This window comes from Candidatus Enterococcus avicola, assembly GCF_047470845.1.
Lineage (GTDB): Bacteria > Bacillota > Bacilli > Lactobacillales > Enterococcaceae > Enterococcus_D > Enterococcus_D casseliflavus.
Genome location: NZ_JBLGTY010000004.1, coordinates 1 through 56532, shown reverse-complemented (window position 1 = coordinate 56532; position 56532 = coordinate 1). Strand labels below are relative to the sequence as shown.

Below are 56532 nucleotides of genomic sequence, written 5' to 3'. Positions count from 1 at the left end.
TTTTCTATTAGCCTTACCGATCATCGTGGGTCTCTTTTTCCCCACCGTTAGCTTGGATACGACGATCGTTGAAGCAAAAGGGTTTAATTTCCCCCTAAGTGAAGAATCTGTGGGGGATCCAGAAATGACGACCCAATATCTGAAACCCGATACAAGTCTTTATTTTAACAAAGAAGATTATGACACTCAGATGGATGCAGCATTGGCACGTTACGCCAAAGATGAGACGATTGCGGTAACGGAAGAAAATTACTTGGAAGTCATGGAGTTGATCTATACGTACCCGAGCGAATTTATTGGCAAGAAAATCACCTATGATGGATTTGTGTACCATGCAGATCAAGATGATGCCAATGAAATCTTTTTGTTTCGTTTTGGCATTATCCATTGTGTGGCTGATTCAGGCGTTTTTGGTTTGCGAGTGGAATTACCGCAACAAACAACGGCAGAAAATAACCAGTGGCTCCACGTGGAAGGGACGATCCAATCGAAGTACTATCAACCCTTCAAACGGGACTTGCCGATGGTGGTAGCAGACCAAGAGAAGACGATTGAAGCACCAGAAAACCAGTATGTCTATCGCGCTTTCTAGCTTTTTTTAAGAAAGTTCATAAAAACATCATAAACCTTTGTTATAATGGAGAAAATCTGAGCATATGTTTGTAGTTTTATCAAACGTTTAGTACAATATAGTAGGAACATATGCTAAAATCTATACAAAAGAGAGGTGTCGTGAAATGGGTTTTACAGATGAAACAGTTCGCTTTGATTTTGATGATAGCCGTAAAAAAGAAGTCAGCGAAACATTAGCTATCGTCTACCGAGCATTAGAGGAAAAAGGATACAATCCGATCAATCAAATCGTCGGTTATCTCCTTTCTGGCGACCCGGCTTACATTCCTCGTTATCGGGATGCCCGGAATTTGATTCGTCGTCACGAACGGGATGAGATCATGGAAGTTCTGATCCGTTATTATTTAGGCAATCACGGGATCAACCTATAATGAGAATCATGGGATTGGATGTTGGTTCGCGGACAGTCGGCGTGGCGGTCAGTGACCCAATGGGCTGGACAGCACAAGGGATCGAGATCATTCGCATCAATGAAGATGAAGGCAATTTCGGTTATGATCGACTTGCTGAATTGGTGAAAGAATATGAAGTCTCACGTTTTGTGGTAGGACTACCTAAAAATATGAATAATACGATCGGACCTAGAGCGGAAGCTTCTATGGCTTACGGCGCAGCGATCGAACAGCAATTCGGTTTGCCGGTCGTTTACCAAGACGAACGTCTGACGACCGTTCAAGCAGAACGAATGCTGGTAGAACAGGCGAATACATCGCGTGCCAAACGAAAAAAAGTGATTGATAAATTAGCAGCAGTCATGATTTTGCAGAATTATTTAGATGGTGCTGGGAAACAGCTGTTTTAATTTACAGAAAAGAGGAAAATAAATGTCAGAACATACACACGATCATAACCACGATCACGATCATGAAGGACATGAACACATTACTTTAATCGATGATCAAGGAAATGAAACCTTATACGAAATTCTATTAACGGTTGACGGCACGGAAGAATTCGGCCGCAACTACGTCTTGCTTTATCCAGCAGGCGTACCAGAAGAAGAAGACGTTGAATTACAGGCGTACGCTTATATTGAAAACGAAGACGGTTCTGAAGGTGAATTAGAACAGATCGAAACAGAAGCAGAATGGGATATGATTGAAGAAGTCTTCAACACATTCATGGCGGAAGAAGAAGAGTAATAAGTTGCAAGTGCTGACCCTTTCCATAAGGGATCAGCACTTTTTTTGATTTAACGACTGTTTATTTTAGAAGCATGTCTGCTTTTTTGAAAGGAATGAGAAAAATGAGTAACGTAACGATATTCGAGCTTGAAAAGATCGCAGAAGAGCAGCTAGTTTTTGCCGTGATCATCAGCAAGTACCAAGAAAAGTTCGTCTATGTCAAACACAAAGAACGAGACACATTGGAGATCCCTGGAGGCAAGCGAGAACTAGGAGAAAGCATCACAGAGTGTGCTGCCCGAGAATTAAAAGAAGAAACAGGCGCCAAGCACTTTACCCTAGAACCGTTATTTATCTATGGTGTAGAAAAAAACGGGGAGACCGATTACGGCTTGGTGTTTGAAGCCCAGATCACGGACTTGCAGGATGAATTGACCTCAGAAATCGAAGCAATCTATGTAATGGCAGAGCCGCCTGCCAACTGGACATATCCAACGATTCAGCCGTTGTTGTTGGCAGAATATTTCTCACGAACATAAAAATAATTCAGCCCACTCAAATGGATGGCTGTCTTGAGTGGAAAAGTAAAAGCAGCGTGTTGAGTAGGAGTGAGCGAATGAGTTGCGTGATCCTGCAATCAGGGGTAGGATGAAAATGTAAACGTTATCTTATTGGAGAGTAGGGAAAGGCATGGAAAAAATTTATCAAGCAAGTACCGCAGAAGGAGCAATCGATTTTATCAATATGCGCGATTTGGAGATCGCGGCAGAGGAAGTGATTCCTAAAGGTGGGTATGGCTATATCAGCAGTGGTGCGGGAGATATTTTTACCTATCAAGAAAATGAACGCGCCTTCAATCACAAATTGATTATTCCTCATGTCTTAAAGGACATTGAATTACCGGACACAACGTTGTCCTTTGGCGGCGATACGTTGTCAGCGCCAATCATTATGGCGCCTGTTGCCGCCCACGGCTTAGCAAATGTTGCGGCAGAACAAGCGTCAGCCAAAGGTGTTTCACGTTTTGGCACGATCTATACGGCGAGTTCGTATGCCTCTTGCACGTTGGAAGAAATCCGAGCAGCTGGTGGCCAAGAAGCGCCGCAGTGGTTCCAATTTTATATGAGTAAAGACGATGGCATCAATAAAGACATCTTGGCGATGGCAAAACGCAATGGCGCCAAAGCGATCGTTTTGACCGCAGATGCAACTGTTGGGGGCAATCGAGAAACGGATCGCCGCAATGGCTTCACCTTTCCGTTGGCAATGCCGATCGTTCAGGCCTATCAATCAGGGATCGGACAAACGATGGATGCGGTTTACGGCTCCTCAAAACAAAAATTAAGTCCCCAGGATGTCGCTTTTATCGCCAAAGAATCTGACTTGCCAGTTTATGTCAAAGGGGTGCAATCAGAAGAAGATGTGGAACGAGCTTTAGGGGCAGGTGCACAAGGGATTTGGGTCTCAAATCACGGGGGACGCCAATTGGATGGTGGTCCAGCTTCCTTTGATTCCTTGCAGATCGTGGCTGAAGCAGTGGCAGGTCGGGCGCCGATCGTCTTTGATAGCGGGGTACGGCGTGGACAGCATGTCTTTAAAGCGATTGCTTGCGGAGCAGATCTAGTGGCGATCGGCCGCCCAGTGATCTATGGGTTGGCTCTAGGTGGTGCTACCGGTGTTCAACAAGTCTTTGATTTCTTCAAAAAAGAATTGGAGATGGTCATGCAGCTTGCGGGGACGCAAACGGTGGCAGATATTAAAAAAGCCGTTTTACGGGACAATCGCTATTTATAAGTAATCCCTCAAAAAGGCGCTAGAATCGCTGATTCTGGTGCTTTTTTTAATGGATTTTTCTGATCATGCCAGGAGCAGGAGCAACTGCTTTCGCTGAAAAAAGTGTATATGATTTTGAAACAATTGCAAAATCAGCTACACTTAAAAGAGACCAATAAACTAAAGGAGAGAGATTGATGATTCCAAAAATTATTCATTATTGCTGGTTTGGCGGCAATCCATTAGGTGAACAAGAAAAGAAATACATGGATACCTGGAAAAAATATTGTCCGGATTATGAGATCAAACGTTGGGATGAATCAACGATCGACCTTTCAAAATTCGGTCCTTATCTAAAAGAGGCCTATGACCAAGAAGAATGGGCCTTTGTGTCAGATGTGGTTCGTTTGTATGCGTTAGTGACAGAAGGCGGTATTTATATGGATACTGATATCGAGGTGGTCAAACCTTTAGATGAGCTCTTGACACTGGAGGCATTTATGGGCTTTGAGATCGAAACCAAGATTTCTACGGGGATCATTGGAGCAGTGCCGCATCATCCCTTTATGGAAGAGTGGTACCACGATTACGATGACCGAAAATTTGTCCGGGCAGAAAAAACGGAAGATGTCGTCACCAATGTGATCCGAGTGACGGAACTGTTGCAAAACCACGGATTAGAATTGAATAATCAACGACAAACCGTTAAGGGTGTAGAAATCTTCCCGCAAATGACGTTTTCACCAAAAAGCTATATCACTGGTGAGGTCGAGGAAGATCCGAGTACGATGGTGATCCATCAGTTTTCTGGCTCTTGGTTATAAAAGAGTAAGTCTATGAAAGGACGGACAGTGGGGAAAGCTGTCCGTCCTTTTTGCTTTTGCAAGGGATGATGGAGATGTGATAGAATAGCTTGAAAAAATGAGGAGGCGTTTTGATGGCTATCAAACGATGTACTTTGGCAGATTTAGAAGAATTGGGAGAAATCAGCGTATCCACCTATTACGATACATTTGCTCCTTTCAATACGGAGGAAAATACTCGTATCTATCTAGAAGAAGCCTACAATCTGCCGAAACTGACCCGAGAGTTAGAAAATCCGCAATCGGCGTTTTATTTTTTACAAGAAAATGATCAAACCGTAGGATATATCAAACTTAACTGGGGTGAGGCGCAAACGGAAGTGATTGCCCCAGAGGGGTTGGAAATTGAACGAATCTATATCAAAAAAGAACATAAGCGCAGAGGCTATGGCAAAACACTGCTGCTGTTTGCTCAAGAGACCGCCAAAGAGCTGCAGAAAAAGTCGATCTGGTTAGGCGTTTGGGAATTTAACGACAATGCGTTGGCTTTTTATCATACGATGGGCTTTGAAAGAGTTGGCAGTCACTCCTTTTTTATGGGGGATGATGAGCAGACGGATTTCTTGATGCTGAAAGAACTTTGAAATCTGCCTTTGTATGAGGAATTAGAAATTACTTTCCATTTTTTTGGCAATCAAGTATAGTTAAAGGGATTGATGAAAAAAGAACGATTGGTGAAAACCATCGCTAAGGAGAGCAATTGTAAATGGAAAAACAGAGAAACGAAAGTATTTTGTCACGTTTTCTTAAAGGCGTGGTGATTGCCTTGGGCTTTATCTTGCCTGGTGTTTCAGGTGGCGTATTGGCAGCCATCTTAGGCATTTATGAGCGGATGCTGCGCTTTATGGCACATCTGACGAAGAATTTTAAAGAGAATTTCCTCTTTTTCCTACCAGTAGGGATCGGGGGAATCGTAGGGATCGGGCTTTTATCAAAGCCATTAGAGTGGCTGCTGCAAAACTATCAAATCATCGTTTTGTGGGGCTTTGCGGGGGCAATTATTGGGACGTTACCAGCACTTGCTAAAGAATCGACCTTGAAAAGCAAACGGACAACCGGCGACCTGCTTTGGTTCTTAGGCAGTATGGTCATCGGCTTCTTGTTCCTCTATTTTATGGGCGATATCTTAGGAACGATCCCTGCGAATTTCATTGGTTTTGTGATCGCCGGCGGTCTGATCGCGTTAGGTGTTTTGGTTCCCGGCTTGAGTCCTTCAAACCTTTTGCTCGTTTTGGGCCTTTATGATCCGATGTTGAAAGGCTTTAAGAGCTTTGACATCATGGGGGTCTTTCTACCGATCGCCATTGGCGGCTTGGCAGTGATGCTGCTGTTTTCGAAATTGATGGAGTGGCTATTGAGCCATTATCATTCAAAAGTCTATCACTTCATTTTAGGGATCGTTATTGCCTCAACGATATTGATCGTGATTCCTCCGGTGGCAAACTATAGCGGCTTTACTTGGGTAACAGCCGTCATCGGAATTATCTTGTTTGTCTTGGGGGCTTGGTTAGGTCTTTGGATGAGCAAGCTGGAAGAAAAATACAAGTAAATCAAAACGGCACATCGTTTGGCGATGTGCCGTTTTTGTTAGGTAATGATGAGGACAGCTAAGAAGAAGCGTTGGTCGACAGCTGGTAGTAAAAAATATGGGAACGTTTGATAACGATATAATACAGGTTTAAAAACTGTTCTATTTTTGTTGAAAGATTTCCAAGTGTTTGGTATATTGTAGTCTATATAAAGAAGATTTTTTCATGTGTTACAGCATAGATAATTGTTTGAGGTTTTGAGAAAAAGGAGGGGCAAGCATGCAAGATGCGACCTATTGGGCGGAACAATTGCGGCAAGGACAAATCAGTTTTGCAGAGCGGGTGGCGATGATCGAAGAAAAAGTCAATCAACAAAATCCGCTTTTGAATGCGCTTGTAACATTTGATCCGCAAGCAGCAATCCAGCATTACGAGCAGCATCTTCAAAAAACGGTTTTTGGGGGACAACCCATGCCGTTAAAAATACTCGGCCAAACCAAAGCAGGGTGGCCAGCAACGTCAGGAGCCAAACTGTTTGCAAATGCACGAGCCAGCCGCACGGCTCATTTTGTCTCTCGTTTAGAAGAGGCAGGCTTTGTGCCGTTAGGGCAAACCAATGCACCAGAATTTGGATTCAAAAATATCACTGATCCAACATTGTATGGGCCTACACGTAATCCGTGGAATCCTGCCTATTCAGCTGGTGGTTCCAGTGGTGGTGCGGCAGCGGCAGTGGCTTCGGGGATGTTTCCGATTGCGGGTGCCAGTGATGGCGGCGGATCGATCCGCATTCCAGCATCCTTTAGCGGATTGATCGGTTTGAAGCCAACCCGTGGTACGATGCCAGTGGGTCCTAGTGAATGGCGCAGCTGGCAAGGCGCTTCCATCAACTTTGCGTTGACGCTTTCCATGCGTGATACGGAACAGTTGTTTTATGCGTTGCGGACGTCACAGCCGACAGCCCCTTATCAGGCACCGCAAGTAGAATGGCATCATCGGCAAGCGAGTCAAAAACCGCGGTTGAAGGTTGCTTTTACTACCGCATCGCCGACCGGTGGCCGAGTGTCTGAAACTGCCATCCAAGCAGTCCGAAGTGCAGCCGCATTTTTAGAAAAGCAGGGGCATGAAGTCGTTGAAGTGAGCTATCCAGTGGATGGTCAGCAAATGATGATCACCTATTACGCCATGAATGGCGGCGAAACAGCCGCAATGTTTGCTGAGATCAATGCTGCTCGTCAAGTACCGGTCAGACGGGAAGAGATGGAATTGATGACCTGGGCACTTTACCAATATGGCAAAAAACTGCCTGCCGCCGATTACGTCCTTGCCTTGCAGTGGTGGGATCAATTGGCAGAAAAAATGGAAGAAGTCTTTTCGACCTATGATCTCTTTTTAACACCGACGACGGCTTTTCCAGCCCCTTTGATCGAGGAAGACTTACAAAGCGATAGCATTCGCCAAAGACTGCATGAGATCGAATCGCTTGGAAAAAGTGCTGCGGGTGAGTTGATCGAAGAAATGTTTGCCAAGAGCTATGCTCTGACACCTTACACTCAATTAGCCAATTTAACGGGGCAGCCAGCCATCAGCTTGCCAACTGCTCTTAGTGAGGAAGGGTTGCCGCTAGGGATCCAATTTATGGCGTCTAAAGGCAGAGAAGATCTACTTTTCCAAGTCGGCTATTTATTTGAAACACAGCAACGATTTCTGTTGCCAAAACAAGGAGACTAAGAGGAGGATATTATGAAACAAGTTAGAAAAGGGAAAATCGTTGCAATGGTTGGCTTTTTCGGTTTATTTGCGGGAGTCTTGTTAAGTGCCTGCAGCAAACCAACGGAAGAAGACACCAGTTTAAGCAAGGTGGAAGAAGCCAAAACATTGGTTGTTGCTACTTCGGGAACCTTGTATCCATCGTCTTACTATAACGATGAAAATGAATTAGTGGGCTATGATGTCGATGTGGCAAAAGAAGTCGCCAAACGATTAGGCGTAGAGATCACATTTAAAGAGTACAATGTCGATGGACAAGTTTCTTCTTTAACACGTGGAGAAGCCGATTTTGCTGCCAACGATTTTGGTTTGACAGATGAACGGGCGGAAAAATTCAGTCTCTCAACGCCTATTAAATACTCGTTCGATAGTATGATCGTGCGTAAAAGTGATGACTCTGGGATTGCTTCTTTAGAAGATTTGGATGGCAAAAAAGCTGCTGGTGAACCGAATACCAGCTACATGCGCTTAGCCGAATCCTATGGGGCAGAATTAGTGACTTACGACAACGCAACGAATGATCAGTATTTGACAGATGTTGCGAATGGTCGAACGGATGTGATCTTGAATGATTACTATTTGCAAAAAATGGCGGTTGCTGCTTTGCCAGATATCCCTGTTAAAATTTTAGAAGATGTCTACTTTAATCCGAATGAAACGGGCTTCTTATTTGTGAAAGATCATCAAGCATTGCAGGAAAAAGTGGATGCTGTTTTAGCAGAAATGAAAGAAGACGGCCGTTTAAAAGAACTTGCGGAAACGTATTTTCAAACCGATATTTCAGTAAAATCTGATCAAGCGATCCAAACGGTTGAAACAGACTAATGTATATTCCAACCCTTGATTTGCCGTTGATGTGGGAGTCATTGCCCTATTTGCTGTCGGGCTTGTCCTATACGGTCGGCATTGCTGTCGTTTCGTTTCTAGGAGGCAACGTATTAGGGATCATGCTCACCTTCTTAGGGATGCTGGAAAACCCCATCATTAGAGGGTTCGTGCGGGGCTACCTCTCCTTTCTAAGAGGCGTCCCAGCGTTGGTCTTGTTGTTCCTATTGTATTTTGGCTTGCCTTATCAATTGTCGGCGCTTAGTGCTGCGATCATCTGTTTTACATTGACCAGCAGCGCATTTATCGGAGAAATCTACCGAGGATCAATTGCGGGTGTGGATCGTGGGCAATTTGATGCTGCCTATGCGTTAGGGTTATCCTTTACGAAAACGATGCGTCTGATTATTTTGCCGCAAGCCTTTCGTATTTCTGTACCGGCATTGAGTAATGTGGCAATGGATTTGTTGAAAGGAACCTCCTTGGCAGCAATGATCACGATTCCTGATATTTTTCAAAAAGCTAAGATCGTTGGCGGACGAACCTTTGATTACATGTCCATGTATGTGCTAGTTGCCATCATCTATTGGCTGTTGTGCATTTTGATTGAAGCCGGGCAAAAGCGATTAGAACAACATTTTTCAAAACGCTTTGCCGCTAATGAGGCTGTAAGACAATAAAAAAAGAGCCGAGGCTCTTCAGCTGCTGTCAATGTTTACTTGTGAGACATTGACAGCAGTTTTTTTTAGGTAATGAAGCAGCACCACAAGTTAGCCAGAGAAAAAAGGCAGAATAGTACCGTTTACTCTGGGCGGTTTTTTATGAATTCGATAAAGGTAATGATTTCAGATAGTTGATATTCAGTAAAGTCCTCATTGATTCTTGAAGCCACACGAATCTGTTTCATAGAGAGGGCTTCCAAATCATTCGGACGTCCATGCAAATAATCGAGACTGACATTGAAGTAATCAGCAAGTTCTTTTTGGATCTCAATATCGGGCATCCGATTGCCTTGCTCATATGAAGCATAGGTTGTTTTGGCGATTCCTAAATATTTTGCCATTTTTGCTTGTGTTAAACCAGATCGCGCTTTCCGCAACTGTCTTAAACGATCTTTAAACATGAAATCCCCTCCACAAAATTATTCTACTATGACACGATAGAAGCAGAAAGAAATTAATGTTTTATATCACTAATAGAGTTTTATTACATTTACAAAGTACTCGTTATGTAATACTATTTATATGTGGAAGGATTACTACTTGTAAGAATCAGCAGGTAGTGAATCGTTCTCAAGGATTTTTTATAGCATGAAGGAGGGTAGAAGAAAGGAATAGATACACCAAAATGGAAGCGTTTCATAAAAGGAGGAAGTGAAATGAAAAAAGTATTGATTATTTGTGCAGCAGGCATGTCTTCATCGTTGATCGCTAAAAAAGGAACAAGCTTTTTAACCACAGAAGGCTGGTCAGTGAGGATCGATGCCATCTCTGCTTCAGAGGGGATCGCTACGATCGCTAAGGATAAGTATGATTTGTATTTAGTTAGCCCGCAAACGAAAATGCATTTTGCCAATTTAAAGAAAAGCGCCGATAAATACGGCAAACCAATCGTGAATATTCCCCCGCAAGCATATATTCCGATACCGATCGGGATCGAGAAATTAGCACAGCTAGTCAAAGAAAGTGTTGCATTAGAAAAAAGTGCGAAATAAAAGGAGGTAGGCTATGGATAGTGAAAAAATTCAAGAAATATCCTTTGAACTTATTTTAGCAAGCGGTGATGCCCGCACGATGATTCATCAAGCCTTTGAACAGATGCGAATCAGCAGTTGTCAAGAAGCGCAAGAGTTGTTGGACACAGCCAATGATTCATTAGTCAAAGCCCACCGCATCCAGTCAAAAATGCTGCAAGAATATGCTTCAGGGACTTCATTTGCCTGCGATATCTTGTTGATCCATGCACAAGATCATTTGATGACAACCATGACCCTCAGAGAAGTAGCACTAGAAATGCTAGGGATTTATCAAAAAATGAGTAGCCTTGAAGAAGCGATCCAATGCAGGAGTGCAGATGGCGAGTAAGCAAGCAAAAGTTGCTCAAAGAGATGCGTCGCAAAAACTGACGAAGAAAAATCTCTATTTTCAACGGCTGTTGCTATTGCGGTATTTAGTCGCATTCTTTTTCTTTTTTAACCTATATTGGCTGTTGGCTGCTTCTTTGGCAGGGCAATGGCTGCGTGTGATTCCACTGAGCCTGTTGCTTTTTTCAATGGGAGCGATCAGTGAGTTTATCCGCTTATATGGACACCACGCAATTATCGTTCCCAAGCAACTCTTTTTTACAACTTGGTATTTACGCCTTCAAATGGGGAAAATGGCCATTCTTTTTTTATTGACTTTTTTTGGAGTGACAGAAGTTATTTTCCCCTATTTAACCTCGCAAAGTATCGAGTATGTTCGCATAGTTCTCTGGATAAGTGGCGTCTTTGCATGGAGTGGTATCAGAAAACTGAAGAAAATTTTTCGCAATAAAGACCGACATTGGCAATGGATTCGCGAATTTGAAGAGATAGAAAGAAAGGGTGATTGGTTTGACAGAATCGAACAATAAACTATTTCAACTTTTGGAAAAAGCAGTAATGGGTCCGATGGGAAAGATTTCCCAATACAAAATCGTTCGTAGTATCATGGCGGCAGGGATGGCGTCGATTCCTTTTACGATCGTAGGCTCAATGTTTTTAGTATTCAACATTTTACCGATCACGTTTCCGTTTTTAGCTGACTTTTTTGAAGCGACTTTTTTGAATTTCAGTGATTTGTATATGTTAGCAAATAGTACGACCATGGGGTTATTGGCATTATATTTTTGTATCGTTCTGGGCTATGAGTATTCCAAGATCATTCAAGTCGAGGAGAATCTCGACCTGACGCCGATCAATGGGGCGTTGTTAGGTGTTTTTGCTACATTGATGTCGATTCCTCAGCTTGTTTTTGACGGCGGAAAAATGACACGGATGAATGATGTGGAAGAAGGGCTGATCAATGGTTGGTTGATTGGTGCCGATGGGGTCGCACGTTTAGGAACTGTTGGTATTTTCACTGGGATCGTGATGGCGGTCGTTGCTGTTCAGTTGTATCGTCTCTGTGTAAAAAACAACTGGGTCATCAAAATGCCGGAAGAAGTGCCTGAAGGTGTGGCTCGTAGTTTTACGGCACTGATACCAGCCTTTGTGGTGGCAGTCGTGGTTCTGACCATCAATGGTGTTTTAGTTGTTTTAGGGACGGATATTTTTCAACTAGTAGCAATTCCGTTCGGGTTTGTTACCCACCTTACGGATAGCTGGTTGGGAATCATGGTGATTTATTTCCTCGCGCATGCCTTGTGGTTGGTAGGGATTCATGGATTCAATATCATTAGTCCACTGATCACCCCGATCATGTTAGCTAATTTAGCTGCCAATGTTGAAGGGGCGAGTTTCCCATTAGCAGGCCAATTTACCAACGGGTACGTGACATTAGGTGGTTCGGGAGCAACCCTTGGTTTTACCTTATTTATGATCTACATTGCTAAATCGAAACAGATGAAAGTATTAGGGAGAGCTGCCATCGTCCCGTCGATTTTCAATATCAATGAACCGATCATTTTTGGCGTGCCGATCATCTATAATCCTTATTTAGCAATTCCTTTCTTGTTAGCACCGATGGCATCCGCCACGATCGCGTATTTTGCCACAAGGATGGAATTGATTCGTCCCATGATCGCCAATATTCCTTTCCCAACACCCGTTGGACTTGGTGGCTTTATTGGCACCGGTGGAGACTGGCGTGCAGGCGTCGTTGCCATTGTTTGTGCAGTTGTTTCTTTCTTGATCTATTTTCCATTTGCGAAGTTTTATGACACAAAATTGCTGAAAGAAGAACAAGAAGCCGCATAAGACGAGCAGTTGGGAAAACAGCAAGTAGCTACATTATCCCTATAAGAAAAAAACAGTTGTCCCTTTGCAGTTGAAGGGATAACTGTTTTTACAATGGTCCTTCTTTTTCATGGTAAAATAAAGAAAAGCAAATCGAGGAGGGTCCTTATGAAGTATGAATGGCGCAAACTAGAAAAAGAGCTCTATCTTCCCAAAAAACCAACAGTGATCGAGGTGCCAACGTATCAATTTATCAGTTTGAGCGGCAGCGGCAATCCGAATCGACCTGAATTCAGCGAAGAGATCGCCGCTTTATATACGATTTCTTATTCACTCAGGATGGGATTAAAAAAAGGGGCTTTTGGCAATGAACCCTTTGAATACACGGTCTTTCCTTTAGAAGGTGTGTGGACCTCTCTGACAAAGCCAGACGGTGCCGTCAACAAAGAAGAATTGATCTACAAAATCATGATTCGCCAACCAGAACCAGTCACGGAAACACTGTTTCAAGAACAGCTCTTGGCCGTCAAAGAGAAGAAAGACAATCCAAATCTAGAAAAGCTCATCTTTGAGCGCTATGAAGAAGGATTGTGTCTGCAAGCGATGCATACAGGTTCTTTTGACACTGAAGCGGAAACATTTGCGAAAATGAAGGAGCTGTTAAAACAAGAGCAGTTAGTGATCCGTCCAACGATGGACACGTTCCAGCATCGAGAAATCTATTTGTCTGATCCGCGAAAAGTTTCACCAGATAAAGCCAAAACCGTCCTGCGATGGGCAGTAGAAGCAGAGGGTGGGATTCAGTGAATAAAAACTATTTAAGCATCGACATCGGCGGCACGAAAATCAAATCGGCTGCCATTGATCGCTCGGGGAATATTCTGACGCGAGGACGGATGGATACGCCGAAAAATCTTACGGAATTTCTGACAGGGATTGAAACGATCGTTGAAGACGCTCAGGGGAGCATTCGGGGCATTGCTGTTAGTACTCCAGGAAAAGTCAACCCAGAGACAGGGACGATCTCGTTTGGCGGGGCATTGCCTTTTTTAGATGGAGTCTCTTTAAAACAACTGCTGGCAAAGTACCAAGTGCCGCTGGCTGTGACCAACGATGGCAAGGCAGCCGCATTAGCTGAATGGTGGCTAGGAAACCTTAAAGGGATTCAAAATGGGGCTGCCATAACCTTAGGTACTGGTTTGGGTGGTGGTGTGATCGTTGAAGGAAAACTGATCCAAGGTGCACATTTTCAAGCAGGGGAATTAAGTTTTCTACTAAATGCCACTAAGAGAAGCGATGCTCCAGAAAACGCTGAGCAACCAAATAATCAGGGATTGACCCTGCAGCAATTGGCAGGTTTTAGCGGTTCAGCGGTCGCCATGATTCGCCGCAGCGCCCAACTGCTAGGCTTAGCTGATCTTGCGGATGGTGAAGCAGTTTTTGACGCTATCAATCAAAAAGAGCCACAGGTCTGGGCGCTGTTTACAGCGTATTGCCGAGAAATCGCGTGTGTCATACTCAATGTTCAAGCCGTGATTGACTTAGAGCGCTTCGTGATTGGCGGTGGCATCAGTGCCCAAGCGATCGTAGTGGAAGAAATCGACCGTCAGTATCAGCAACTGCTGGCTAGTTTACCGATTTTGCAGCAGACTTTGACGAAGCCGGAGATCCAAGCGTGCAAATTTCAAAACGATGCAAACTTATTAGGGGCGCTCTATCATTTCTTTTTGGAACATGAGCTGAAATAAAATAGACCAAAAAACTGCCGCGAACCAACGATTCGCGACAGTTTTTTTAGGCTTTTTTCTTGGTGTCTTTGTCTTCGTCACCTAGGTAATCTTTGCTAGTGAAGGCACTGTGGAAGTATTTGCCCTCTTGACCGTAATAGCGGTTATAGCGCTGCTTGAATTTGCGGAACACGTAAACGACAAGAACTTTTAGCAGACAATAAATTGGGATCCCGAAAATCACCCCAACGATCCCCATCAAGTCACCCATCACTAATAAAACAACCAGAATCGTAATAGGATGAATTTTCAATCGGTCACCCATCACACGGGGCACGACTAAATCCCCATGAAGCAACTGTACAGCAAACCAAGCAATCAAAAATTTAACCAACATCCCGGTGGAGTCTTGTGCGGCAATGAAAAGTCCTGGGAAAAAGACGATAAAAGGACCAATATAGGGGATGATGCAAAGCAGACCAGCGGCGATCGCCAGAATACTGGCATACTCTAAGCCAATCAATAGGAAAACGACCCAATAGATCGCCCCTAAAATCAAGGAAGAAATGATTTGTCCTTTCAAAAAGGCACCGACTTGTATGTCAGAGATCTTGACGATTTCATTAAAGTCTTTGCGAAAACGCGGTGGCACTAATGAGAGGACCGAAAAATAAAACTTGTTGGGGTTGCGCAATAAGAAAAAGGCAATGATCGGTCCAGTAAACAAAGCAATGAACAAGGTCGAAATCGTTGAAAACAAACTGCTGAGCCCAGCAGCACCAGTTTCCCAATAGTCCCCAATAAAACTCATGATGTTGTTGGTGATATTTTGCAATGTGTCTGTAATTTGTGCCATCTCATCTTGAAACGGGGTATTTTCTAAAAAGGCGGTCGCGTTTTTCTCAAAGTCACTGACCAAACTCGGTAAACTGTTGATCAGATCGGTGGTTTGCTGCTCCAAAATCGGGTAAAGCTGGAAACCAGCAAAGACGATCAACAAAAGAATCAAAAGATAGATCCCAGCAATCGAAACACTGCGGGGAATTTTTTTCGATTCCAATTTATCGACCACCGGGTTAAACAGATAGTAAAGGATCAGCCCAAATAAAAAGGGTGGGATAATAGCTGTAAGTATGGCTGAAAAGGGTGTAAATAAAAAAGAAATCTGATTTAGCAAAAAGACAGCAACTGCCGACAAGATAATCAGTCCTAAGACATAATAGCTTGTTTTGCCGCCTAAAAAGTGGATCAATCGGTTATTTTTCATAATAAGCCTCGCTTTCTTAGCTACATTATAACGAAAGACCCCTATTCTGTAAAAAAACAACGTACCTTTCGAAAAAACCACGCTAACATTCTCAATAGCTTTATAATGAAAGAATATCTTTAATAAGGCGTTGACTGGTGACCTCTTTCTTCAAAACAGACCAAAAAACGCTCCCGTGAGCACAATGCAGGAGCGTAAAGGATTATTTGCGCACAGTCGTTAAGGTGCAGCGCCCAACGGCAGTTTTTAACCCGCTAGCTAACCAAATAGTGGCTTGCCAAGTTTGGATACGAGCGCCGATGCGATCAGGACTAGCTTCTACGATCAGGGTTCCTTCTTGGGCGGCGGCTAGATGATTGACTTGCAGGTCAACGCCGGCGGCAAAGGCTTCTTCTTGAGCCAAGGCTTGATTGGCACCGATGCTGCAGGCAGTCTCGATCAAAACACCGTTAATGCCACCGTGAACGAGACCAAAAGGCTGTTTGTGCTGCGCTTTGATCGGCATCCGTAAACGAACAAAATCGGCTGTTGCTGCTTCTACTTCGATTTCTAAGGCTTCCAGTAAATTCATTTTTTGCTCCTTTTTCTAAGAAAGTTACCATGATTATAGCACGTGTTTTGGTAGAAATAGCCGAAGATCTCAGAAAGTCGGCAACAGGGGGAGAAGTCTTAAGAAATTCCCTTAACCAAAGCAATTTCTAACGAAAAGCGACTAGATATGTGTATAATAGAGCTATGTGAATTGAGGAGGAACAAGTAATGAGAGAATGGAAAACCTTAAAAGAGTACGATGAAATTTTGTTTGAACAACATGGAAAAGTGGCGAAAATCACGATTAACCGCCCAGAAGTCCACAATGCGTTTACACCAAAAACGGTGTTTGAAATGATTGATGCATTTTCGATCAGTCGCGATGAACCAGGCATCGGCGTGATTATTTTGACAGGCGCCGGCGATAAAGCCTTTTGTTCAGGCGGAGACCAAAAAGTCCGTGGTCACGGTGGCTATGTTGGGGAAGATCAGGTTCCTCGCTTAAATGTATTGGATCTGCAGCGCTTGATTCGCACGTTACCAAAACCGGTGATCGCCATGGTCAAAGGCTGGTCGATCGGCGGCGGAAATGTTTTACAATTGGTTTGTGATTTAACGATCGCCGCTGATAACGCTAAATTTGGTCAAACAGGACCGAATGTCGGTAGTTTTGATGGTGGCTATGGTTCGGGCTATCTTGCACGGACAATCGGTCATAAAAAAGCCAAGGAAGTTTGGTTCATGACAAAACAATATACCGCCGAAGAAGCATTGGCGATGAACTGGATCAATACAGTCGTTCCTCTTGATCGAGTAGAAGATGAAACGATGGAATGGGCAGAAACGATGCTGCAAAAGAGCCCGTTGGCGTTACGCATGATCAAAGCATCAATGAACGCCGATACGGACGGATTAGCTGGCATTCAGCAATTAGCTGGCGATGCGACCTTATTGTATTACACGATGGATGAAGCCAAAGAAGGTCGTGACGCGTTTAAAGAAAAACGTCAACCAGACTTCGACCAATTCCCTAAATTCCCATAATGACTGGGAGTTGGCTGCAAAGGCAAGCACAACTTCATCCAGAACGACCAGCTTTTTATTGGCATGAAAAAAGCTGGTCGTTTGCTGCCTTGCAAAAAGAGGTTTATGCTTACGCTGCTTATTATCAAGCCCAATTCGTTGATCAGCCAAACCGGGTAGCTCTTTTTAGCAATAACGCCCCTGAAATGGTCTTTACGATCCTTGCGTTATGGGAGTTGGGGATCGAAGTCCAGCTGCTGAATACGCGATTGACAGCCGCTGAAATCTCCTTCCAATTGCAAGATGCCCACTGCGACTGGGTGATCACGGCGGATCAGGCTGCGGTTTCGGGTGTTCGCAGCTTGACCTTTGGACAAGCGATCAAACAGGCGGAGGCTTTTGTTGGTTCTGTTGTTCCTTCGTTTGTTCCTAATGAAGCAATCTATCAAGCAGAGCAAGTGGCTTCAATTATGTATACCTCTGGTACGACTGGCAATCCCAAGGGTGTGCCTCAAACCTTTGGGAATCATCTAGCAAGTGCCGAAGCGACTCAAAAAAACTTAGCCATCACTAGCGAGGATTGTTGGCTTTGTGCAGTTCCGCTGTATCATATCAGTGGGTTATCAATTCTCTTACGGTCCTTGCGACTTGGGATGAGTGTTCGTTTGTATGAGCGCTTTGATGCTGGAGAAATGGCAAAAGACCTTGAAGCAGGGAAAGGGACGATCGTTTCTTTGGTGGCAAAAATGTTGACAGATTTGCTGCCCTTGGTGCCCCAACAAGGCTTTGATTCGTTGCGTTATATCCTGCTAGGCGGCGGTCCGATTGCCAAAAGTGTATTGGAAAAATGCCAGCAAAATCAGCTTTCTGTGATTCAATCCTATGGGATGACAGAAACCTGTTCACAAGTGGTGGCATTGCCGCCAGAAAAAGCTTCTGAGAAAATCGGCGCCTCTGGGGTTCCCCTGCAAGGTGTCCATTTACGAATTGCGACTGATGGGAAAATGGCAGACCACCAGACTGCTGAAAATACCCAGCCGATCGGAGAGATCCAACTGCAAGGACCTGCGATCACGACTCGTTACTTGAACGATCGCAGTCCACAGCAGTGGGACCAAGAGGGCTGGTTTGCCACAGGAGATCTAGGTTATCTTGATCAAGAGGGCTTTTTGTATGTAGTCAGTCGTGCAAGCGAACTGATCATATCTGGTGGAGAAAACATCTATCCCGCAGAAGTGGAGCAAGCCTTGTTGCAGCATCCAGCGGTCAAAGAGGCAGCTGTGGTGGGGGAGCCAGACGAGGAGTGGGGACAATCTGTCGCGGCTTATTTAACGTTAAATGAACCGATCCACTTCCAAGCTTTATTGGATACGTTAGAAGGGCAGATCGCCCACTATAAATTTCCGCGCCGCTTTTATCACGTGCGAGAAATGCCGCGCACAGCAAGCGGTAAAGTTTTAAAAAGGCTATTGCTGAGTGAAGAAAGAGTGAACTACATTGAACAGCAAATCAACAAGTAATTATGAGGCAGCGATCGCTGCCGGGAAAACCTATTTGAGTGAGTATCAACCTATAGAAAGGTGTGACTTACTGGCTCTTTATGCAGCTGCACAAGAATATCGAGGGGAACGCTACTTCTGGCGTACCCCTGATGAAACGACCAGTATAGTAGGGTTGGGTTGGTTAGCCACTTTTTCGCAACCCAAACTTGCAGACTTTTCAGAAGTCCGCTCTCTCTTAAAGCAAGCCCACTATCAACCAGAGGCACCTTTTCAGGCGCAGTTAGTTGGCGGCTTTGCTTTTGATGAACAGGCAGAAGTCAGTCAGGATTGGGCTGAGCTAGGTGCTGGTCTCTTTGCGTTGCCAGAAATACTGGTCAGCAAAACTGGAGATCAGTGTGGCGTCGTTTATACAGTAGCCGCTTCTTCCGAGGAACAACGACAACAAAAAGTCGCTGCCTTACAGGAAAAAGTCGCAAGCTGGTTGCATGCCAATTCGGACAAGAGTCTTGTAGCAGAAACGCCTGCTTTTCAGGCACAAGAGGAACTAGATGTGCCCCAATGGCTGCAAGCGGTCGAAGAGACAGTGGCAGCCATTCGCTCAACTGAAACACCGTTGAAAAAAGTGGTTCTGGCAAGACGAATGAAGGTAGAAACGAAGCAGTCGATCATTAGTGCTGCGGTGTTGCAACGGTTGGCGCAACAGCAGCCGAATACCTATCTTTTTGCCATCGAACATGGGGGCCATGTTTTTGCTGGTGCGACGCCAGAACGCTTGCTAAAAGCGACTGTCGATCAGTTTGAAACGGTGAGTATCGCAGGTTCCGCACCAAGAGGCAAAACCAAAGAAGAAGATGAGGCACTGGCACAAGCCCTTTTAGCGGACGCAAAAAATACCCATGAACATCAAGTAGTTGTCGATCGCTTAGAAACGGCATTGGCCACTTTGTTAGCTGACGGCTTTCAATCAGAAGCTCGTTCCGTGATCAAAAATCGTGACATTCAGCATTTGTTTGTTCCTTTAGCAGGGCAAAGAAAGGCAGGAGTCAACTTTCTGACCGCCGTGCAAAAACTACACCCGACCCCCGCATTGGGGGGAGAACCGAAAGAAGCAGCCGTCTCATGGATTCGTACCCATGAACCAGCCAGCAGAGGGATGTACGGTGGACCGATCGGTTGGTTGGGTATTCAAGAAGATATTGGCGAGTTTGCTGTGGCGATCCGCTCAGGATTCTTTAGCGGCAATCAAGCAACGCTGTATGCGGGCTGTGGGATCGTTGCCGATTCAGATGCGGAATCCGAACGTCAAGAAACACGGTTAAAATTTCAACCGATGAGGAGAGGGATCTTAGGAGATGAATAACCAGACAGTCATGACAGACTATTTACTAGCGGCGATCCAAGGACTAAAAGCAGCGGGTGCGAAGCGAGCAGTCATTAGTCCCGGTTCACGCTCCACGCCATTGGCGCTACTATTGCATCGTGATCCTGAGATCACCTGTACGGTGGCTGTCGATGAACGTTCGGCTGCTTTTTTTGCTTTAGGGATGTCCAAAGTTGATCTCCAGCCGACGATCTTACTGTGTACTTCTGGAACTGCAGCAGCCAATTATTATCCAGCTGTTTGTGAAGCAGAAGCTACCAACTTGCCACTGATCGTCTTAACGGCTGATCGCCCGCCAGAACTGCGGGGTGTTGGGGCGCCACAGGCAATGGATCAACAGAATTTGTATGCCTCTCATGTCAAAAAGATGGTAGAGATGACGGTGCCAGAAAACGATCCTGCTTTGTTGCGTTATAGTTTTTGGCAAGCTGCAACTTGCACGATCGAAGCGCAAAAACAGCCGAAAGGCCCTGTCCAAATCAACTTTCCATTACGGGAGCCGCTGTTGCCTGACTTTAGTCGCCAATGCAGTATGCAGCAAGACGTGAGCTATCTGGCACCACAACAAGAGCTGTCAGCAGAGATGATCACCCAGCTAGCCCCTTACTTTGAGAAAAAAGGTATTCTGATTGCTGGAGAAAGCCTTACGATCGAAGAAGCGCAGCAGTTGCTGGCTTTTTCGGAGAAATTAGGCTGGCCGATCGTCGGCGATCCATTGACCAATCTGGCGACAGCCGGTACCAAAGTAGGAACATTTATCAGTCAAGCCGATCTTGTTTTCCCACAATTGACTTCTGCCTTCCAACCAGAAGTGGTCGTGCGTTTTGGTCGCTTACCAGTCACTAAAAATGTCCTATTATGGTTGAACAAAGCAGCCGATACGACGACGTGGCTCTTTGTTGATCCATCGGGGCAGTGGCAAGATCAGCTGCATCGGGCAAACTATTTGATCGAAGCAGCGATCAGCACTTTCGTGGCGGCCATCACCCAGTTGCCGATCGTCAAACATACGGCGTGGCAACAACAATGGCAAGCACTTCAAGCGCGGGCAGATCAGGTGATTGCTGCAAGTCCCCAGTTGCAACAATGGGATGAGAGCAGCGCTGTGCGCTTGCTTCAACAATGTTTGCCCGAAGAAGCGCAAATTCTTTTGGCAAACAGCAATGCGATCCGTTTCTTTGATCGCTACGGCAGCAAAACTTCCTCCACTTATCGAGTGTATGGAAACCGGGGCGTCAATGGGATCGACGGCCTTGTCTCGACCGTGGCTGGGATTGCTTTCGCCAGTCAAAAGCCTACCTACTTGTTGATTGGTGATTTAGCGTTGTACCACGATATGAACGGCCTACAACTACTGCGCCAGTATCAATTGCCCGTAACGATCATTTTACTGAATAATAATGGTGGTGGGATCTTTTCCTTTTTGTCACAAAACACCTTAGAACCAAACGACTTTGTCCCGCTCTTTGGTACTCCGTTAGATCTTGAGTTTCAAAAAGTGGCGGCCTTATATGAGGCAGATTGGCACACACCGACCTCTTTGCTAGAGTTTCAAACGATTTTAACGGAAACAAGTCAACAGCCGCGCTTTCAAATAATCGAAGTGAAGGGTGAGCAAAAAGATCCGGTCAACACTTGGCAAGCACTCCAACAGCAGTTTAGCGAGGCAGGAGCGCAGCAATGAAGGACACGATAAATGGCGTCAGTTATTTTTATCAGTGGCTGCAGCCGTATCGACCATCCTTACCAACCCTTGTGGCATTGCATGGCTTCACGGGTTCTTCGGAAAGCTTTCGACCGGTTTTTGCAGAGGAAGGTTCTTACAATGTATTGGCAATCGATTTGATTGGACATGGACGCTCATCGATTTATGTCCATCCCATGCGTTATGAACTTCCTTTACTGGTGGAGGATCTCGCACACCTTTTAGCGAAGTTAGGGATTGAACGTTATGGCCTGTATGGCTACTCGATGGGGGCGCGAATCGCACTTGTCTGGGCGGTCATGGAACCAACGGCAGTGACCCATCTTTTGCTTGAGAGTGGTTCACCTGGGTTAGCTGATCCAGCGGAACGACTCGCTCGTCAGCGGCACGATCGTCGCTTAGCGTTGCGCTTACTAAGGGAGCCTTTGGTCGATTTTGTCGATTACTGGCAAGAACTGCCGTTGTTTGCTAGTCAAAAGGAGCTACCTTTAGCGCAGCAGGCTGCTGTACGGCAAGGACGCTTGCAGCAAAACAAATTTGGCTTGGCAGTAAGCTTGATTTACGGTGGTACCGGCAAACAGCCAAGCTGTTGGTCGGCACTTCCGCAGCTAGCTTGTGAAATTCTTTATTTAGCGGGGGAAAAAGATGTAAAGTTTCGTAAAATCGCCCACCAAATGAAGCAGCTGCAACCAGAGATGACCATCAAAGTCGTTGCTAATGCTGGACATTGTATCCATTTAGAACAGCCGACACAGGTTCGTCATGAAATCGATCAATGGTTTGTAAAAGGATCGGGGCCACAGTCAGCTGATTGACAAGGAGAGAACGCAATGAAGATTGAAAAAATTGAACGCATCGCCTGTCGCTTGCCCCTCAAACAACCCTTTGTGACAAGTTATGGACAATTAACAGAAAAAGCTTTTGATCTTTATTTGGTGACGACAGAGGATAAAACGATGGGCATCGGTGAATTGGTCGCTTTTGAGCAGCCAGATTACATTGAAGAAACCCTCTTTTCTGCTCGACAAGTGATTGAAACAGCACTGATCCCATTATTGATTGACCAAGAGATCGAGCATCCGCAAGAAGTTTGTCAACTGTTTCAAACGGTCCAAGGAAACTACATGGCAAAATCGGCTTTGGAAACAGCGATTTGGGATCTATATGGCAAGCAAACGCATCAAAGTGTGAAAGAGCTGTATACCGCAACCCGACCGAGTGTCGCTGTTGGCGTTAGTCTTGGCATACAAGACTCTGTCGAAAAACTAGTGGCTCTTGTTGCCGATTATGTCGCCCAAGGGTATCAACGAATCAAATTAAAAATCAAGCCTGGGCAAGATCTGGTACCCTTGCGAGCGATTCGACAAGCCTTTCCAGAATTGCTTTTGATGGCAGATGCAAACGGAGCCTATCAGAGTGAGCCAGAACGCATTTTGGCCCTTGATGACTTAGGCTTGGTGATGATCGAGCAACCACTTAAGGTACGAGATCTGGTGGGGCACAGTCAGCTGCAGCGGCAGATGAAGACGCCTCTATGTTTGGATGAAGATATTCGAACGGCAGAAGACGTCGATACCGTCGCAGCCCTGGACAGCTGCCGTGCGATCAACCTGAAAATCCCCCGTGTCGGTGGGATCACCGAAGCCTTGCGAATCCTTGATCGATGTCAAACCCATGGACTACTCGTTTGGTTAGGCGGCATGTTTGAGTCTGGTGTGGGACGAGCCATGAATTTGCAATTTGCGAGTCAAGATATTTTCCATTTTCCTGGGGATCTTTCCGCTTCTGATCGTTACTTTTATGATGATGTCATTACACAGCCTGCAACTTTGCATGAAGGCAAGCTGCTGGTACCTGATGGAAAGGGCTTTGGCATCACGCTAGCAGAAACAAAGCTAAGTCAGTATGGGCAACCTAAAGAATGTATCTACTCAAGAAAACGATCAGCGAAAGAATAACATCAGCAAAGAAAAAACAGTAAAAATAAAAGAAATGGCCAGCAGGGAAATCTGCTGGCCATTTCTTTTGCGTTATTCTACATTTTTGAATTCTTTTTCAATTTGTAGTCGTTGGACTTTCATGGTTGCTGTTCGTGGGATATCTTCGTAGTCGCGTAAAATTGGCTGATTGAGGTGAGGGAGATCTTCCACCATTTTCCACCAAGCATCCCAATCCATTTGACGATTTGGTGCTAAAGCAATGATTGGTTGCGGTGAGTTTTCTTTGTCGCGAACGATCACGACTTCGGCAAGGAAGTCTAAATGATCCAGCAAAAGGTCTTCCAAGGCAAGATTGCTTTCAATATTTTTGATCAAGTCCACTTGACGGTCTTTTAAGTAAAGATGTCCCTGATCATCCATCATGCCGTAATCACCACTGTCCCACCAAGCGCCATAGACATTGTCAGCAAAACGCTGATCTTCTTTATAATAGGTCAACGCGCGTCCTTTTGAAAGGAAATGGATGTGCCCATCGGTATTGGCTGGCAGCTCGTTTCCCTCGGCATCGGCGATCCGTGCTCTCGTTAAGTCCTCCAGACCGACACCCATATCACGGGCATCGTTGGTAGCGATGCTTTCTAAGGTATGTGCTTTTAGGATCATTGGCCCGCATTCACTTTGGCCATAGACTTGTAAAAAGAGTGCTTCTTTTGTTGCTGAAGTATTTAAAAAAGTCGCCATTGTTTGATTGTTGATGGCATCAAAGGTTGAGTGATAGTAACGAATATTGGCAAAAGCATCTGGTTGTTCTTTTGCCACAAAGCTCCATTGGACAAAATTGTTTGGATGAGTTTCCAAAGCAATCGGTGGATATTCTTTTAACATGCCTACGACATGAGCGCCGTTGGCATTGGCTAATGGCATCATCGGAAAGCCCATCGCCATCAAGGAGGAGATACCGATATTGAAGCGGGAGTGCACCGGTGAAATATGGAACGCAATTAAATCAGAGTCAGCTTTGGTGCGATCGATCTTGGTGAAGATCGTTTTTTGCCATTTTGTCCGCCAGCCCATGGAGTTTGCTGAATGACAAATCAATTTTGGAATACCCGTCGTTCCAGAAGTATGGGTCATATAGGAAATTTGATCCACCGGTAATTCAGTTTGTTCCACTGGTTCCGCTGGCTGCTGCAGCAAATGGCGAACAGCGATCTGTTTGTCAGTACTGCTATTTTTCACTTGTGCGACGCGGCCTTCGGTTTCTTCATCAAATAAGATGTAAGGATCTTCTAAGCGATCCACAAACACTTCGATGGTTTCAGCAGGAAAATGATAGGAGATCATAGCAGGAACGGCACCAAGGTAAGAAGCAGCCGTTGCTAACAAATACGTATCGAATTTTGAAGATTTATACAGAATGATTTTATCTCCTGCTTGCACGCCAAGTGAGGCAAGTTGATAAGCACGCTTTAAAATCATTTCATGGCTCGAACGGTAGGTACTACGATAGCCAAGCTCAGGAAATGCTGGCAACACTTCATCATGGATGATGGGGGTGTCAGGAAACGTCTCAGCAGCTTCGCGATAATTGGTGTATAGATTCAATGGACGATAGTCTAAAATGGACAAATAGAACACTCCTTTAAAAGTTCGTGAAAAACTTCATTTGATTTCTCCATTTTAGCACAGGAATTCCTCGATACAATAGATATTTTGTGTTTTTTATTTATTTCTAAAAAATCATCCGGGCAAAGACTTTCGAAGAATGAATGACTGTGATGTGTTATCATTCATTCCTCGTACTAAGCGGAAAAAGTGCATAATCAACGAGTGTATTTTGCTACAAAATCTTCGATTGGGAGGCGAAAGTCTAAATAGCGTGCTTTTAATTCTGCACGATTCCAATTCCACCAAGCGATTTCTTGCAAAGCAGTGATCGTTTCTGGATCAAAGCGGTATTTGATCACTTTTGCTGGAACCCCGCCGACGATCGCATAAGGCGGCACATCTTTGGTTACGACTGCGTTTGAGGCGATCACGGCACCATCACCGACGGTCAAACCAGATTGGATCACGGCACCGTGGCCGATCCAGACATCATTGCCAATGACAGTCGTTTTTGCTTTGCGTTTTTCTAAGAAGAACTCGTCCTTTGGCGCAAATCCATAGCCTTCGCCATTATAGGCAAAAAGATGCTGACTAGGGCGTTCATAGGGATGATTGGTAGGGCCGATGCGGACCATCGCTGCGATACTGATAAAACGTCCTAATTGGCTGTTCTGAATAAAGCAATATTGCCCCGTATAGGTATAATTGCCGATGGAAGAATGATCAATGTGATTGGCTTCGCCAATTTCGACATAGTCTCCTAAAGTTGTGTCTTGAAGCTGCGAGTCTTTGCCAACGATCGGCTGTTCATCTGGAAAATTTGTGATCGATAGGTGCATAGAAATCATCCTCTCTTGCGTATTGCTATCATTTTACCGCACTTTTTTGTACTATTTGACTAATACGCACTAAAGACAAAAGGAGGTCTGCTTTATGGAGACGATTTATCAGTTAGATAAGATGACCGAAACGATAGCTAAGCGAGCAATCAAAAAAGGATACTCGTTAAAAAATCAAGCGGCCCCAGAGGCGCTGTTTGTGCGCAGTTCAACGGTTCCTAACGAATTGATCACACCAGAATTAGCTGTGATCGCTCGCTCAGGAACAGGCACCAATACGATCGATTTGGCACGGTGTACTCAAAATGGCACAGTAGTTTTCAATAGTCCTGGTGTCAATGCCAATGCAGTCAAAGAGTTGGTGCTATCCAATTTATTTCTCAGCGTCCGCCCCTTATTCAAAGCGATCCAGACGGTAGCCGATTTGCAAGAAGAACTAACGTCCGGTCAAATTGAAGCAGAAGAGGTGTTGAAGGTAGCTGAAGAACGGCGAAAAGAAGTGATTGGCGAAGAATTAGCTGGAAAAACCATCGGTATTTTAGGGTTAGGAGAGATCGGTGAACGGGTGGCAAAAGCCTGTCATCAGCTAGGGATGGAGGTTTTGGGCTATGCCCGAACGAAGAAAGCAGCACACGATTACGAGCAAGTCAGTGACCTGCAAATGCTGTTGACCGAATCAGATTTTGTAGTGGTCTTGCTCCCTTTAAGTCAAGAGACCAAAGGCATGCTGAATCGACAAACGATTCAACAGATGAAAAAAAATGCAGTGTTGATGAATTTTGGTCGCGGGGAAATCGTGGAAGAAGCAGCCGTCTTAGAAGCATTAGCCAAAAATCAGCTCAAACAATACATCACTGATTTTCCTAGTGCGGGCTTGATCGGACAACCGAAAGTGTTGTGTTATCCGCATATCGGCGGCAGTACTACCAATGCCTTGGAAAAGGGGGATCACGTAGTTTTTGATCGCATGCATGCCTATTTACGCGCTGGGACGATTCAAGAATCGGTCAATTTCCCCCATGCAGAGTTGCCTTTTTTGGCACCGTATCGCTTAGCGCTGTTTTATCACGACAAGCCTGGTGCTTTTGCCCCATTATTGCGGATCATTTCTGAAGCAGGCGTGGATATCGATAATTTGGCGAGTGAGAGAAAAGCCGGAGTTGCCTATACTTTGATTGATCTTGATGAGACAAATGAAACACTGCTGCAAGATCTACAGCAGCAGCTACAGCAAGAAACAGCGATCATTCGTGCCCGCTTGATCAAAAATTCGCGAACCAGTGAATAGTTGCCACCAACAATGTTTCTTGTTATGATGAAAAAAAAGTAAAGGAAGTTCATCATGACGAATAAGTTTCAAGATAAAAAGAAGGTCGCTTTGCCTCGTTATCAGCAGATTGCCGTAGCGATCGCGGAACGAATCGTTGAAAATCGCTACCAAGTTGGGCAAAAGATCCATGCACGCTCAACGTTAGCCAGCAATTTCAATGTCTCTCCTGAAACAGCCCGCAAAGCGATCAATGTATTAGTTGATTTAGAAATCATGGACGTCCGTCATGGCAGCGGCGCCTATATTGCTTCAAAGGAAAAAGCACAGGCCTTTGTGGAACAATACCAAGATGTGCAGTCGATCCAAGAAATTAGACAAGATATTTTAGACAGTGTGGAGCGGCAGCAGCAAGAGCTGGATAATTTTTCTGACTTGTTGAACACGCTAGTGCAGCAAACCAAAAAGGTACACCACATGAGTCCATTTGTGCCCTTTGAGCTTCAGCTGACGGAACAGGCGCAGCATTTGGAAAAAAGTATCAACGAATTGAATGTTTGGCAGGCAACAGGGGCGACGATCATCGCGATCCAAACAACCGAAGAATTGTTGTTGTCACCGGGACCTTATGCGAAATTCAGTGCAGGCAATACGATTTATTTTGTCGGGAATGAATTGGCGTTGCAGCGCATGACCAATTTCTTCTATCCAACGGACCATTCAGCGTAATTCTTTTTCCTGATTCCCATGCTTTTTTTGCAAAAGAAAAAGCATTGGGAAATTTTTTTTGACAAAGTGACCACATCTTGTTAAGATAGTATGGTCACTTTCGTGAAATTTTTCAGAAAAAGGAGTATTAATCATTTGAGTAAAGTTAAAGTGGAACACTTAACCAAAATCTTCGGTAAGAAAAAGCAGCAAGCTCTTGCCATGGTCAAAGAACAACGCAGCAAAAACGAGATTTTAGAAAAAACGGGTGCCACCGTTGGGGTCTATGATGTGAACTTTGAAGTCAACGAAGGCGAGATTTTCGTCATCATGGGCCTTTCTGGAAGCGGGAAGTCAACATTGATTCGACTATTGAATCGATTGATCGAGCCGTCTGGCGGAGATATTTACATAGATGGCGTGGATGTTGCCAAAATGAGTAAAGAGGAACTACGAGAAGTTCGCCGTCACAAAATCAACATGGTTTTCCAAAGCTTTGGCCTTTTCCCTCATCGGACAATTTTAGAGAACACAGAATACGGACTAGAAGTCCGTGGGGTCTCGAAAGAAGAACGAACAGCGAAAGCGGAAAAAGCGTTAGAAAACTCAGGATTGCTTTCTTTTAAAGACCAATACCCTGACCAGCTGTCTGGAGGGATGCAACAGCGTGTGGGACTTGCCCGTGTGTTAGCCAATGATCCAGAGATCCTCTTGATGGATGAGGCCTTTTCAGCATTAGATCCGCTGATTCGCCGTGAAATGCAAGATGAACTTTTAGAATTGCAAGCCAATGTTCAAAAAACGATTATCTTTATCACCCATGATTTGAACGAGGCCTTGCGGATCGGTGACCGGATCGCTTTAATGAAAGATGGTCAGATCATGCAGATCGGTACAGGAGAAGATATTTTGACGAATCCTGCCAACCAATACGTGCGTGATTTCGTGGAAGATGTCGATCGTTCCAAAGTCTTGACTGCGCAAAACATCATGGTCCCAGCATTGACGACGAACATCGAGATCGATGGACCAAGCGTAGCATTGAACCGGATGCGGAAAGAAGAAGTCAGCATGCTGTTAGCCGTCGACAAACGTCGTCACCTAAAAGGAAGCCTGACAGCCGAGTCTGCTCGTGAGGCACGGAAAAACAATCTGACCTTGAAGGAAGTTATTGATAAAAATGTTAAAAAGATCGATAAAGATATGCTGGTAACGGATATCTTCAATTTGATCTATGATTCGCCTACACCTTTAGCCGTGGTAGAAAACGATCGTTTGATCGGAGTCGTGATCCGCGGAAGTGTGATTGAAGCATTGGCTGAGACTGATTCAGCCGCTCAAGCAGAGGAAGGGGTAGTGACAAATGGATAATTTCTTACAACATACGATTCCGGTGGCTGATTGGGTCGAAAACTTTACTGATTGGCTAACAGGAACTTTCAGTGGATTGTTTTCAGCCTTACAGTCTTTCGGACAATTTATCATGGACGCTATTACAAATGTATTACTGTTTGTACCACCGTTATTAATGATCGTCTTATTGACGGCTGCTGCCTTTTTCGTTTCACGCAAAAAATTCGGCTTGCCAGCTTTTACTTTTGTCGGGTTGCTGTTCATCTATAACCAAGGGTTATGGACAGACTTGATGAACACCGTCACGTTGGTCTTATTGTCGAGTTTGGTTTCGATCATCATTGGGATTCCACTAGGGATCTTAATGGCGAAAAGCGAAAAAGCGCAAAGTATCGTGACGCCGATCTTAGACTTTATGCAAACGATGCCTGGTTTCGTTTATTTGATTCCTGCGGTTGCTTTCTTTGGGATCGGGATGGTTCCAGGGGTCTTCGCCTCAGTGATCTTTGCCCTACCACCAACCGTTCGGATGACGAACTTAGGGATTCGCCAAATTTCTCGTGAATTGGTGGAAGCCTCTGATTCCTTCGGTGGGACTGGCTGGCAAAAACTGATCAAATTAGAATTGCCACTAGCCAAAAGCACTATTTTGGCTGGGGTCAACCAAACCACGATGCTGGCATTATCAATGGTCGTGATCGCGTCAATGATCGGTGCTCCTGGGTTAGGGCGCGGCGTCTTGTCCGCCTTACAACGAGCACAAGTCGGTAACGGATTTGTCAGTGGGGTATCCTTAGTTATTTTGGCGATCATCATGGATCGCTTTACCCAGAATTTGAATCGTTCGGCACATCAAAAAGCAGCCAGCAAGACAAGTCGCAAACAAAAACGTCTTTTTGGCGGGATTGCTGCAGCGGCAGTCGTTGCTTTGATTGGAGCATCGTTTGCCTTTGGAAATGTTTCTGACAGCAAAGGCACGGTGAACTTGGCGTATGTCGAATGGGATACGGAAGTCGCATCTACCCATGTGGTGGCAGAAGTCTTGTCGCAAATGGGCTACGAAGTCAACACGACGCCTTTGGATAATGCCATCATGTGGGAATCGGTGGCAAAAGGGGAAGTTGACGGGATGGTTGCTGCTTGGCTGCCATCTACGCATCAATCCCAGTATGAACAGTACCAAGACCAAGTTGAAAACTTAGGTCCTAACTTAGAGGGGGCAAAACTGGGGATCGTTGTACCAAGTTATATGGATGTAGATTCCATCGCAGACCTTTCTGACGAAGCTGGAAAAACCATCACTGGTATCGAACCAGGCGCTGGTGTCGTAAATGCAGCGGAAAATACGGTTGCAACGTATGACAACCTTTCCGATTGGAATGTCGCTACCTCTTCTTCAGGAGCGATGACAGTGGCATTAGGCCAAGCCATCAAGAACCAAGATGAGATCGTTATTACTGGCTGGTCTCCACATTGGATGTTTGCGAAATATGATCTGAAATATCTGGATGATCCAGAAGGAACAATGGGTGAAGCAGAAAGCATCAACACTGTTGTACGCCAAGGATTAGCAGATGACATGCCAGAAGTCTACGAAGTACTTGATCGTTTCAACTGGACACAAGAAGACATGGAAGAAGTCATGTTAGCAATCAATGACGGAATGTCAGCCGAAGATGCAGCCAAAGATTGGGTAGCCAATCACCCAGAAGAAGTTGCTGCTTGGACGAACTAATGTCTAAAAAAAGAACGACCGCAGATTGAAGCGGTCGTTCTTTTTGTTATTTAAAATACTTAGGTTCATAACGAAAGACGAGGGGATGATTTTTGCAAAAGATCGAGCTTTTGTGCAGGTTAAGCAAAACGATGAAAAATCGGCTGCATCTGTTCAAACGTACAGAGCTTAGTAAATCCTAATGACCGTAAAAGATCTTGTCCCTCTTTGATTTGAAACCCGAGGTGCTCTGGTTTATGACTGTCGCTGCCGATGGTTATCACGCTTCCCCCAAAGTCACGATAAAGCTTGAGGATCTCGATCGATGGCGTATACCCGTTGATTCCGTAACGGTGGGAAGAGGTATTCAGTTCAATGCCTTTGCCATTTTTGATTACGACTTTCAAGATCTCTGCTATTTGTTCTTTCGTTTGTTCAAAAGCGTCCTTCTCTTTATCTAAATAACGACGAATCAAATCCATATGGGCTAAGACGGAATACTCTTTATATGTCGTGACTAGCTGATACATTTCATCATAATAGCGCTCGTAGCATTCCTGTTGGCTGCGTCCTTTTTGAAATTCTCCAGTCCAAAATTCTTGATCGTCTACCTGATGAACGGAAAGTAAAATGAAGTCAAAGGGATGCGAATGATAAAGACGGGTAAATTGTGGGATCGTGTGCATTTGTATCCCAAATTCCAGCCCAGTTTTTAGCTTGATTTGGTCACTGTATGTTTCCTTTAAGCGTGCCAGTTCGTTAAAATACAAGTCGTAGTAGACATTTTTTACAACTTTATTGGCCCCGACGAGGTACGTATCCGTCGCTTGCCAGTCTTCTTTGACTCCATAATCCACATGATCGGTAAAGCAGATTTCTGCTAAGCCTAGTTTAATGGCGTCTTTGACTACATCTTCCATCAAATACCAAGAATCATCGCTGTAATCACTATGGACGTGATAGTCTGTAAAAATCATGGCGTCTCCTTTTGTTTCGTTATTTTTGCTGCTTCTGCCAGTCTGCTCGTTTTTGATGATAGAGCTGGGCGGCAGTTTCCCAATGTTCTTTGTCAGCCGGCTGAATCTCACGGATCACACGGGCTGGATTGCCGCCGACGATCGTATTCGGCGGCACATCTTTTGTGACGACGGAACCAGCAGCGACGATGGCATGTTTGCCGATCGTGACACCTGGTAAAATCGTACTATTGCCCCCGATCCAAACGTAATCTTCGACGGTGATCGGTAGGCCAAATTCCAAATCTTGACTGCGGACCACAGAATCGATTGGATGACCGGCGGTATAGAAGCTGACCCGTGGTCCCACCATCACATGATCACCAATCAGAATCTTATTGACATCTAAAAAAATGCAATCCATATTGGCATAAAAGTGATCACCAATCTCAACATGGCGACCATAATCAACATAAAGGGGTGGTTGGACAAAGCAATGCTGCCCAAATTTGCCAAAGAGTGCTTTTTCTTTGGCGATGATTCGTTCTCGGTCATCGACTGGTAAGTGGTTGATTTCCTGGGCACGTTTTTTTCCCTCCGCTGAACCATTCTCAGGGAGAATGCCAGCAGCTTGATACAATTGACCAGCCAACATCGCTTGATAATCAAAGTCTTCTTTCATTGCAAAATCCTTTCTAAGACGGTAAATCGTCGGTGGTTAATTCAATCAAATTGCCTTCGGGGTCTTGGACAACTGCTTCATAATAGCCATCGCCTGTTGTACGAGGACCATTTAAAAGAGGGTAGCCATCTTCAACAAACCGTTGAGCGTATCGATCGACGTCAGCTTGATCACCAACTGCAATCGCAAGGTGAGTGTAGCCTAAGCTTTCGCTGATACGAGGGCTTAAAAATTTCTTGGTCGTTAATTCTAACCGACTTCCAGAATCAAAGGTCAAAAAATAGGACTGAAAGCCTGTTTTCGGATTATGGTATTTTGTGTTGCTGACCGCCTGAAAGTAGGTTTCATAAAATGTCCTCATTTTTTCCAAATCATTGACATATAGTGCGATGTGTTCAATTTTCATTATCGACAACTCCTTTAATAAGCAACATAGATCGTTTTTTTTTGAACTTAGTAAACTTTGTTTAATAAGTTGCTTCTATTATACCTTTGTTAACAAAATTAATAAAGGTATATTCCCAGCTTTTTATCTGTTAAAATAGGAGCGTTGAGGGGGAGAAAAATGAAAGCTTATCAGCCAACGACCATTAAATTACATAATCAGGCAGTATTGCTGGATTTGCTAAAACAGCAGCAAGCGCCTATGACCAAGCGCCAACTGGCAGATGCCTCTCAATTAAGCGTGGTAACGATCAACAAGCTGCTTCCTGAATTGATTGAAAAGCAGTTGCTTTTGACGACGGATCAACCGCAACGAACGGGAGGACGTCAAGCTGCGGCTTACCAGTACAATGCGCAACGGACACTGTTGTTGATCATTCAGTTTATCGAAGAAGACCAGCAGATCGTGATTCGTTTTTCAGTCGTCGATCTCGTCGGGAACATTTTGCATCATGAGCAGTCAGCAGAGGGCCGATTGCCGCAGTTCTTGCAAGTGATTCGTCAGATAAAACAGGAATACCCGAAAATCAGCTTGGTAGTCGTGGGAATTCCTGGTGTGGAAATTGCTGGAAGACTGAAGATCATGGATGCTCCAGCATTTAAGGACATGGCGCTAGGGGAATTGATTGAAAAGGAGATCGCTGTAAAAACGCTTATTGAGAATGACGTGAATGCTGCGGTATTTCATTTCAAAGAAGAGAAAAAAATCGTGGCTGGCATTTATTTTCCGAAAAATTATCCGCCAGGTGCGGGACTGGTCATCGACCAACAGCTCTTTAAAGGAGCCAACCATTTAAGTGGCGAAATCAAGCATTTGCCGCATCTCTACACGGCTTCTTACCCTTTGGCAACAGAGGCGATCCCAGAACAAGTGACTGCCACTCTTCAAGCGATCGTGGCAGTGACGGACCCGCATCAAGTCATTTTGTTTTTGCCCTCTGAATGGCAGGCGCTCGTGTCGCGCTCCTTTTTGGAAAAGCAGCTGGCAGCAGTGTTTCAATATGGCGTCTTGCCAAAATTACACTTTTCCGATCGGTTTTCAGAAAATTATTTGGCTGGGTTGATCACGATGGGAATCGAAGCAGCTGGCTTAGGGCTTTGATTCCCAGCATTCAACTGGTACTGAGGACAAAAACTGCCGCTGCTTCCTTTATTCAGAAGTAGCGGCAGTTTTTTTGAAAATACGAGAACTCACAGCTTGGCGAGTTTCTGTGCTTTTTCGGTATTCGCAAAATGCAGTTTGGCATATTGGCCTAATAGTGCTATGCCACCTTGCTGCAGTAATTTTGCTGCAACTTGGTCAGCAGCTGCGTGGGCGCCAGAAGGCAAGCGCAAACCGACTTCTTTAGAGGCTACATCTAATTCATCCAAAAAGACTGTACGACATAAAATAGAGGCTGCCGCTACTGCTAAATGATATTGTTCACCTTTCGTCGCAAAATAGAGCTTTTCTGTGACCGCTACTTGTTCCGACTTTAAATAGGTGCGATAATTTTTTTCGCTCGTGAACTGATCGATCAAAATGGCATCTGGTGTCTCAGGAGCAATCTTTTGCAAAAGCAAACGAATGGCTTGATTATGCAAAGCAACTTTCATTCGGACTGTGTTGTATTTTGGTTGGATCTCGTTGTATTTGCTGGGCGTGACGGTGAGCAATTGGTAAGGAACCAATTCTTTGATTTTCGGCGCCATCTTACGGATCTCTTGATCTGTCAGCATTTTTGAGTCCTTGACTCCTAAAGCTTTCAGCTGTGGTAATTGCTCTTTTTTTGCATAGACGGCACAGACCACCAAAGGACCGAAATAACTGCCATTACCGACCTCGTCACTGCCGACGACGCTTTTTTCGCTAAATCCTGCTGGCAACGCAGTGGATGAAACAGTCGCTTTTTTCTTATCTGGTACAGCACTTGCCGTATCGCCCCATAAGGAAGCTTCTTTTTCAGCAGTCGCTCCTTGGAACATGACTTTTCCTGACGTATAAGCAGTGATCGTCGTTGGCCCTTTTTTGGCGACAAACACTGTATAAGGAACTTTCTTAGCTAGCAAATCTCGTTGGTAAAATTGCTGCATCTTTTGGATAGTTGAAGTTGGTACTTTGATAACGATCGTACTCATTTGATTCCTCCTGATTTTTTGTCTTTTTTTAGGTAGACAAAAGGATACTTTAAGATTTTACCATACTTCTTATTCTTTTTTACTAAGACGATCAGCAAACAAACGATTGGCATGGAAATTCATAAGAAAATCACGTATAATAGTTAAGAGTTTGCGACACATGTTCAATAAGTGATAGAATAGAGCAGAATGTAAGCAATGGGAGGAAATATTCCTATGACGGAGCAAAAGAAACGTTATAAAGCAGTTATCGCGAATCAAAGTTACACGATTATTGGACGCGAAAGCAAAGAACACATGGATATGGTGACAAGATTGGTCAATGACCAACTGCTTGAGATCATGCAATTATCGCCACAAACCGATCAAGAACAAGCGTCGATCTTATTAGCGATCAACGCTGTTTCCGACCAGCTGAAAAAACAAGAACAGCTTTTGGTCCTACAAAAAAAGGTGGACGAGCTGCGAGGACAAGCCATTAAAGCAACGGAGCTTGAGAATCGCATTAAGCGGATCGAAGCGATTGAATCCGAAGCACGGAAAGTTCTCGATGAGACAGGTCGCAGTGATGTGGAGATCCATAATCATGTGGAAGCACAACAGATCTTAAATGAACAAAGGAAACGAAAAATTCAAGAAAAGACAGCCCATGGGTAGTGCGGCGTAGAAAGGATACCTAAATGATTGGATTATTTGTCTTGGTTTTGTTGTTGGCAGCCTTTTACGGCGGCGCACGGCGCGGAACCAGTTTACAATTGGTCTCAGTTTTGGGCTATTTGATCTCTTTTTTCTTTGCAGTTGCAAATTACCAAGAAATTGCGAAGAAAATTGAGCTCTATGTTCCTTATATGTCAGTAACGGCGGACTCAAAGTTAAAATACTACGATATGGAACTGGCTTTAGATTTAGACAAAGCCTATTATGCAGCCATCGCTTTTGTGATGGTGCTCTTTGCTGGATGGCTGATCACAAAACTAGTGGTGATTTTTGCAGACAGTTTGCGTTACAAACGCCTACGTTTTTTAGGTGGTTATGACTGGGCAGTTGCGGGTGTTTTGAATGTTATCTTGATGTATATCAATTTGTACATGTTTTTCATGATTCTCTCAATGATCCCGTTTGCCACGATTCAAAATCTGTTTGAAACGAGCGGAACTGCGAATTTCATCGTTGATCGGTCGCCGATTCTCTCAGATTACTTCTATCGATTGTGGATCACAGATGTGATTGGGTAAAAAGCAGGCAGATGGTTGCAGAGCCATTCTGCCTTTTTCTTAGGAACAAAAAGTTAAAACAAAGCAGGTGAGAAAAGAATGAATACTAAGATCCTTGATGTTTTAGGATTTGAACAAGTAAAGAGTCAAATCGGTCAGTATATTGTAACAGCCCAAGGGAAAGAAGCTTTAGCAAAGCTTGTGCCATCAAGTGATGCGCAAGTCATTTCCTCTTGGCTGGCAGAAACAGAAGACGCGATCAAGATCCAACGTTTAAGAGGCGGAATCCCTGTACCAAAGATTGAGAATATTCGTCCCCAAATGAAACGGATCGAAATTGGCGCCGATTTAAACGGCATTGAGTTGGCACAAGTTGCCCGTGTCTTATCAACTACGCAGGAATTGAAACGCTTTTTTGCTGATTTGTCTGAAAGCGAGATTGAATTTTCCCGCTTGTATCACTGGGAAGAACAGTTGGTGTCTTTGCCAACCTTGAATCGACGCTTGAAAGAAGCTATCGATGAGGATGGCCGAGTCACAGATGATGCCTCTCCAGCACTACGTGGAATTCGCCAATCGATCCGACGAGCAGAACGGACGATTCGCGAGACATTGGATGGCATCGTCCGAGGTGGCAATGCAAAGTATCTAAGTGATACGATCGTAACCATGCGAAATGAGCGTTATGTGATTCCAGTCAAACAAGAGTACCGAGGTGTTTTCGGCGGGGTAGTCCACGACCAAAGTTCCTCTGGTCAAACCTTGTTTATCGAACCGAAACAAGTAGTGGAACAAAATAACCGTTTGCGCCAGCATCAAATTGCGGAACGGGATGAAATTACACGTATCCTAGCAGAATTGTCAGCAGAGTTAGCCCCATATCAAAGAGAGATTCTCCATAATGCGTATGTGATCGGGATCATGGATTTCATGAATGCCAAGGCTCGTTTTGGAAAAGAGATGAAGGCAATCGTACCAGCGATCAATCAAGACAACCATGTCTTTTTTAAGCAAGCACGTCATCCATTGATCGATCAAGAAAAAGTCGTTCCTAACGATATTACGATTGGAAAAGACTATCAAGCCGTTGTCATTACTGGGCCGAATACCGGTGGGAAAACCATCACCTTAAAAACATTAGGGCTATTGCAGATCATGGGCCAAGCTGGTTTACCAATTCTGGCAGAAGAAGAAAGCCAAATGGGTGTCTTCAATGAGATTTTTGCGGACATTGGGGATGAACAATCCATTGAGCAAAGTCTATCGACCTTTTCTTCTCATATGACAACGATCGTTGAAGTGTTGAAAAAAGTCGACGAGACAAGCTTAGTTCTCTTTGATGAATTAGGCGCAGGAACCGATCCTCAAGAAGGGGCGGCACTAGCGATTGCGATTTTGGACGAACTTGGGGCTAAGTCGGCTTATGTCATGGCGACGACCCATTATCCTGAATTGAAGGTTTATGGCTATAACCGATCCAATACGATCAATGCCTCTATGGAATTTGATGTTGATACCTTAAGTCCGACCTATCGCTTGTTGATCGGGGTTCCAGGACGAAGCAATGCGTTTGAGATTTCGAAAAGACTTGGCTTGCCAGATACGATCATTGATCAAGCCAAAGAGATCATGGATGGAGAAAGCCAAGACCTGAATGAAATGATCGCTGATTTAGAAAATCGAAGAAAAATGACGGAAACCGAGTATCTTGAAGTCCGTCATCATGTAAAAGAAGCGGCCCGCTTGCACCAAGAGCTAGAAGCAGCCTATAGTTATTTCTTTGAAGAACGTGAAAAAGAATTGGCGAAAGCTCGGCAAAAAGCCAATCAGATCGTTGAAGAAGCCAAAGAAGAATCTGAAAAAATCATTGCCGATATTCGTAAAATGCAGTTAGCCGGCGGTCAAACGAAGGTCAAAGAACACGAGCTGATCGACGCGCGCACCAAGTTATCAGGACTGCAACAAGAAGAACATCTGCAAAAAAACAAGGTTCTGCAAAAAGCCAAAGCAGCCAAGACGCTGAAAGAAGGAGACGAAGTGCTTGTAACATCTTATGGGCAGCGCGGGGTCTTATTGAAAAAAGCAGGCAAAAATCAATGGCAAGTCCAAATCGGTATTTTGAAAATGAATTTGCCAGAAACAGATCTCCAACCAGCAGCGCCAGTGAAGGAGCCTACACAGCGTATCGTCAATACGATTCGTTCTGCTGACAGCAGTCCAGTGGTCAATCAGTTGGATTTACGCGGTAAGCGGTACGAAGAAGCCCTCAATGAAGTGGATCAGTATTTAGATGCAGCGATTTTGGCAGGCTATCCGCAAGTGACGATCGTCCACGGAAAAGGAACCGGCGCATTGCGTCAAGGGATCACTGACTACCTAAAAAATCATCGCTCGGTGAAAAGTTTTGAATTTGCGCCAGCAAACCAAGGGGGCAATGGAGCGACCATTGTGAAGTTTAACTAAACGTTAAGAACCCTTACCTTTTGTAAGCAGACGATTTTAAAAAACTTACGATACGTGGTATACTTTTTTTAGTTTTAAAAATGGAGGGGAAGTACGATGGCAAAAGAAATAACCGATAAAACTTTTTCAGAAGAAACCGATAAAGGCTTAGTCCTTATTGATTTTTGGGCAACTTGGTGTGGCCCTTGTCGTATGCAAGCACCGATCTTGGAACAATTAGCGAATGAATATGAGGAAGACGAATTGAAGATCGTGAAAATGGATGTGGATGAAAATCCTGAAACACCAGCTTCATTCGGGATCATGTCTATTCCAACTTTGTTGTTGAAAAAAGACGGCCAAGTCGTTGATAAAGCAATTGGGGTGCATACAAAAGATCAATTGAAAGCTTTAGTTGCGGAACATATGTAATAGAAGAAACGTTTTTGAAGCAATAGCCGAAAGTGGCTATTGCTTTTTTTATTTTGGGGACAAAGTCTTTGAAGAATGCCTTTGACGTTTCTAACTTCTACTCTTTGTTCCATGCACTGCTGTTGGGGTTCACTCAATTGCTAACGAGAAAAGTGAGAATGAACATTAAGAAAACAGTCATTCTACAGCAATGTTAGCAGATCAGAAAAAAAAGATTGACGCTGGTTATATCATTCGATAATATATCATTAAGTGATATAGCTAGTGGGACGGAGGAATCAAATGGATGAGGCATTGACAGATTCAACCTATTTGATTTTATTAGCGCTTTTAAAGCCGAAACATGGGTATCTCATCATGAAACAGATCCATGAGCTAAGCCAAGGGACGTTTGAGATTGGTCCCGCAACGATGTATACGATTTTAAAGAAGCTGACGAAAAAGGGGTGGATCGATTTAGAGGAGAGCGTTGACCGAAAAAAAATCTATCAGATTACACCAGAAGGAAGACAAGTTCTGGAGAAAGATATTCAACGGCGCAAATTATTTTATCAAATAGGAGAACAGGTTTTCGAAGCGTTAGGGGGAGAGCAAGATGGGCATCAATAAGAAATACCTTCTTTCACTTGGTGTAGCCTATTACCCAGAAAAGGAAATGGTTCGTCTGCAAAAACAAGCGTCGTTAGGGTGGCACTTTGTGAAGATGAATCGGTTAGGGTTTTTGAAGTTTATCAAAGGAGACCCAGAAACGACCAAATATGCAGTAGACTTTTTCGAAGGAGAGCCCTCTGAGATCGTTGATTACTTAGCGATGTATCAAGCAGGAGGCTGGACTTATATCAGCAATTATAAAGATCGCTATTTTTATTTTAAAGCGTCTCCTGACACACCAGCGATTTTCAGTGACCAAGAAAGCTATCAAGAACGGATCGATAATGAAACACGGTATTTAATGAAAAAATCGATTCTACTTTCGGTGATCAGTTTAGTGATATTAGCAGCAATTTATTTTCTGATCCGTTATTTCAATATTCGCACAAATCCATTTTGGTCCTTTGGACTAGGATTGATTACGGGGCTGGTGTTTATCCCGATTGGGGTAGGATTGACCACGATCCTGATGAAATTCTTATATAAAAATCGAGCAAGTTATTACAATGAACCAGAGAAACTGGCGAAGCGTCAACGAGTGATCCGCGATACCGTCATCTTGATGTTTGTCGGAGCGATCATTGGCGCCGTTATCGGCTTTTTCTTTAGTGATATATTTTATTAGATAGGGAAGGTGAGTATGTGTTAGAAGCAAAACAATTAGTAAAAACATTTGGCGATTATACAGCAGTCGATAAATTGTCCTTTACCATCAATGATGGACAGATCATGGGCTTGATTGGTCAAAATGGTGCTGGTAAAACGACGACATTCCGATTGATCTTGGATTTCTTGAAAGCCGATCAAGGGGAAGTATTGTGGGATGGCCATAAAATTAGTGAAAAAGAATACAATATTATCGGCTATCTGCCAGAAGAACGCGGCTTGTTTCCAAAAGTAACGATTGAAGATCAATTGATCTATTTCGCGCGGTTACGAGGTAAGAAGAAAGAAGACATCGTACCAAAAATCGACTATTGGATGGACAAATTTAAAGTAAAAGGCAAGAAAACCGATAAAGTCAAATCGCTATCAAAAGGAAATCAGCAAAAAGTTCAGCTGATTTCAACGTTGATCCATGAACCAAAATTGGTGATTTTAGATGAACCATTTAGTGGGTTAGATCCCGTCAATGCAGAACTGTTGAAAAATGGGATCATTGAACTGAAAAAAAATGGCTCATGTGTCATCTTCTCCAGTCATAATATGGATAATGTGGAAAAAAATCTGCGATCACTTGATTATGCTGCGGGATGGTCAAACCGTCTTAAACGGAAAAGTTCATGAAATTCGTGAATCCTTTGGGCGGACGAAAGTCTATTTAGAATCCAACTTGACGAAAGAACAGCTCTTGGCAGTGGCAGGTGTCGAGGAAGTTCTTGCCAGAGAAGATGGCAGCTATGATATTACGATCGCTGATCCTGCAGTAGGAAAAACCTTATTTGATTTAGCAACGGCGGATGGTTATATCCCTATGTTCAATCAACAACCGCCAACGTTAGAAGAAATCTTTAAGCGGAAGGCGGGAAAAATAAATGAGTAAGTTTTGGGTAATCGCATTAGATGTTTATAAAAAAAATATCAAATCAATTTCGTTTTTGATTATGATTCTCGTGCCATTTATTGCAACGGGGGCATTTTATCTCATTGGTTATTTTGCTGATGGTATGAACAGTGTCGACAAAATTGCCGTTTATGCGAATGAACCAGCCATTGCGCAGACCTTTGTGGACCAAAGCGGCGCTGATTTTGAATTTGAAATTGTTGACAGCGAAGAACAAGGGCAGCAACAGATGGCAGACAAAGATGCTGATGCTTTGTTACTTATTACTGCTTCTGGGGATACGCTGCAAGGGGAATTATTAAGCGAGTCCTCGATGGGGCAAGCTTTAGAGCTGACGATCCAACAGTTATTGACGGGGTTGCAGTCTTCCTATAGAGCTAGTGAGCTTGGCTTGACTGCTGAGCAAGTGGCAGTCCTTAGTGAAGTCGCACCGCTTGATCGTCAAAAAGTATCCTTCGGTGAAGATGGCGAAATGACTTATGGGGAAGACAATACCGCGATGCAATCACTAGTAAGTATGATCGCAACAATCATCCTCTTTTTCTTTATCATTACTTACGCACAGATCATTGCACAAGAGATCGCCTCTGAAAAAGGCACACGCATCATGGAAGTCATTTTGTCTAGTACACGGGCGCAAATCCATTACTATGCCAAATTGACGGGTGTAATCATGGTTGCAGCGACCCAGCTAGTTGCTTATGTTGCGATTTTTGGTGGGAGCTATTTCTGGATCAAGGATAACCCAATGGTAAAAGACTTGTTGGCAAACTTTTCGACAGATGGCATTTTTGGTCCCTTCCTGGTGTTTGCGATCGTTTTCGTCTTCTTAGGAATTTTGATCTACTCGGTCTTGTCAGCCCTTTGCGGGTCGTTAGTGAACAAAGCAGAAGATACGGCGAAAGCCATCATTCCAGTGACGTATCTTTCATTGGGCGGGTATATGCTTGGAATCGTGCTAGGCGGTATGGATCCTCATAACGTGGTCTTACGAGTAACTTCCTATGTACCATTTTTATCTTCCTTCATTATGCCAGTACGGCTTGCTAATGATACAGTGGGTATCGGCGGTGCATTGATTTCAGTAGGAATCCTTGCTGTTACCACGATCGTCCTGATGCTGGTTTCTGCAAAAATGTACAAATCAAATGTCTTGATCTATAACGACAATGGTATCTTGGCAACGTTGAAACAATCATTAGTGTTAATGAAAAACGAAAAATAAGCAAAACGCCCGATCCTTTTCGTGATCGGGCGTTTTTTATTCGCTAAAATCTAGAAACAAGATGCAAGCCTTTAGAATTCCTGCACAAAAAAGTTGAAGATCGATTGCTCAGAAGGCAGCTTGTGAGCGGCTAGCTCAGGATGCCACTGAATGCCTAAGATCGGTGCGCCATAGGCAGTGGATTCAATGGCTTCAACGACACCATCAGGAGCGGTGGCAATCACGTTGAAATCATCCGCAACGGTTTTGACCGCTTGGTGATGAAAAGAATTGACGTGATAGGTTGTGCCTAAAAGAGCAGCCAAACGACTGTCTGCCTTGATTTTTACCCGATGTGTAGGGAATTGAAAGAACGTCGGCAATTGCACGTGTTTGATCGTTGGGTGATCGATCAAAGAGAGATCTTGGTACAAACTCCCACCAAATGCGACATTGAGTAACTGCATGCCGCGGCAGATTCCAAAGATCGGTTTGTTTTGAGCCACTGCTTCTTTGATCAATGCCAATTCAAAGACATCACGATCAGGATGAATGCCTTGAATCAATGGATGAGGATCTTCGCCATAGTGAACAGGGGAGACATCGTGACCACCGGCTAACAAGAGTTTATCGATTTTGCTGATGTAAGTCGCAGCATCTTCCACGACACCCATTGGTAATAATAGGGGAATGCCTTGGGCTTGTTGGATATGGGTCACAAAATTTTTGGGTGTATAGGACAACCAATGTTCTGCTTCTTCAATCATTGGTCGTTCATTAGCAGCGATGCCGATAATGGGTTTCATTTGATCAAACCTTTCTACTAGTAAATGAATCGAAAAAGAAAAAAGGACACGAGGTCCTTTTTTCGATCACCTTCGCTTTATTTTTCGCGAATAACTTCGATTTTGTAGCCATCAGGATCTTTCACAAAATAGTAAGAAGGAGAAGTTCCTGGGAGTCCTTTCAGGTCAGTGACATCAAATCCAGCCGCTTGGTGCTTCTCATGAAGCGCTTCTAGATCATCGGTACTGATGGCGATATGGCCATAGCCGTCGCCTAACTCATAGCCAGGATGGTCATAGTTATAGGTCAACTCTAGCTCGTAATCATCACCAGGCAAAGTTAAGTAAACCAAAGTAAATTTATGTTCAGGAAAATCACGACGGCGAGATTCTTCAAAACCAAAGGCAGTTTGATAAAAATCTAGAGAAGCCGTTAAGTCTTTGACGCGGACACATGTGTGAGCCATTTTCATGGGTAAATCATCCTTTCGATCTTGATAGTTGTATGATAACATATTTTCTCTTTTTGTAACGAATAAAAGACAACCGAGCGTTATTTCCAGCTTGTCCAGACTATTGGCATAGGGTAAAATGGAAAGAAAGTGTTGGTGGAGGGAATCATGCCAGAAAAGGAAATTGTGTTCGGGGAAAAAGAAGCGGGGAAACCATACAAATCAAGATATGGGGCGTATGTCGTTCTTCCAAACGAAAAAAATGAAGTGATCTTGGTGCAAGCACCCAACGGCGCATACTTTTTGCCTGGTGGTGAAATTGAGCCAAATGAGAGCAAAGAAGAAGCGATCCAACGAGAATTGATTGAAGAACTTGGATTTGAAGGGGAGATTGCTGAGTATCTAGGGGAGGCAGTTGAATACTTCTATTCGCGCCATCGCGATACATTTTACCATCACCCGGGCTATTTCTATTTAATGACACAGTGGAAAAAAGTTTGCGAACCGACAGAAGAAACCAATCAATTGTCTTGGCACACGCCAGAAGAAGCGATCCAACGATTGAAACGCGGCAGCCATAAATGGGCAGTTGAACAGTGGTTGGCAAAATAAAAAAGTCAGGTTTCCGATAAAAAGGAAACCTGACTTTTTTTGCACTTAGTTATTTGTTAAAACATACTTGTTGATCACTTCTGCTACACCGTCTTCTTCATTTGAAGCGGTTAGGACATCTGCGGCATTTTTCACGTTTTCAGTAGCATTGGCCATCGCCACACCGATACCAGCATATTCCACCATGGTTAAATCATTTTCATTATCGCCGATCGCCATGACTTCTTCTTGTTTGATGCCTAAGTGCTCCGCCAATTTTTTGACAGCAGCTCCTTTATGGGCTTGTTTATTTAGGACTTCCAAGAAGTATGGAGCACTTTTAACCACATTGTAGTTGTCGGTCAAACTGCTCGGCAATTGTGGGATGATCTGATCCAGTATTGCGGGATCATCGATCATCATCATTTTGATGATATTCAAGTCAGCAGTCATTTCTTCTGGTGTCCGATATTTCAATGGCATGTTGACTAAGAAGGCTTCATAAATCGTGTAAGGACTGATATCGCGGTTAGCGGTATACATGGTATCCTCAGTTTCTACATGAAGGTGAACCCCTAATTTTCTCGCAGTCATCTCAACAAAGAGATAGTCATCTTGGGACAAGCCGAATTCAGAGATGATCTCTTGATTTTTGGTTTTTTGAACCAAAGAGCCATTGTAGGTAATCACGAAATCATTGTCCGTAAATAAGTCTAGTTTCTTCAATAAATCTTGGACACCAGTTAAGGGGCGTCCCGTACACAAAACGATGCGCACGCCTTGTGCTTCTGCGTCTTTTAATGCTTTGTAAACTGCTGGAGTGATCTTGCGGTCGTTGTTCAGCAGGGTGCCATCGATATCGATGGCGATCAGTTTGATACTCATAAGTTCCTCCTAGTGGCTTGGTTTGATCAAAGCACCATTGCGAATGTGCTTGGCAAACTCTTGATACGTCTCTCCAAATAAATCATAGTGATTTTGGATGTTGGGGTCAATCATTTCTTTTGGAAAATAAAAGCGTTGGTCACCTTGGGTTTGTCCCGCTAAGGCTGCAACAAGTTGACTGGCTTGGGATAATTCTACAAGGGAACCATCTTTTTCCTGTAATTCGATCTGTGTCCGATGCTTACCAGAAGTTGGTCGATAAAAATCATAAGGCAGATCGAAGCTTGAATTGATGGCAGTATAGTAGCGGGGATTGAAGCCGACTTTTTCCACCAATCCCTGCATTTCTTCAATCATCGGCAACTGCGTCTCATCGTCAAAGCGAGCGGATTTCAACGGTTTACGATTTAAGAACCGCTTCGCTAAATCGCTGAGGATCGGATCATTCTCTTCCGTCCATTGGGTAAAGTAGGTATTCAACACGCCATCGTCGAGTTTCAAGTATTCATCTAAAGTGAATTCTTGTTTTAAAAACGGGAGAAGCAGTTGCGAATGGCTTTGAAACATTTCCTGATCCACTTGATAAAGTTCGGCAGCACGATCCAGCAAGTGGGCTAAGATCACTTCCATCCCTCGAGAACTCGCATGGAAATAAACTTGCACATACATTTGGTAACGACTGACGATGTAGTCCTCCACAGCGTGCATGCCATTCATAGAAAAAGCAATACCGCCTTCGTACGGACGAATCACTCGTAAAATTCTGGTCAGATCAAATGTGCCGTATTCAGTGCCGGTAAAATAAGCATCGCGCAGCAAGTAGTCCATCCGATCAGCATCGATTTGACTGGAAATCATTTGAACGACTTGGGGATTTGGATAGGTTTTAGTGATGACACTTGCCACTTTCTCAGGAAATCCAGCTTCCACTCGGTTCAATATCTGATGAACTTCCGTTTCAGGAGAAGTGATGATCGCCACTGTGATGGCTTCATGATCCGTATGAAAAATATGCTCAAAGGTGTGGGAGTATGGACCATGGCCCACATCATGAAGCAATGCTGCACACAAGGTCACTAAACGCTCCTTATCATCCCAGCCGTTCGGTCCAACTTTTTCAATCGAATAATTGCGTTGGAAAATATCGCAAATGCGGCGGCTGATTTCATAAACCCCCAAGGAGTGAGAAAAGCGGCTGTGTTCTGCTCCGTGAAAGGTGAAAGAAGCAGTCCCTAGTTGTTTGATTCGTCGCAAACGCTGCACTTCTTTGGAATTGATCAAGTCTAAAATCACTTGGTGCTGCACATGGACATAGTTATGAACAGGGTCACGAAATACTTTTTCTATCGCTAAGGTTTGATATTTATATGGTAGGCTCATCGCTAAACTCCTTTATTGAGTGATTTCGCTTTTCCATGCCAGCTAAGCGTTGCTGCATTTGTTCGCTAAGGTCATTTTCTGAAAGCCATTGATCCAGTGACTCAAGCGGATATAGGGATTGGTCTGTGGTCAAGAAAAGCAGGGCTTTTTGCAAGCGGTCAATCACCTCTTGCGTGGTAAACTTACGGCCGAGAGCCGCTTCTAAAGTGGTCATGCTCGCAGGATTGACGGCTGGATAGCCATCCGTACCAAAGCGCTCTTTTAAACCTGCTTGGTAAAAACGACGAACGAGAGAGCCGCGGGCTGGTTGGTCGCCATTGATGCTCAGATACATCATGACAGCCACGCCGTCTTTGATCCGTCGTTGTGCGGTGCCAGCAATTTTTTTTCCGTCAATACTCAGGTCATAGGTGCCTGGGCAGTACGAGTCAGCAATTTCATACGCCAAAATTGTCCGCTCAGGAAAGGCTGTTTGCAACAATGTCGCCATCATTTCATAGGCTGCATCCGTAGTGGCAGCCAAATGTTTAGGGAAAATGAGGGAGACATTCAAAATACCGGCATCATTGATGACCCCAAGCCCGCCTGAGTTGCGGATGATCGAGTCATAGCCAGCTTCTTTCAAAACCTGCAGACCATCTATCAAAAAAGGCAGCCGGGTATCTTTCATTCCTAAAATCATCGTATCGGACAACTGCCAAAAATGACAATAAACTTGTTCAAGTTTGCCAGCAGCTTCGGTGGCAACATCGGTAAAAGCAAACGGCTCATAAGGATTGTGGATACGTGGTAAGGTTTGATCCATTATATAGATAGTCAAATCGGTTAAACTCCTTTAAAAATACCTGTTATCCTTATTATATACGATTCTTGGAAAATTACTTGGAGAAAAGAATGAAAACTTGCTTTTGTTTTCGCTTTTTTATTTTCAATGAAGAAATAGACCAAGGAGAATCAACTGAAATGATTGACAAACGAATGAAAAAAAGCAAGAATGAAACTGAAATCTTCAAAGGAGGCACACGTACATGCAAGAATTATCAAAAGGAATCCCAATCTCGATTCATTTAACAACCAATGTACGTCAAGCAGGGGAAACAGAGAACTTTCTGTTTGATCTGCAAGGACAAGCAGTCAAGATCGGTGATACTTTATATATCCGTTACAAAGAGATCCAGCCAGACGGTACCGACGTTCCCGTCACGATGAAAATCATGCCAGATGGATTGATTCAATTGATTCGCTCAGGGGAAATGCGCATGCGTTTGAAATTTTCTTATAAGGAACGGTTAGAGACGAGCTACCAAACCCCGTATGGTTTGATGATGTTCCACACCTTCACCAATCACCTGCACGTTAGCTTGAAAGACCGTCCATACTCGGGAAAGATCGATATCGATTATGACTTGTTCATGGCTGCTGACAAAGTCGGCGAATACAAACTATCATTAGAATTTACCGCTTGATCAAAGGGAAATTGAAAGAAAAAATTGCAATTTGAGGCGTAATTTTGTATGATTAAGAGTAGACTGTGAAAGGACGTGTCCCGTTTGGAAATTAATGTATTTGAAGGTGTAAATAAAAACGAATTGTCGATGATTGAAGTTGCCCATGCGATTTTAGAGCAGCGCGGTGACGTGATGGATTTTTCTGATTTGGTCAACCAAATTCAAAACTATCTTGAAACTTCAGACAGCGAGATTCGTGATTCATTGGCGCAGTTTTATACAGACTTGAATATCGACGGTAGTTTTATTTCTTTAGGCGACAATCGTTGGGGCTTACGTTCATGGTACGCCATTGATTCGATCGATGAAGAAGTCAACCATGGCATCGAAGACGAGGATGAAGATACACCACGTCGTCGCAAACGTAAAAAAGTCAATGCCTTTATCAACGATGATGAAGACGCAATCGATTATAACGATGATGATCCTGAGGATACTGATTTGTCAGATGACGAAGAAGATGATCTCTTTGATGATGATGATGACGAGGATGAAGAAATCTCGGCATACAATTCAGACTTGCAAGAAATCGGCGCCGACAATAGCACCGATGATGAAGAAGAATTACCTGACAGCATTGAGGAAGATCTAACCATTATCGATGACGATGATGAAGATGATTTTGCGGATGAAGAGGAAGAAGAGGAGTAATCCTCTTCTTTTTTTCGCCTTATGGCTGCAAGCAGCTTTTAATCGTTGAAGGACGAGTTCGCCTTCTTACATAGATACAAATAAAAAAGGAACCGCATCAGCGGTCCCTAAGTGCTTTTGAATTATTGATTTGAATCGAGTATACTTGTAACGAAAAGAAAAAACGCGCCTTGAGGGAATCGAACCCCCGTCTCAAGAACCGGAATCTTACGTGATATCCACTACACTAAAGGCGCGAAGCACAAATATTAGTTTAACCAATTTCAGTGAAAAAAACAAGAGGTAGAATGATGAAATTTCAACAGCAATTTTCACAACAACAAAAACAGACGCAAAAGCTTGCTATGACGCAGAAATTACAGCAATCGATCCAAGTGTTGCAATTTTCTGCAGACGAATTATTGTCCTTCATAGATAACCAAGCATTAGAAAATCCATTAATTGATCTGGGGGAATATGATTCGCCCATCACACCAAGCAAAAGCAATGGCTCATCAGAACAATTGATGGATTATTTAAGCCAGATCCCTGACCAGCATACGTCTTTATTCGAATACCTCATTGATCAAGTGCATTTAAACTACCGAGATACCTTCTTGCGGACGATCGTTTTATTTTTAGTCGAGTACATTGATTTAAACGGCTTTTTGACGATTGATCTGGAAGAAGCTGGAAAACTTGTTGGTGGGACCCCAATCCAAATGCTCGATGCCTTGACCTTGATCCAGCAGCTAGATCCAGCAGGCGTCGGTGCTCGTGATCTAAGAGAGTGTTTGATGCTGCAAACGGAAAGAGATGACTATGCGCCGCCAATGGCCTATCTCATTTTAGAAGAATTTTTTACGGAAATGGCAGAGCGCAAGTGGGACAAAATCAGCAAAGCGCTGCAGATTCCATTAACTGAGATCCAAAAGGTCTTTGATTATGTTCAAACATTGACCCCCACACCAGGGGCTGCGTTTGGGTCAACCGATGGGCTTTACATCGTACCTGACCTGCGGGTGACGGTTGAAAAAGGACAGCCGATCGTGAAATCAAACAAACGCGCCTTGCCAGAGGTTCGCTTTCAGCAGCAATATTTTGATCAATTGAAGCAAAGCGGTGATCCAGAGGTATTAAGTTATTTAGACAATAAAGCCCAAGAGTTCGAGTGGCTGAAAAAGACCTTGCTGCAACGAGGGGATACCATCTATCGTGTCGGGGTGCAGATCGTTGCACGGCAAAAGGAGTTTTTCACTCAACCAGATCGCCCATTAAAGCCATTGGTTTTAAGAGAAGTTGCCGAAGAATTAGGGATTCATGAATCAACGGTCAGCCGAGCGGTCAACGGGAAATACTTGGAAACCTCCTTTGGGGTGTTTGAATTAAAACTATTTTTTGGACAGAAAGTTTCGACACAAGAAAGCGGTGATGACCTGACGACGGCATCGATCAAACAGCAGCTAAAGGCACTGATCGATGAAGAAAACAAAAATAAACCATTGTCAGATCAGAAGTTGACAGATGCCCTCAAAGCCCAGGGCATCGATATTTCCAGACGAACGGTGGCAAAGTATCGTGAAGCCATGAATATCCTTGGTTCTTCCAAGCGGAAACGATTCGAGTAAAGCAAAACATACTATTAACGAGTAGGAAAGGCAGCAAAGCCTTTCCTTTTTTTATCGATCCTTTCCTCATTTTCAATTTATGACGATTTTATGAAAAGCAAGATTTTGTGACTGAAATAGTTGCGTATCAAGGCGATAAGTGCTACTATTATTGGTGTAGGAAACAGATTTAAATTTTTTTTGCAATCGATGGGTCATTTTAAGTCATTGTAGGACGAAAATTGTCCAACGGGAGGATATAAAATGCTCGATGAATTAAAATTGATTGAGGCAATCACCCCGGATATTCTCGCTGTACTCCAGGAACGTTACCGTATCTTAAGAAATATTTATTGGATGCAGCCCGTTGGCCGCCGGACACTTTCGGAAAGTTTATCAATGACGGAACGCGTGTTGAGGACGGAAACAGATATCCTTAAAAAGCTAAAACTGATCGACTCTTCAAAAAGCGGCATGCAATTGACCGCCTATGGAGAAGAAGTGTACACGAAGATCGGTGCACTGATGGATCAGCTGTTCGGAATGCACCAAATCGAAAAACGATTATCAGAGACCTTTGGCATCGAACGTTGTTTGATTGCGAGCGGCGATGGTGATCGACAACCGAAAGTGATTGCTGAATTTGGCCAGTTGCTGAATGAATCGTTGGATCTCTTATTGCCAGAAGGCAAAAACACCATCGCAGTGATGGGAGGGACGACAATGGCGAAAGTTGCTGAGGAATTGGGCAATTTGGAAACCGCCAAACGTCATAACTTGTTTGTTCCAGCCCGTGGCGGTATCGGAGAATCAGTCAACGTGCAAGCAAACTCAGTCAGCTCAGTAATGGCGATGCAGACAAACGGCGATTATCGCTCCTTGTTTGTACCAGAACAATTAAGCATGAACACCTACGAGTTTCTCTTGAAAGAACCCGCCATCGTTGATGTCTTAAACTTGATAAGTCAAGCGAATTGTGTTATTCATAGTATTGGACGGGCGTTGCATATGGCGGCTCGACGAAAAATGTCAGAACAAGAAATTCTGATGTTAAAACAAAAAAATGCAGTTGCAGAATCCTTTGGGTATTTCTTTAACGAAGCTGGCGAGGTCGTCTACAAAGTTCCTCGCATCGGACTTCAATTAAAAGATTTGCAAAAAGTCCCAATCATTTTTGCGGTCGCTGGCGGACAATCAAAAGCCAAAGCGGTCAATGCATACATGAAAAATGCACCAAAACAAACCTGGCTCATCACCGATGAAGCTTGCGCAAATGAGATTTTAAAAGGGGCAACCCTTTAAAATAAATATTTTTATGATTTTCATAAGGAGGAAATCTTAAATGACAGTTAAAGTAGGTATTAATGGATTTGGACGTATCGGACGCTTAGCATTTCGTCGTATCCAAGAAGTAGAAGGAATCGAAGTTGTGGCTATCAATGACTTAACAGATGCTAAAATGTTAGCTCACTTGTTAAAATATGATACAACACAAGGACGTTTCAACGGTACAGTTGAAGTTCACGAAGGTTCATTCAATGTGAACGGAAACGAAATCAAAGTTTTAGCTAACCGCAACCCTGAAGAATTGCCTTGGGGCGAACTAGGTGTTGAAATCGTGTTAGAATGTACTGGATTCTTCACTTCTAAAGCAGCTGCTGAAAAACATTTAACAGCTGGTGCAAAACGTGTAGTTATCTCAGCTCCTGGTGGAAACGATGTTCCAACAATCGTTTACAACACAAACCATGAAACTTTAACAGGTGAAGAAACAGTTATCTCTGGTGCTTCATGTACAACAAACTGTTTAGCTCCTATGGCGAAAACATTGAACGACAAATTTGGTGTAGTTGAAGGATTAATGACTACAATCCACGCTTACACAGGTGACCAAATGACTCTAGACGGACCACACCCTAAAGGTGACTTCCGCCGTGCCCGTGCTGCTGCTGCAAACATCGTGCCTAACTCAACTGGTGCTGCTAAAGCGATCGGCTTAGTAATCCCAGAATTGAACGGCAAATTAGATGGTGCTGCTCAACGTGTTCCTGTTGCAACTGGTTCATTAACTGAATTAGTTACTGTTCTTGACAAAGAAGTAACTGTTGATGAAATCAATGCAGCAATGAAAGAAGCTTCAAACGAATCTTACGGTTACAACACAGACGAAATCGTTTCTTCTGATATCGTTGGTATGACTTACGGTTCATTATTTGATGCAACTCAAACAAAAGTTATGACTGTTGGCGACAAACAATTAGTTAAAACTGTTGCTTGGTACGACAATGAAATGTCATACACTGCACAATTAGTACGTACTTTAGAATACTTCGCTAACCTATAAGAGTTGCGAACGACTTTAATTTAAACCATCGCAAGAGAAAGCGGGGAAGCATCGCGCTTCTCCGCTTTTTTTAACAATTATGCTAGGAGGAATCTGTTCATGGCGAAAATGACAGTTCAAGATATCGATTTGAAAGATAAAAAAGTTCTTGTACGTGTGGACTTCAACGTTCCATTGAAAGATGGAGTGATCGGAGACGATACACGGATCAAAGCAGCATTACCAACAATCAATTACGTGATCGAAAACGGCGGAAAAGCAATTCTTTTCTCACACTTAGGTCGTGTGAAAGAAGAAGCAGATAAAGCTGGAAAATCTTTAGCGCCAGTTGCGAAACGTCTAGGTGAATTGTTAGGCAAAGAAGTAACTTTCGTGGATGAAACCCGCGGCGAAAAATTAGAAGCAGCGATCAACAACATGCAAGATGGCGATGTCGTTGTTTTTGAAAACACTCGTTTCGAAGACATCGATGGCAAAAAAGAAAGCAAAAACGATCCTGAACTAGGTAAATACTGGGCTTCTTTAGGCGATGTTTTTGTAAATGATGCCTTTGGTACCGCACACCGCGCACACGCTTCAAACGTAGGGATCGCTTCAACAGGTATCCCAACAGTTGCTGGTTTCTTAATGGAAAAAGAAATCAAATTCATCGGTGAAGCAGTCGAAGAACCAAAACGTCCAATGATCGCGATTCTTGGTGGAGCAAAAGTATCTGACAAAATCGGCGTAATCGAAAACTTGATTCCTAAAGCAGACAAAATCTTGATCGGTGGCGGAATGACGTATACGTTCTACAAAGCAAAAGGTATGGAAATCGGTAATTCTCTTGTGGAAGCAGACAAAGTAGAATTAGCAAAAGAATTGATCGAAAAAGCTGGCGATAAATTAGTATTACCAGTTGATTCAATCACTGCTGCTGAATTTTCAAATGATGTCCCAACAGAAGAACATACTGGTGATGTTCCTGAAGGACAAATGGGCTTAGATATCGGACCTGAAACTATCGCTTTGTTTGCTGAAACATTAAAAGGCGCAAAAACAGTCGTTTGGAACGGACCTATGGGTGTGTTTGAAATGTCTAACTTCGCAAACGGTACGATCGGTGTTTGTGAAGCAATTGCCAACCTTGAAGATGCAACAACGATCATCGGTGGCGGTGACTCTGCAGCTGCAGCAGAACAATTAGGTTTTGCTGACAAATTTACCCACATCTCAACAGGTGGCGGTGCCAGCCTTGAATTGCTAGAAGGAAAAACACTTCCTGGCCTAGCTGCGATCAACGATAAATAATCAATGACAAGCCGTGCAAAGGATCTCCTTTGCACGCTTGATAACGAAAAGGAGTGCCAGAACATGCGCAAACCAATTATTGCCGGAAACTGGAAAATGAACAAAACTGCGAAAGAAGCAAAAGAATTTGCTGAAGCAGTCAAAACAAAAATTCCTAGCAACGATACAGTTGACTCTGTGATCGGTTCGCCAGCTCTATTCTTAGAAACATTAGTGAATGCTGCTGAAGGAACAGAATTAAAAATTGCTGCTCAAAACAGCTACTGGGAAAATGAAGGTGCCTTTACTGGTGAAACTTCACCAGCAGCTTTAGCAGATCTAGGTGTTGACTATGTCATCATTGGTCATTCAGAACGTCGTGAATACTTCCATGAGACAGATGAAGACATCAACAAAAAAGCCAAAGCAATCTTTTCAAACGGCATGATCCCAATCCTATGCTGTGGTGAATCTTTAGAAACCTATGAAGCTGGCAAAACAGCGGAGTGGATCGAAGGACAAATCACTGCTGGCTTAGACGGTTTAACAGACGGTCAAGTAAGTAATCTTGTGATTGCGTACGAACCAATCTGGGCGATCGGTACTGGTAAATCAGCGGATGCAAACATCGCAGACGAAATTTGTGGCGTTGTCCGCAAAACCGTTGAAAAATTATACGGCAAAGAAGTTTCAGATAGCATGCGTATCCAATACGGCGGTTCTGTAAAACCTGAAAACATTGCTGAGTACATGGCAAAAGAAAATGTTGACGGAGCATTAGTTGGCGGCGCAAGCTTGCAAGCTGATTCATTCCTAGCATTATTAGATGCTGTAAAATAATTTCATTTTCATGAAAATAACATTTGCAGAATCGTGATTTTTTCACTACAATTAAGTTGTTCGCAAGGGGCTTTCCCCTTAAGATAAAACAAACTCAAAGGAGAGACAAAACATGTCAATTATTACTGATGTTTACGCACGCGAAGTCTTAGACTCACGTGGTAACCCAACTATCGAAGTAGAAGTCTACACAGAATCAGGTGCTTTCGGCCGCGGAATGGTTCCTTCAGGAGCTTCAACAGGTGAACACGAAGCAGTTGAATTACGTGATGGCGACAAAGCTCGTTATGGCGGTAAAGGTGTAACGAAAGCAGTTGACAATGTAAATAACATCATTGCAGAAGCTATCATCGGCTACGATGTACGTGACCAAATGGCTATCGATAAAGCAATGATCGCTTTAGACGGAACTCCTAACAAAGGCAAATTAGGCGCAAACGCGATTCTTGGTGTTTCTATCGCTGTTGCTCGTGCAGCTGCTGATTACCTAGAAGTACCTTTATACCACTACTTAGGCGGATTCAATACAAAAGTATTGCCAACTCCTATGATGAACATCGTCAACGGTGGTTCTCACTCTGACGCACCAATCGCTTTCCAAGAATTCATGATCTTGCCTGTAGGCGCACCTACATTCAAAGAAGGCTTACGTTGGGGTACTGAAGTATTCCACGCTTTGAAATCAATCTTGTCTAAACGTGGTTTAGAAACTTCAGTAGGTGACGAAGGTGGTTTCGCTCCTCGTTTTGAAGGAACTGAAGACGGTGTTGAAACAATCTTAGAAGCAATCAAAGCTGCTGGTTTAGAACCAGGTAAAGACGTATACCTAGGATTTGACTGTGCATCATCAGAATTCTACGAAAACGGTGTTTACGACTACTCTAAATTTGAAGGCGAAAACGGCGTAAAACGTACTGCTGCTGAACAAGTTGACTACTTAGAAGAATTAGTTAACAAATACCCAATCATCACTATCGAAGACGGTATGGATGAAAACGACTGGGATGGTTGGAAACTATTAACTGAACGCTTAGGCGACAAAGTTCAATTAGTAGGGGATGACTTGTTCGTTACAAATACTGAAATCCTTGAAAAAGGAATCAAAAACGGTATTGGTAACTCAATCCTGATCAAAGTTAACCAAATCGGTACATTGACTGAAACATTCAATGCTATCGAAATGGCGAAAGAAGCTGGTTACACTGCAGTCGTTTCTCACCGTTCAGGTGAAACAGAAGATTCAACAATCTCTGATATCGCAGTTGCAACAAACGCTGGCCAAATCAAAACTGGTTCTCTTTCACGTACTGACCGTATTGCAAAATACAACCAATTGCTACGTATCGAAGACCAACTTGGTGAAGTTGCTGAATACAAAGGCTTGCAAGCATTCTACAACTTAAAAAATAAATAATTTTAGTTTGATCAAACATTTTCGTTTGCTGTACTGAAATTATGGGGCTCTTCGACATTTAGTGTTGGTAGAGAAAGATACAACTGAAAATTTAGTCATAACCAGTTAGGCAGATTGCTTAA

At 43.7% G+C, this 56532-nt stretch carries 59 protein-coding genes, 1 tRNA gene and 1 pseudogene (1 of these 61 only partly in view); 46 read left to right on the top strand and 15 right to left on the bottom strand.

The genetic code is table 11. The features are described from left to right. From ACI3E5_RS05345 to ACI3E5_RS05290, 12 genes are all read left to right on the top strand, one after another. A protein-coding gene (locus ACI3E5_RS05345; RefSeq protein WP_087627877.1) for a TIGR03943 family putative permease subunit crosses the window boundary here: on the top strand, positions 1 to 592 show its 3' portion. Its footprint begins 239 nt before the window's first position; only the last 592 of its 831 coding nucleotides appear in the window; its start codon lies off the left edge, out of view; the stop codon is at positions 590 to 592. 145 nt (positions 593 to 737) lie between these two features. After that, positions 738 to 1004, top strand: a complete 267-nt coding sequence (locus tag ACI3E5_RS05340) for an IreB family regulatory phosphoprotein (RefSeq protein WP_005228556.1) — start codon at positions 738 to 740, stop codon at positions 1002 to 1004. Then, positions 1004 to 1435 (top strand): Holliday junction resolvase RuvX, encoded by a 432-nt coding sequence (ruvX, locus tag ACI3E5_RS05335; RefSeq protein ID WP_005234242.1) that lies wholly within the window; start codon positions 1004 to 1006, stop codon positions 1433 to 1435. The genes ACI3E5_RS05340 and ruvX overlap by 1 nt, the downstream gene beginning before the upstream one ends. 22 nt (positions 1436 to 1457) lie before the next feature. Then, complete coding sequence (locus ACI3E5_RS05330; protein WP_005228559.1) at positions 1458 to 1775, top strand: DUF1292 domain-containing protein; 318 nt, start codon at positions 1458 to 1460, stop codon at positions 1773 to 1775. Positions 1776 to 1879: 104 nt separating this feature from the next. Continuing rightward, positions 1880 to 2296 (top strand): NUDIX hydrolase, encoded by a 417-nt coding sequence (locus tag ACI3E5_RS05325; protein WP_086337969.1) that lies wholly within the window; start codon positions 1880 to 1882, stop codon positions 2294 to 2296. Positions 2297 to 2447: 151 nt separating this feature from the next. Further along, positions 2448 to 3551 carry an alpha-hydroxy-acid oxidizing protein gene (locus tag ACI3E5_RS05320; RefSeq protein WP_010749842.1) on the top strand — a complete coding sequence of 368 codons (1104 nt, stop codon included), beginning with the start codon at positions 2448 to 2450 and terminating at the stop codon, positions 3549 to 3551. 176 nt (positions 3552 to 3727) lie between these two features. After that, on the top strand, positions 3728 to 4354 hold the full coding sequence (locus ACI3E5_RS05315) for a glycosyltransferase family 32 protein (protein WP_010749841.1): 627 nt from the start codon (positions 3728 to 3730) through the stop codon (positions 4352 to 4354). Positions 4355 to 4467: 113 nt separating this feature from the next. Beyond that, positions 4468 to 4977, top strand: coding sequence for a GNAT family N-acetyltransferase (locus ACI3E5_RS05310; protein ID WP_498820979.1), 510 nt, complete (start codon positions 4468 to 4470; stop codon positions 4975 to 4977). Between the two features lie 122 nt (positions 4978 to 5099). Then, on the top strand, positions 5100 to 5942 hold the full coding sequence (locus tag ACI3E5_RS05305) for a DUF368 domain-containing protein (protein WP_325815977.1): 843 nt from the start codon (positions 5100 to 5102) through the stop codon (positions 5940 to 5942). A gap of 259 nt (positions 5943 to 6201) precedes the next feature. Then, a complete protein-coding gene (locus tag ACI3E5_RS05300) occupies positions 6202 to 7653 on the top strand; it encodes an amidase (protein WP_395997458.1) in 1452 nt (483 codons plus the stop codon). A 12-nt stretch (positions 7654 to 7665) separates the two neighbouring features. Continuing rightward, a complete protein-coding gene (locus ACI3E5_RS05295) occupies positions 7666 to 8517 on the top strand; it encodes a transporter substrate-binding domain-containing protein (protein WP_005228573.1) in 852 nt (283 codons plus the stop codon). After that, the gene (locus ACI3E5_RS05290; protein ID WP_005228575.1) at positions 8517 to 9197 is read left to right on the top strand and encodes an amino acid ABC transporter permease; all 681 of its coding nucleotides are present in this window, start codon (positions 8517 to 8519) and stop codon (positions 9195 to 9197) included. Before ACI3E5_RS05295 ends, ACI3E5_RS05290 begins: the two co-directional genes overlap by 1 nt. 122 nt (positions 9198 to 9319) lie before the next feature. Here ACI3E5_RS05290 and ACI3E5_RS05285 read toward each other — a convergent pair whose 3' ends face one another. Next, entirely contained in the window at positions 9320 to 9640 is a 321-nt protein-coding gene (locus ACI3E5_RS05285) for a helix-turn-helix domain-containing protein (RefSeq protein ID WP_325815974.1), read from the bottom strand. A 255-nt stretch (positions 9641 to 9895) separates the two neighbouring features. Between ACI3E5_RS05285 and ACI3E5_RS05280 the strand changes: the two genes are divergently transcribed. From ACI3E5_RS05280 to ACI3E5_RS05255, 6 genes are all read left to right on the top strand, one after another. Then, on the top strand, positions 9896 to 10231 hold the full coding sequence (locus tag ACI3E5_RS05280; RefSeq protein ID WP_498820975.1) for a PTS cellobiose transporter subunit IIB: 336 nt from the start codon (positions 9896 to 9898) through the stop codon (positions 10229 to 10231). 13 nt (positions 10232 to 10244) lie between these two features. Beyond that, the gene (locus ACI3E5_RS05275; RefSeq protein WP_142423710.1) at positions 10245 to 10601 is read left to right on the top strand and encodes a PTS lactose/cellobiose transporter subunit IIA; all 357 of its coding nucleotides are present in this window, start codon (positions 10245 to 10247) and stop codon (positions 10599 to 10601) included. Beyond that, entirely contained in the window at positions 10591 to 11130 is a 540-nt protein-coding gene (locus tag ACI3E5_RS05270) for a hypothetical protein (RefSeq protein ID WP_498820973.1), read from the top strand. Before ACI3E5_RS05275 ends, ACI3E5_RS05270 begins: the two co-directional genes overlap by 11 nt. Beyond that, the gene (celB, locus tag ACI3E5_RS05265) at positions 11102 to 12454 is read left to right on the top strand and encodes a PTS cellobiose transporter subunit IIC (RefSeq protein ID WP_498855853.1); all 1353 of its coding nucleotides are present in this window, start codon (positions 11102 to 11104) and stop codon (positions 12452 to 12454) included. Before ACI3E5_RS05270 ends, celB begins: the two co-directional genes overlap by 29 nt. Before the next feature lie 147 nt (positions 12455 to 12601). Further along, a complete protein-coding gene (locus tag ACI3E5_RS05260) occupies positions 12602 to 13240 on the top strand; it encodes a GyrI-like domain-containing protein (protein ID WP_005228587.1) in 639 nt (212 codons plus the stop codon). Beyond that, a complete protein-coding gene (locus tag ACI3E5_RS05255) occupies positions 13237 to 14181 on the top strand; it encodes an ROK family protein (protein ID WP_325815973.1) in 945 nt (314 codons plus the stop codon). The genes ACI3E5_RS05260 and ACI3E5_RS05255 overlap by 4 nt, the downstream gene beginning before the upstream one ends. Positions 14182 to 14227: 46 nt before the next feature. Here ACI3E5_RS05255 and ACI3E5_RS05250 read toward each other — a convergent pair whose 3' ends face one another. Next, positions 14228 to 15427, bottom strand: coding sequence for an AI-2E family transporter (locus ACI3E5_RS05250; protein ID WP_060792815.1), 1200 nt, complete (start codon positions 15425 to 15427; stop codon positions 14228 to 14230). Between the two features lie 202 nt (positions 15428 to 15629). Next, positions 15630 to 15998, bottom strand: a complete 369-nt coding sequence (locus tag ACI3E5_RS05245) for a PaaI family thioesterase (RefSeq protein WP_005228593.1) — start codon at positions 15996 to 15998, stop codon at positions 15630 to 15632. A gap of 188 nt (positions 15999 to 16186) precedes the next feature. Here ACI3E5_RS05245 and menB point away from each other — a divergent pair, with 188 nt between their 5' ends. Genes menB through menC form a run of 6 tightly spaced genes read left to right on the top strand, consistent with a single transcriptional unit; the run spans position 16187 to position 23527 of the window. Next, positions 16187 to 17002, top strand: a complete 816-nt coding sequence (gene menB / locus ACI3E5_RS05240) for a 1,4-dihydroxy-2-naphthoyl-CoA synthase (protein WP_005228595.1) — start codon at positions 16187 to 16189, stop codon at positions 17000 to 17002. Further along, positions 17002 to 18501, top strand: a complete 1500-nt coding sequence (gene menE, locus ACI3E5_RS05235) for an o-succinylbenzoate--CoA ligase (RefSeq protein ID WP_325815972.1) — start codon at positions 17002 to 17004, stop codon at positions 18499 to 18501. Before menB ends, menE begins: the two co-directional genes overlap by 1 nt. Beyond that, a complete protein-coding gene (locus tag ACI3E5_RS05230; protein ID WP_005228598.1) occupies positions 18479 to 19843 on the top strand; it encodes an isochorismate synthase in 1365 nt (454 codons plus the stop codon). Before menE ends, ACI3E5_RS05230 begins: the two co-directional genes overlap by 23 nt. Next, positions 19836 to 21548 carry a 2-succinyl-5-enolpyruvyl-6-hydroxy-3-cyclohexene-1-carboxylic-acid synthase gene (gene menD, locus ACI3E5_RS05225; protein ID WP_325815970.1) on the top strand — a complete coding sequence of 571 codons (1713 nt, stop codon included), beginning with the start codon at positions 19836 to 19838 and terminating at the stop codon, positions 21546 to 21548. The genes ACI3E5_RS05230 and menD overlap by 8 nt, the downstream gene beginning before the upstream one ends. Continuing rightward, positions 21545 to 22384 carry a 2-succinyl-6-hydroxy-2,4-cyclohexadiene-1-carboxylate synthase gene (menH, locus tag ACI3E5_RS05220; protein WP_142973376.1) on the top strand — a complete coding sequence of 280 codons (840 nt, stop codon included), beginning with the start codon at positions 21545 to 21547 and terminating at the stop codon, positions 22382 to 22384. The genes menD and menH overlap by 4 nt, the downstream gene beginning before the upstream one ends. Before the next feature lie 15 nt (positions 22385 to 22399). Further along, positions 22400 to 23527 carry an o-succinylbenzoate synthase gene (gene menC, locus ACI3E5_RS05215; RefSeq protein WP_015510202.1) on the top strand — a complete coding sequence of 376 codons (1128 nt, stop codon included), beginning with the start codon at positions 22400 to 22402 and terminating at the stop codon, positions 23525 to 23527. Between the two features lie 72 nt (positions 23528 to 23599). Here the strand turns inward: menC and ACI3E5_RS05210 are convergent, their stop codons facing one another. Beyond that, positions 23600 to 25138, bottom strand: coding sequence for an AMP-binding protein (locus tag ACI3E5_RS05210; RefSeq protein ID WP_087627859.1), 1539 nt, complete (start codon positions 25136 to 25138; stop codon positions 23600 to 23602). Between the two features lie 194 nt (positions 25139 to 25332). Continuing rightward, on the bottom strand, positions 25333 to 25956 hold the full coding sequence (locus ACI3E5_RS05205) for a DapH/DapD/GlmU-related protein (RefSeq protein WP_005228606.1): 624 nt from the start codon (positions 25954 to 25956) through the stop codon (positions 25333 to 25335). A 94-nt stretch (positions 25957 to 26050) separates the two neighbouring features. On the opposite strand from ACI3E5_RS05205, the gene ACI3E5_RS05200 reads away from it, so the two are divergent. From ACI3E5_RS05200 to ACI3E5_RS05185, 4 genes are all read left to right on the top strand, one after another. Continuing rightward, complete coding sequence (locus ACI3E5_RS05200) at positions 26051 to 27244, top strand: NAD(P)-dependent oxidoreductase (protein WP_142423703.1); 1194 nt, start codon at positions 26051 to 26053, stop codon at positions 27242 to 27244. A gap of 54 nt (positions 27245 to 27298) precedes the next feature. Further along, complete coding sequence (locus tag ACI3E5_RS05195; RefSeq protein WP_005228608.1) at positions 27299 to 27952, top strand: GntR family transcriptional regulator; 654 nt, start codon at positions 27299 to 27301, stop codon at positions 27950 to 27952. Between the two features lie 135 nt (positions 27953 to 28087). Further along, complete coding sequence (locus ACI3E5_RS05190) at positions 28088 to 29302, top strand: quaternary amine ABC transporter ATP-binding protein (protein WP_498820970.1); 1215 nt, start codon at positions 28088 to 28090, stop codon at positions 29300 to 29302. After that, positions 29295 to 31019 carry an ABC transporter permease/substrate binding protein gene (locus ACI3E5_RS05185; RefSeq protein WP_142423702.1) on the top strand — a complete coding sequence of 575 codons (1725 nt, stop codon included), beginning with the start codon at positions 29295 to 29297 and terminating at the stop codon, positions 31017 to 31019. Before ACI3E5_RS05190 ends, ACI3E5_RS05185 begins: the two co-directional genes overlap by 8 nt. Before the next feature lie 119 nt (positions 31020 to 31138). Here ACI3E5_RS05185 and ACI3E5_RS05180 read toward each other — a convergent pair whose 3' ends face one another. Genes ACI3E5_RS05180 through ACI3E5_RS05170 form a run of 3 tightly spaced genes read right to left on the bottom strand, consistent with a single transcriptional unit; the run spans position 31139 to position 33042 of the window. Further along, on the bottom strand, positions 31139 to 31975 hold the full coding sequence (locus tag ACI3E5_RS05180) for a histidinol-phosphatase HisJ family protein (RefSeq protein ID WP_325815969.1): 837 nt from the start codon (positions 31973 to 31975) through the stop codon (positions 31139 to 31141). 19 nt (positions 31976 to 31994) lie between these two features. Further along, complete coding sequence (locus ACI3E5_RS05175; RefSeq protein WP_016608797.1) at positions 31995 to 32636, bottom strand: sugar O-acetyltransferase; 642 nt, start codon at positions 32634 to 32636, stop codon at positions 31995 to 31997. Between the two features lie 13 nt (positions 32637 to 32649). After that, positions 32650 to 33042: a VOC family protein gene (locus ACI3E5_RS05170; RefSeq protein WP_010749819.1), complete on the bottom strand. Its 393-nt coding sequence runs from the start codon at positions 33040 to 33042 to the stop codon at positions 32650 to 32652. Between the two features lie 159 nt (positions 33043 to 33201). On the opposite strand from ACI3E5_RS05170, the gene ACI3E5_RS05165 reads away from it, so the two are divergent. Then, positions 33202 to 34182 carry an ROK family protein gene (locus tag ACI3E5_RS05165; protein ID WP_142423701.1) on the top strand — a complete coding sequence of 327 codons (981 nt, stop codon included), beginning with the start codon at positions 33202 to 33204 and terminating at the stop codon, positions 34180 to 34182. 89 nt (positions 34183 to 34271) lie between these two features. Here the strand turns inward: ACI3E5_RS05165 and rnhC are convergent, their stop codons facing one another. Then, positions 34272 to 35198, bottom strand: coding sequence for a ribonuclease HIII (rnhC, locus tag ACI3E5_RS05160; RefSeq protein WP_325815968.1), 927 nt, complete (start codon positions 35196 to 35198; stop codon positions 34272 to 34274). Between the two features lie 216 nt (positions 35199 to 35414). Between rnhC and zapA the strand changes: the two genes are divergently transcribed. The 8 genes and pseudogenes from zapA to ACI3E5_RS05120 all read left to right on the top strand — a co-directional run bounded on the left by zapA (position 35415) and on the right by ACI3E5_RS05120 (position 42726). Continuing rightward, entirely contained in the window at positions 35415 to 35855 is a 441-nt protein-coding gene (zapA, locus tag ACI3E5_RS05155; protein WP_005228634.1) for a cell division protein ZapA, read from the top strand. Between the two features lie 23 nt (positions 35856 to 35878). After that, a complete protein-coding gene (locus tag ACI3E5_RS05150) occupies positions 35879 to 36433 on the top strand; it encodes a CvpA family protein (protein ID WP_005228642.1) in 555 nt (184 codons plus the stop codon). A 78-nt stretch (positions 36434 to 36511) separates the two neighbouring features. Further along, on the top strand, positions 36512 to 38875 hold the full coding sequence (locus ACI3E5_RS05145) for an endonuclease MutS2 (RefSeq protein ID WP_142423699.1): 2364 nt from the start codon (positions 36512 to 36514) through the stop codon (positions 38873 to 38875). Between the two features lie 96 nt (positions 38876 to 38971). Continuing rightward, positions 38972 to 39286, top strand: a complete 315-nt coding sequence (gene trxA / locus ACI3E5_RS05140; protein WP_005228645.1) for a thioredoxin — start codon at positions 38972 to 38974, stop codon at positions 39284 to 39286. 282 nt (positions 39287 to 39568) lie between these two features. Continuing rightward, positions 39569 to 39895 carry a PadR family transcriptional regulator gene (locus ACI3E5_RS05135; protein ID WP_015510192.1) on the top strand — a complete coding sequence of 109 codons (327 nt, stop codon included), beginning with the start codon at positions 39569 to 39571 and terminating at the stop codon, positions 39893 to 39895. After that, positions 39882 to 40562, top strand: coding sequence for a DUF2812 domain-containing protein (locus ACI3E5_RS05130; RefSeq protein ID WP_010749814.1), 681 nt, complete (start codon positions 39882 to 39884; stop codon positions 40560 to 40562). The genes ACI3E5_RS05135 and ACI3E5_RS05130 overlap by 14 nt, the downstream gene beginning before the upstream one ends. Positions 40563 to 40579: 17 nt before the next feature. Then, positions 40580 to 41480, top strand: a pseudogene (locus ACI3E5_RS05125) (ABC transporter ATP-binding protein). Then, complete coding sequence (locus ACI3E5_RS05120; RefSeq protein WP_325815966.1) at positions 41473 to 42726, top strand: ABC transporter permease; 1254 nt, start codon at positions 41473 to 41475, stop codon at positions 42724 to 42726. The pseudogene ACI3E5_RS05125 and the gene ACI3E5_RS05120 overlap by 8 nt, the downstream one beginning before the upstream one ends. A 71-nt stretch (positions 42727 to 42797) precedes the next feature. Here the strand turns inward: ACI3E5_RS05120 and ACI3E5_RS05115 are convergent, their stop codons facing one another. Next, the gene (locus tag ACI3E5_RS05115; RefSeq protein WP_015510190.1) at positions 42798 to 43511 is read right to left on the bottom strand and encodes a gamma-glutamyl-gamma-aminobutyrate hydrolase family protein; all 714 of its coding nucleotides are present in this window, start codon (positions 43509 to 43511) and stop codon (positions 42798 to 42800) included. A 77-nt stretch (positions 43512 to 43588) separates the two neighbouring features. After that, positions 43589 to 43963, bottom strand: coding sequence for a lactoylglutathione lyase (gene gloA / locus ACI3E5_RS05110; RefSeq protein ID WP_005228659.1), 375 nt, complete (start codon positions 43961 to 43963; stop codon positions 43589 to 43591). A gap of 147 nt (positions 43964 to 44110) precedes the next feature. Here gloA and ACI3E5_RS05105 point away from each other — a divergent pair, with 147 nt between their 5' ends. Then, a complete protein-coding gene (locus ACI3E5_RS05105; RefSeq protein WP_005228661.1) occupies positions 44111 to 44554 on the top strand; it encodes an NUDIX hydrolase in 444 nt (147 codons plus the stop codon). A 45-nt stretch (positions 44555 to 44599) separates the two neighbouring features. Here ACI3E5_RS05105 and yidA read toward each other — a convergent pair whose 3' ends face one another. The 3 genes from yidA to ACI3E5_RS05090 are packed head-to-tail and all read right to left on the bottom strand — an operon-like array spanning position 44600 to position 47603. Continuing rightward, positions 44600 to 45418: a sugar-phosphatase gene (yidA, locus tag ACI3E5_RS05100; protein WP_325815965.1), complete on the bottom strand. Its 819-nt coding sequence runs from the start codon at positions 45416 to 45418 to the stop codon at positions 44600 to 44602. A gap of 9 nt (positions 45419 to 45427) precedes the next feature. Beyond that, the gene (locus ACI3E5_RS05095) at positions 45428 to 46798 is read right to left on the bottom strand and encodes an HD domain-containing protein (RefSeq protein WP_010749809.1); all 1371 of its coding nucleotides are present in this window, start codon (positions 46796 to 46798) and stop codon (positions 45428 to 45430) included. After that, positions 46782 to 47603 (bottom strand): lipoate--protein ligase family protein, encoded by an 822-nt coding sequence (locus ACI3E5_RS05090; protein ID WP_395997568.1) that lies wholly within the window; start codon positions 47601 to 47603, stop codon positions 46782 to 46784. The genes ACI3E5_RS05095 and ACI3E5_RS05090 overlap by 17 nt, the downstream gene beginning before the upstream one ends. 223 nt (positions 47604 to 47826) lie before the next feature. On the opposite strand from ACI3E5_RS05090, the gene ACI3E5_RS05085 reads away from it, so the two are divergent. Beyond that, the gene (locus ACI3E5_RS05085) at positions 47827 to 48264 is read left to right on the top strand and encodes a YwiB family protein (RefSeq protein ID WP_005228669.1); all 438 of its coding nucleotides are present in this window, start codon (positions 47827 to 47829) and stop codon (positions 48262 to 48264) included. Between the two features lie 84 nt (positions 48265 to 48348). After that, a complete protein-coding gene (gene rpoE / locus ACI3E5_RS05080; RefSeq protein WP_005234347.1) occupies positions 48349 to 48957 on the top strand; it encodes a DNA-directed RNA polymerase subunit delta in 609 nt (202 codons plus the stop codon). A 164-nt stretch (positions 48958 to 49121) separates the two neighbouring features. Here the strand turns inward: rpoE and ACI3E5_RS05075 are convergent. Then, a tRNA-Arg gene (locus tag ACI3E5_RS05075) sits at positions 49122 to 49193 on the bottom strand. Between the two features lie 51 nt (positions 49194 to 49244). Between ACI3E5_RS05075 and rpoN the strand changes: the two genes are divergently transcribed. The 6 genes from rpoN (at position 49245) to eno (ending at position 56410) form a co-directional block, all read left to right on the top strand. Further along, positions 49245 to 50564, top strand: a complete 1320-nt coding sequence (gene rpoN / locus ACI3E5_RS05070; RefSeq protein WP_325815963.1) for an RNA polymerase factor sigma-54 — start codon at positions 49245 to 49247, stop codon at positions 50562 to 50564. Between the two features lie 243 nt (positions 50565 to 50807). Continuing rightward, positions 50808 to 51845 carry a sugar-binding transcriptional regulator gene (locus tag ACI3E5_RS05065; protein ID WP_005228675.1) on the top strand — a complete coding sequence of 346 codons (1038 nt, stop codon included), beginning with the start codon at positions 50808 to 50810 and terminating at the stop codon, positions 51843 to 51845. 40 nt (positions 51846 to 51885) lie between these two features. Next, positions 51886 to 52887, top strand: coding sequence for a type I glyceraldehyde-3-phosphate dehydrogenase (gene gap / locus ACI3E5_RS05060; RefSeq protein ID WP_005228677.1), 1002 nt, complete (start codon positions 51886 to 51888; stop codon positions 52885 to 52887). Between the two features lie 99 nt (positions 52888 to 52986). Next, complete coding sequence (locus ACI3E5_RS05055; protein WP_005234355.1) at positions 52987 to 54177, top strand: phosphoglycerate kinase; 1191 nt, start codon at positions 52987 to 52989, stop codon at positions 54175 to 54177. A 63-nt stretch (positions 54178 to 54240) separates the two neighbouring features. Next, entirely contained in the window at positions 54241 to 54996 is a 756-nt protein-coding gene (tpiA, locus tag ACI3E5_RS05050; protein WP_325815962.1) for a triose-phosphate isomerase, read from the top strand. 112 nt (positions 54997 to 55108) lie between these two features. Continuing rightward, positions 55109 to 56410 (top strand): surface-displayed alpha-enolase, encoded by a 1302-nt coding sequence (eno, locus tag ACI3E5_RS05045; RefSeq protein WP_005228686.1) that lies wholly within the window; start codon positions 55109 to 55111, stop codon positions 56408 to 56410. Positions 56411 to 56532 lie beyond the last annotated feature (122 nt).

Coding starts and splice junctions, on each gene's coding strand:
- ACI3E5_RS05340 (WP_005228556.1), top strand. CDS start 738: ATGGGTTTTACAGATGAAACAGTTCGCTTTGATTTTGATGATAGCCGT.
- ruvX (WP_005234242.1), top strand. CDS start 1,004: ATGAGAATCATGGGATTGGATGTTGGTTCGCGGACAGTCGGCGTGGCG.
- ACI3E5_RS05330 (WP_005228559.1), top strand. CDS start 1,458: ATGTCAGAACATACACACGATCATAACCACGATCACGATCATGAAGGA.
- ACI3E5_RS05325 (WP_086337969.1), top strand. CDS start 1,880: ATGAGTAACGTAACGATATTCGAGCTTGAAAAGATCGCAGAAGAGCAG.
- ACI3E5_RS05320 (WP_010749842.1), top strand. CDS start 2,448: ATGGAAAAAATTTATCAAGCAAGTACCGCAGAAGGAGCAATCGATTTT.
- ACI3E5_RS05315 (WP_010749841.1), top strand. CDS start 3,728: ATGATTCCAAAAATTATTCATTATTGCTGGTTTGGCGGCAATCCATTA.
- ACI3E5_RS05310 (WP_498820979.1), top strand. CDS start 4,468: ATGGCTATCAAACGATGTACTTTGGCAGATTTAGAAGAATTGGGAGAA.
- ACI3E5_RS05305 (WP_325815977.1), top strand. CDS start 5,100: ATGGAAAAACAGAGAAACGAAAGTATTTTGTCACGTTTTCTTAAAGGC.
- ACI3E5_RS05300 (WP_395997458.1), top strand. CDS start 6,202: ATGCAAGATGCGACCTATTGGGCGGAACAATTGCGGCAAGGACAAATC.
- ACI3E5_RS05295 (WP_005228573.1), top strand. CDS start 7,666: ATGAAACAAGTTAGAAAAGGGAAAATCGTTGCAATGGTTGGCTTTTTC.
- ACI3E5_RS05290 (WP_005228575.1), top strand. CDS start 8,517: ATGTATATTCCAACCCTTGATTTGCCGTTGATGTGGGAGTCATTGCCC.
- ACI3E5_RS05285 (WP_325815974.1), bottom strand. CDS start 9,640: ATGTTTAAAGATCGTTTAAGACAGTTGCGGAAAGCGCGATCTGGTTTA.
- ACI3E5_RS05280 (WP_498820975.1), top strand. CDS start 9,896: ATGAAAAAAGTATTGATTATTTGTGCAGCAGGCATGTCTTCATCGTTG.
- ACI3E5_RS05275 (WP_142423710.1), top strand. CDS start 10,245: ATGGATAGTGAAAAAATTCAAGAAATATCCTTTGAACTTATTTTAGCA.
- ACI3E5_RS05270 (WP_498820973.1), top strand. CDS start 10,591: ATGGCGAGTAAGCAAGCAAAAGTTGCTCAAAGAGATGCGTCGCAAAAA.
- ACI3E5_RS05260 (WP_005228587.1), top strand. CDS start 12,602: ATGAAGTATGAATGGCGCAAACTAGAAAAAGAGCTCTATCTTCCCAAA.
- ACI3E5_RS05250 (WP_060792815.1), bottom strand. CDS start 15,427: ATGAAAAATAACCGATTGATCCACTTTTTAGGCGGCAAAACAAGCTAT.
- ACI3E5_RS05245 (WP_005228593.1), bottom strand. CDS start 15,998: ATGAATTTACTGGAAGCCTTAGAAATCGAAGTAGAAGCAGCAACAGCC.
- menB (WP_005228595.1), top strand. CDS start 16,187: ATGAGAGAATGGAAAACCTTAAAAGAGTACGATGAAATTTTGTTTGAA.
- menE (WP_325815972.1), top strand. CDS start 17,002: ATGACTGGGAGTTGGCTGCAAAGGCAAGCACAACTTCATCCAGAACGA.
- menD (WP_325815970.1), top strand. CDS start 19,836: ATGAATAACCAGACAGTCATGACAGACTATTTACTAGCGGCGATCCAA.
- menH (WP_142973376.1), top strand. CDS start 21,545: ATGAAGGACACGATAAATGGCGTCAGTTATTTTTATCAGTGGCTGCAG.
- menC (WP_015510202.1), top strand. CDS start 22,400: ATGAAGATTGAAAAAATTGAACGCATCGCCTGTCGCTTGCCCCTCAAA.
- ACI3E5_RS05205 (WP_005228606.1), bottom strand. CDS start 25,956: ATGCACCTATCGATCACAAATTTTCCAGATGAACAGCCGATCGTTGGC.
- ACI3E5_RS05200 (WP_142423703.1), top strand. CDS start 26,051: ATGGAGACGATTTATCAGTTAGATAAGATGACCGAAACGATAGCTAAG.
- ACI3E5_RS05195 (WP_005228608.1), top strand. CDS start 27,299: ATGACGAATAAGTTTCAAGATAAAAAGAAGGTCGCTTTGCCTCGTTAT.
- ACI3E5_RS05185 (WP_142423702.1), top strand. CDS start 29,295: ATGGATAATTTCTTACAACATACGATTCCGGTGGCTGATTGGGTCGAA.
- ACI3E5_RS05180 (WP_325815969.1), bottom strand. CDS start 31,975: ATGATTTTTACAGACTATCACGTCCATAGTGATTACAGCGATGATTCT.
- ACI3E5_RS05175 (WP_016608797.1), bottom strand. CDS start 32,636: ATGAAAGAAGACTTTGATTATCAAGCGATGTTGGCTGGTCAATTGTAT.
- ACI3E5_RS05170 (WP_010749819.1), bottom strand. CDS start 33,042: ATGAAAATTGAACACATCGCACTATATGTCAATGATTTGGAAAAAATG.
- ACI3E5_RS05165 (WP_142423701.1), top strand. CDS start 33,202: ATGAAAGCTTATCAGCCAACGACCATTAAATTACATAATCAGGCAGTA.
- rnhC (WP_325815968.1), bottom strand. CDS start 35,198: ATGAGTACGATCGTTATCAAAGTACCAACTTCAACTATCCAAAAGATG.
- zapA (WP_005228634.1), top strand. CDS start 35,415: ATGACGGAGCAAAAGAAACGTTATAAAGCAGTTATCGCGAATCAAAGT.
- ACI3E5_RS05150 (WP_005228642.1), top strand. CDS start 35,879: ATGATTGGATTATTTGTCTTGGTTTTGTTGTTGGCAGCCTTTTACGGC.
- ACI3E5_RS05145 (WP_142423699.1), top strand. CDS start 36,512: ATGAATACTAAGATCCTTGATGTTTTAGGATTTGAACAAGTAAAGAGT.
- trxA (WP_005228645.1), top strand. CDS start 38,972: ATGGCAAAAGAAATAACCGATAAAACTTTTTCAGAAGAAACCGATAAA.
- ACI3E5_RS05135 (WP_015510192.1), top strand. CDS start 39,569: ATGGATGAGGCATTGACAGATTCAACCTATTTGATTTTATTAGCGCTT.
- ACI3E5_RS05130 (WP_010749814.1), top strand. CDS start 39,882: ATGGGCATCAATAAGAAATACCTTCTTTCACTTGGTGTAGCCTATTAC.
- ACI3E5_RS05120 (WP_325815966.1), top strand. CDS start 41,473: ATGAGTAAGTTTTGGGTAATCGCATTAGATGTTTATAAAAAAAATATC.
- ACI3E5_RS05115 (WP_015510190.1), bottom strand. CDS start 43,511: ATGAAACCCATTATCGGCATCGCTGCTAATGAACGACCAATGATTGAA.
- gloA (WP_005228659.1), bottom strand. CDS start 43,963: ATGAAAATGGCTCACACATGTGTCCGCGTCAAAGACTTAACGGCTTCT.
- ACI3E5_RS05105 (WP_005228661.1), top strand. CDS start 44,111: ATGCCAGAAAAGGAAATTGTGTTCGGGGAAAAAGAAGCGGGGAAACCA.
- yidA (WP_325815965.1), bottom strand. CDS start 45,418: ATGAGTATCAAACTGATCGCCATCGATATCGATGGCACCCTGCTGAAC.
- ACI3E5_RS05095 (WP_010749809.1), bottom strand. CDS start 46,798: ATGAGCCTACCATATAAATATCAAACCTTAGCGATAGAAAAAGTATTT.
- ACI3E5_RS05090 (WP_395997568.1), bottom strand. CDS start 47,603: ATGGATCAAACCTTACCACGTATCCACAATCCTTATGAGCCGTTTGCT.
- ACI3E5_RS05085 (WP_005228669.1), top strand. CDS start 47,827: ATGCAAGAATTATCAAAAGGAATCCCAATCTCGATTCATTTAACAACC.
- rpoN (WP_325815963.1), top strand. CDS start 49,245: ATGATGAAATTTCAACAGCAATTTTCACAACAACAAAAACAGACGCAA.
- ACI3E5_RS05065 (WP_005228675.1), top strand. CDS start 50,808: ATGCTCGATGAATTAAAATTGATTGAGGCAATCACCCCGGATATTCTC.
- gap (WP_005228677.1), top strand. CDS start 51,886: ATGACAGTTAAAGTAGGTATTAATGGATTTGGACGTATCGGACGCTTA.
- ACI3E5_RS05055 (WP_005234355.1), top strand. CDS start 52,987: ATGGCGAAAATGACAGTTCAAGATATCGATTTGAAAGATAAAAAAGTT.
- tpiA (WP_325815962.1), top strand. CDS start 54,241: ATGCGCAAACCAATTATTGCCGGAAACTGGAAAATGAACAAAACTGCG.
- eno (WP_005228686.1), top strand. CDS start 55,109: ATGTCAATTATTACTGATGTTTACGCACGCGAAGTCTTAGACTCACGT.